Raw genomic sequence first — 57,671 nt, 5'->3', positions numbered from 1 at the left:
AAAAAACTTTCGGGAAGTTTGTTAAAAGGTAATATAACAATGAACACAGCATCTTATATTCAACAGCAAGCAAAAGATTTTGCAAACTTGACAACCGATAGTAATAAAAAAGCCTTCTTAAATGCTCAAAAAGAAGCATTTTCATTATTGAGTCCAGAAGAAAAATTAGAACATTTTAAGGCAATTCAGCAACGTACGGAAGAATTGAAAAATAGAATGCAAAACATTCATTTGCATAGTTTCAATTTATTCTCTAAAAAAACCTCTCAGCATTTGGGAGGTTTTTTTATACCCCATCAAAATATTAAATCAGTAAAAATAAAGCTTAAATATTTTATCAAATCACTAAACTAAACCTTCAACGCCAAAATTTGTCTTAAGAAAAACATCACAGACATGAAAATTGACAATCAGGCAAAAATAGAACATCTTTTTCAACGGGCAGGTTTTGGGGCAACGCCCGCACAGGTACGTGAATTTGGACATAAATCTCCTGAAAAAGCCCTTAAATTTCTCCTTAAAGATGCTGAAAAAGTTAATCCATTAATCGTAATTGAGGAAGAAACCGACATGGCGATGAAGAAAAAAGCGCTTCGGAATATCATGGAAATGAAAGGTGCTTCTCCCGAAGAAATTAAGGAAAAAATTAAACAGGGACGGGAGAAAATAACAGATTTAAACTTTCTGTGGATAAATACAATGGCATCTGGAGCGGGAATGTTGCGAGAAAAAATGACCTTATTTTGGCACGGACATTTTGCGTGCCGAGGCGTTAGGCCCTTAGCGATTCAATTACAAAATAATCTGTTTCGTCAGTTTGCGCTAGGTAAATTTGGCGATTTATTGTTGGCCGTCTCCAAAGACCCTGAAATGCTACAATTTCTCAATAATCAACAAAATAGGAAAAACTCTCCAAACGAAAATTTTGCCCGAGAAGTAATGGAATTGTTTACGTTAGGACGTGGAAATTATACCGAAAAAGATATTAAGGAAGCGGCTCGGGCTTTTACGGGTTGGGGAACGAATTTGCAAGGAGAATTTGTATTTAGAGCCAATCAACACGATGATGGCGAGAAGACTTTTCAAGGGAAAACTGGCAATTTTAACGGAGAAGATATTCTGAAAATTATCCTCGAAAATCCTAAAACAGCCACCTTTATTTGTACCAAAATTTATCGTTATTTTGTCAATGAAAATGTTGATAATCAGATCGTTGAAAAAATGGCAACTCGTTTTCGTTCCACCGATTATGACATTGCTGATTTGATGGAATTTACATTCAAAAGTGATTGGTTTTATCTTTTAGAAAATATTGGAACTCGGATTAAATCGCCCGTTGAATTATTGGTGGGTTTACAGCGAAATTTTGGGATAAATTTCCAACAAAAACAATCGGTTTTATTCGTTCAGAAAGCATTGGGACAAGTTTTGTTTTTCCCTCCCAACGTAGCGGGCTGGTCAGGCGGTAAAAACTGGATTGATTCTTCCACTTTAATGACCCGAATGAAATTACCCGAAATCATTTTTAAAGATTCAGAAATCACTTTCAAATCAAAAGATGATGGAGATGTTAATACGGAAAATTTGAGCAAAAAAATCAAGCAAATGCAGGAAAATATTGATTGGGAAGTATTTCAAAATAATTTTCCATCGGATAATTCAGCAGAATTACTGGATAAATTGGAGGCTTATTTATTATCAAGACCGCTGTCAAATCCACAAAAAACGATGATTTTAAGCAAATCAGAAGGGAAAACGGGCATAAGTTTAATTCAAAATATGGCTCAAAGTATTGCCTCATTGCCTGAATATCAGTTATGTTAGATTTTTTAAATTTTATTTGCAATCATGTTGCAACTGTGTTACTTTTGCAACATGATTACATCTGCAAAACATACGCACGATAACAACAATATTGAAAAGGTCGGATTTTATCTTTCCTTAATTTGTGCTATTCACTGTATTGCAACGCCAATTTTAATTACGCTTTTACCATTTTTAGGGAGTAGTTTTGTCAGCGATCATTCGTGGGAAATCTGGTTTATTGGGGGAAGTTTAATGTTGGCGGGCGTACTTTTATGGAGTGATTTTCGTAAACATCACAACCCTTTGCCTTTGTATTTATTAGGAGGAAGTATGTTTGTAAAAGTATTAGAAATTATTTGGTTGGGGCATCAATTCGAGTTTTTAACGGGAACCTTAGGAGCATCGTTGATTGCTTTGGCCTATTATTTCAACTGGAAATATAAGAAAGATTGTAGTTGCTAATTTTATGGTAAAATATATTAAAAACCCTCTTAATATTGAATTTAGAGGGTTTTTATGTTAAAAATTAACGCCCAATCGAACCGCCATTCGGTTTAAATTATAGGTAGTTTCATTAGAATATGGATATTCATTGATACCGCTTTGTGTTTTAGTGTTGAAGTTATTGTGTTTATAGGCTACACTGAAAATAAAGTTAGCATTGCCACCCGTTGGAATCAAAAAACCAACCATTGGATTGAGACTTAATCCACCATTAATTTGCTGATTTGCGGATACTTTCTCATTCAACCACATAAAACCATACCCAGCATCAATGCCCGCAAAAGTTTTGACTTTCTTGGATTTTGAATCGCCCGATGAAACCCGAACACCCAAAGAAATAGGAACAATTTGATAATTACTAAACCAATCAACGCCCACCGTTGCTCCGACCGACAGATTCTTATAAACTTTTAATCCATTGTAGGTTTGAAGCATGAATTTTGTGGACGCTTCTACCGGTTGGCTATAATTGCCACTATAACTTATTTGATAAGATTTGCCAAAAAGAAGGCCTAATTCTGTATAATTGACGTACTTGTCTTTTACAAAGCTTTTCCAATTGCTTTTTGGGTTTTTGTCTTGCGTGTACGCAACCGTGCATACAAGCGAGCATAAGAGAATAAATATTTTTTTCATATTGTGTAACCCGATACTTCCGCACCGGAATGAAATAATTATTACTTAATTTTTAACTCTACCAAGCGTTTAAAACGCTTGGTAGACCTTATTCATCTTAAAAATGAATATAACTTCGATTTGTTTTAATGCCTTATCGTCCAGCATCAGGTTACAGACTTGCCTTCACCGAAATCTTACTCAACAACTTCAAACTGTTCGGATTTGAGTAATCGTACTGATATAAACCGTCTTTCCCAATCAACATCAATGTATTGTTCAGCGGAATAACATCGTAGGCATTCATATCCTTAAAATGTTGTAATTGCTTAATATCCAAAGGCTTATTGGCATCAAAAGTTTTTAATCCGCTTGTGCCTTCACAGATAAATAACTTTTTATTATCAATCCCCAATCCATGTGGACTCTCCATCGGATAGCTTTTTAAGAGAACTGGACTCGCTAAATTCGAGACATCAATAACGTCTAATTGATTGGCAATTGCTCCGCCACAACGGGAAAAATTATTGACCGAACGAAGTGTTACATAGGCAATGTCATTCTCAACCACCACAGGGTCACAGGCACGGGCGTGGTCGAGGCGGGCGAGATAAGTGGGAAGATTTGGATTTTTATTATCCCAAATCTGCACGCCCGTACTTGTTCCCAAAAATAATTTGTCTTTGTACGGAAAAATGGTTTCGATACCAAAACCTAAATTCAAATATCCAATATACGCTGGTTGTGAGGGATTTTGAAGGTTAAAAAGTTTCATATCAGTGGCTGTAACAGCATATATACGGTCATTGACAATGGCAAAACGAGCGGTTGAGCCACTCACGCCATTGGTAGTTGGAGAGGTTGATTTAACGCTCGAAGAACCAAAACTTGCAGCATCCCAAAAAATACCACCATTTCCAGTATAAATTGGAGATTGTTGTTCGCAAGCTACTTCTTGGGTTGTGGTGTACATTCTATACCTCGAATCATAAATGGTTTGGTCATTGGTATTATAATTCCACCAAAGCCCATCCACTTGTCCATTGATAAAAATATCTTTTGTTCTTGAAACCTCCTTCACAGCATTGGGATTACTGATGTCGATTGCTATAAAATCGGTATAACTATCGGCGTATAAAATATTTCCCTTCACGGCAATATCCACATTTCCCAAAATTGAAATAAACGAAACTGCCTTTGGCGAAGCTGGATTTGAATTGTCGATAATATGAATTCCTTTCTTTATTTCATTGATAAACAGGTAGTTATCTTTTACATAAATTTTCCCAGGGTTTCCTAAATCTTGTGCGGGAAGCGTTTTTATCCCACTTCGCAATTCACTCAAAGTTACTCTGACCGATTCCGTACCTCTATACGTTACGGTTTGAACGCAATTGTCTTTGCATGAGACAAAAGCAGTGGCCAACGCTGCCATCAGGAGCGTGCTAAATAGATTTTTTTTCATGATATTTAAGATTTAATTGTTTGGAAGAATCATTTGTATTTAAGGGTTGGGAGAAGTTTGCCGATAATTTTCCCATAATCAGCCAAATAAATTGGAAAATCTTTTCCAATTACATCCTTATTTTGATAGAAAACATTGTCATCAATTCGCCAAGATTGCAGTTCTTTTCCTTTCTCTTTTCTCTGAATAAACAACATTCCACCATCCGCACAGCCAGGACAGCCGAAGGCTTTACTTCCTTCTATTGATAATTCAGTTGGAAATTGAGCAATCAGGTTTTTGACTTTATTGTATTCATTATCAGACAGTTGATAGCCTGAAAACAAATAATTTTCTTGATTTTTACAGAATACATTGCTGGTATCTGCGTATAATTTTCCATCCGCAATCTTGTAAATAGCCGAAGCCCTACAACCCCAACCTAAGCTGACTTGTCCAAAAACAAGGTAATCATCAGTTAATGGTTTTGGCGTATCGTCACCTCTAAGACCTTTATTTTTGCAAGCTATCATCCCTAAAATTGTTAGAAAAATGATGATGAAATATGTTTTTTTCATTGGCGTAATTTTATTTAACAAATACTATAAATCCATCATCATAATAGATGAGTTTGCCGTCATTATCTTGATAATATGCTACTGGATACTCATAGGGACTAATTGAATTTTTTGTAGTTACTTTCCAGGCTCTAGTTAAATTTTCTGATTTATTATCAGAACCAATATTGTAGTACCCAAACTCCGCTTTGAAACAACTGTCTTTATAGATAATCGGTCTTCTATTAAATTTTTCAGCACTTTCCAAAAATAATCGTCGTAATTGTCCCAATGTGAGTTTAGGTTTCGTATCAAGATTTGTTCCTTTTGATTGAGTACCTGATAAAGAATTAAACACTTCGTTTTTAAAACTGAAGATTAAATCTCCTGTTAAAATTCTCAATCCATTCGTATATTCTTCAACCCGAATCTTTTTATAATTGACCTTAGCGTAAGGCGGAAACTGCGTTTGAAGCGAATCATCTGAATATTGATAATATCTGAATCTACTATTATCAATATTCTTTTTGAGAAAAAGAATATTGGAGCTTGCAATATCTACTTCTCTAATGCTATGGGCATTTACAGGAATAATTATTCTTTCAATACATCCATTATCCTCTAATAATGATTCAGGTTCAATACTTTCATTCTTCTTACATGACAAAAGAATTATTGAAAAAAGTACGATATTTAAGAAGTTACTTTTCATGATTTATGTATTTATTTATTGATAAACCCCAACACCACCCGAAATTCTAACTCTATCCCAAATTGACTTTTTCTTAGAAACAGGTTTTGGTATTTCGTAATAAGGAGCCTGTTCAATAGGAATAATTATGTTTGGATTCGTTAGTTCAGAATTCACCTTTTTTGTTGCCATGATTGGGCTCATAAAATCAATGGAATCGTTAATAATTCTAACTTTGTTTTCTTTCGCAATAATTTCTGGCTCAATAATTTCCTCTTTCTTTGGGACAAATATTTTTTTGATTTGAGTATTTTCTTTTGGGTTAATAATTAGTTTTTCTTCAGTTTTAAAGGCTGATTTTTCAATTTTTTCATCAGGATTAATAACCTTATTTTCAATGACTTGTACTTGTTTTTTTGCTTCATTGTTACTCATAAAAAGCCATAAACCAACGCCCAAAACAAGGGCTGAAATAGCACCAAAATAATAAGAGTTATTCCCAGATTTTGGTGGAATATTGGTTTCTAAACCCAATTCAATTCTCTCCCAAACTGCCTCCGATGGGGGCAGAGAGGCATCATCAAAGGCTTTTTGCCATTGTTCCTCGAAAGAATTATTTGTCGTATTTTCCATTCCTTATTTTACCGATAAAATACCCTGTAAAATCGCCTTTGCCCGTGAATATTGCGATTTTGATGTGCCTTCTGTAATATTCAACATCTGCGCAATTTCGTGATGTTTATAACCCTCAACCGCAAATAAATTGAATACAGTTCGACAACCTTTGGGTAATTTTTGAATCATTTCAATCAATTCTTGAAAGTGTATTGTCTCAATACCCGATTGATTATCAGACACTTGATTTTCGTATTCTTGCACATCATCCATATCCTGAAAGTGCTTTTGCGAGCGAATTTGGTTGATGGCTGTGTTAATCACAATCCGTTTTATCCAAGAACCCAAGGTACTTTCAGCCCGAAATTTATCCAAATTCTGAAAAACCTTAATGAATCCTTCTTGCAAAATATCCTCAGCTTCCGCTTGATTTTGGACATACCTCATACACACGACCAGCATCCTCCCTGCGTAGGCATTATAGAGCTTGCGTTGGGCATTGCGGTCATTTCGTAAACAGGCTTCTATGAGCTGTGCTTCGGTTTCCAAATTAGAGTTTTGCTACATCATTTTTATAAAGACTCAATTTATAATAAAACGGTTGGAATAAGGTTTAAAATATTTTCTATCTCGATGAATAAATTAGACCACAGATTAGGAGGATTTGACGAATTTACACTGAGACACATAGTCGGATTTTATTTCCACATATAAAAAATCTGTGCAAATCCGTATTATCCGTACAATCTGTGGTCTAACATCATTTATCTTTGCAAATAGATATTTTTGAAATACTCAATGAAACAAGAAATTAGAGATAAATACGAAGTCGTTATTGGCTTGGAAGTACACGCTCAGTTACAAACTGAGAGTAAAATTTTTGCGGCCGATGCTGCCTCTTTTGGTGGGTCGCCTAATACACACATATCGCCTATTACGCTCGGACATCCTGGCACTTTGCCTAAATTGAATCGTCGGGCGGTGGAATATGCCATAAAAATGGGCTTGGCTTGTAATTCGCAAATTACTGAAAATCAATATTTTGACCGTAAAAATTATTTCTATCCTGACCTTCCAAAAGGGTATCAAATTACCCAAGACAAGACGCCAATCTGTATGGGTGGTGGGGTTGATGTAAAACTTTCGACGGGTGAAAAAAGAGTGCGTTTTCATCATATTCACTTGGAGGAAGATGCAGGAAAATCGCTTCATGCCGATGGTTCAACGGATAGTTTATTAGACTATAATCGTGCAGGAACGCCTTTAATTGAAATGGTGACCGAACCAGAGATTAAATCAGCCGAAGAAGCCGCCACTTTTATGTCGGAAGTGCGCAAATTGGTGCGGTATTTGGGAATTTGTGATGGCAACATGGAAGAAGGTTCTTTGCGTTGCGATGTCAATGTTTCGGTAATGTTGGTGGGGAGTAAAGTATTGGGTACGAAAGTTGAAATCAAGAATATGAATTCGATGCGTTTTATTCAGAAAGCGATTGAATATGAGATAGTTAGACAAATAGATGCGGTTGAAAATAACGCAACAATTATTCAGGAAACTCGTAGTTTTGACCCTGCCACGGGAAGAACATCGGGAATGCGTGAGAAGGAAACTCAGAATGATTATCGGTATTTTCCAGAACCAGATTTAGTGCCTTTGGTGGTTTCGGAAGAATGGATTGCATCGGTGAAAAGTCAAATGCCCGCTTTGCCGTGGGAGCTTTTTGAGAAATTTACGAAGCAATATTCCCTGCCAGAATACGATGCCAACGTACTGACGGAAACCCGTGAAGTGGCAGAATATTTTGAGGAAACGTGTCAATTTACCAAGAATTATAAAGCGGTTTCTAACTGGATTATGGGAGCGGTGAAATCATATTTGAATGATAATAACTTAGAAATCAATCAATTAACGGTAAGCCCAGCACGTTTGGGAGCCTTGATAAATTTGATTGACGAAGGTAAGGTAAGTACTTCAACGGCGGCACAACAGATTTTCCCAGAAATGATTACGGATTCTGAAAAAACACCTTTGCAAATTGCCGAAGCCAAGAATCTAATTCAACAAAGCAATACAGATGCTTTACAAACGTTAATTGATGAGGTTTTAGCAAACAATTCAGTGAAAGTTAAAGAATACAAATCAGGTAAAAAAGGTCTTTTGGGGATGTTTATGGGTGAAATTATGAAAAAATCAAAAGGCTCTGCTGACCCGAAAGTTACGACTGAATTATTGCAGAAATCTTTGGAATTGTAGTACGAAAAATACCTCACCCCCAGTCCCTCTCCTTTATGAGAGGGGGAGATATTCGTCCAAATGCTCCCCTCTCATAAAGGAGAGGGGCTGGGGGTGAGGTGAAAATAAAAATATGAAAAAGCTACTTTTAAGCGTAATACTCGCTTTTATAACCACCTTCACATACAGCCAAGTGCTTAATGGTAAGCCAGTTACCATTACTGGCAAGGTAAACAATGTTGTACCCGATAAAAAGGTGTATCTGCAATTTATCAACGGTCGTGGTACGCCCATTACAATGGATTCTGCCAACGTTGGGGCTGATAAATCATTTAAATTTAACACCAATATTATTGATGGCGGAGGCTATTATTTGCTCAATTTCTACGCAATGGAATTGAGTCAAAAAGTTTTATTGATTTTAGAAGGTGGTGAAACTGTTAATGTAATTGCCGATGGAATGGATTTGCCCAGTAAACGAGGTGCTTTTCAGATAATAGGAGATTCAAAAAACATTGAATATTTTAATCGTATTATTAAAATAAATCAAGAATTACAGGCAAAAGTTGAAGTTTGGAATAAACAAGTAGCGGCGGCTCAAGTCAAAAAAGATGAAGCCACTTTACAGAAAATTCAAAGTGATTTTCAAGCAGCACAAGCGGCTAATGTAAACAAAATCAAGGCTTTATTGCCTGAAATGGGAACGAATTTAGTGGCATTGTGGACAGCAGGAAACTTCTTGAATCCAGAAGCGGACTTGGAAACAATGATACAAATTTCGAATAAATTCAAGGCCGAAAAACCAAATTCTCCGAACATTCACATCAAAACTTTTCATCAGCAAATTATGCGTTTGAGAGGTGTTGACGTAGGTTCGGAAGCTCCCGAAATTGCCATGAAAATGCCCAATGACACAACCTTAGCCCTTTCTTCTTTACGGGGTAAGTACGTTTTGATTGACTTTTGGGCAAGTTGGTGTGGCCCGTGTAGAAAGGAAAATCCGAATGTGGTGAGAATGTACTATAAATTCAAAGACAAAGGTTTTGACATATTTTCGGTAAGTCTCGACCAAGAAAAAGATTCGTGGGTAAAAGCAATTGAAAAAGACGGTTTGCCATGGCATCATGTTTCTGACCTACAATTTTGGAATTCTGCCGCTGCCGCTGCGTACGGAGTTCAAGGCATTCCAGCTACATTTTTGTTGGATAAAGAAGGAAAAGTAATCGCAAAATATTTGCGTGGAGAAGATTTAGAGCGGAAGTTGGAGGAGATTTTGAAATAAATTTTGATATAAATAAACGTAGATATTATAAAAACCATTAATTTAGAATTGTAAAATGACTCGACTGGAAGCGCTTGAATCTATGAAAGTTCAAATCTTAGAAATGTTAAACTACCACGCAAAATCTGTTTCTCCTGATAGAATTGATGCTTTATTAGATTTGCTAAACGACGTTATTATTAAAATTGAAGAAGAAAAAAAGAAAAAATAATCATGAAAAAGTTCGATTTACACGAAATGCAAAATAAATTTCATAATTCACAAGATGAAATTGAGCGAATTATGCTTCAAAGGGAATTTTTTCAATATTATGATTCCTTAGAAAAATCTGAACAGTCCGCTATGAAACAAGAAATTAATTTGTTTGTAGATGATTTCATTTTACAAAAACGAAAAGAACTATTAGAATTAGCATAATCCTTAAAACCCTGATAATTTCCAGATTATCAGGGTTTTTTCATGTATTTTTGTGCTCGAAAACTGTCAATTTAAAAAAATATGTACTTAGTCATTGCGAACGCAGTGAAGTAATCTGTTAGCTTACGAGAAATGATATTCAAACTCCATTCCATCAATTCAACAGATTGCCACGCTTCGCTCGCAATGACAAAGCTCAGGTTATAATATCTAAAAACATGAAAGTAGCCATTATTGGAGCTGGAAATATGGGAATGGCCTTTGCCAAATCATTTATCCAGTATGAATTAGTAAAGAAAGAAAATCTTTTTTTGATTGAAAAAAATGCTGAACGTGCCGAAGCCCTTCGCCAAGAAAATGCAGGTGCCGTTATTGACACCATAAATGCCAAAATCGGGGAATATGATTTAATTATTCTATCGGTAAAACCACAAGATTTTGCTTCTCTTCAAGACGAATTACGGGCAGTGATTCAACCTAATCAATTGATTTTGAGTATTATGGCAGGGATTTCGATTGATAAAATTAAATCTACTTTAAATCATAATCTCATCGTGCGAGCCATGCCAAATACTCCCGCACTTTTGGGTATGGGTATGACGGCTTTCTCGGCAGCTGGCGATATTACGTTAAGCCAATTGAAAAAAGTTGAAAACCTTATCAATTCAACGGGAAGGGCTATTTTCTTGGAAGATGAAAGCCTTTTGGATGCTGTTACGGCATTGAGTGGAAGTGGTCCTGCGTATTTTTTCTATTTGGTAAAAGCCATGATTGAAGCAGGAAAAGAAATGGGTTTTGAAGATTCAATGGCTTCGCTTTTGGTAAAACAAACCATGTTAGGATCGTATCATTTAATCAATAATTCAGAGAAAAATTTAGACGAACTCATCAAAGCCGTAGCCTCAAAAGGTGGCACAACCGAAGCCGCCTTGAAGCGTTTTGAAGAAGGATTATTGTCATATAATTTAAAAGAAGGTATTTTTGCGGCTCAGAAAAGAGCTACGGAATTATCCAATTAAAATCTGATCATTTATTGATAAAAATATTTGTTATTTTTTGGGGAAGCCATTTGTAAAGAACTAAATTGCCAATCCGCTGATATTTTGGAGTTTATGGAATGAATATTGCCTATTTGTTAATACTTTTTTGTTATTTTGAAATATGAATCAACCTTACTACAACTTTGAGATTTTTGAAGATGCTTTTAGATTCGAGTTTGAAAGTACAAGTTCTGAAAAAACGATAACAAAAGCGATACTATTCCAGAAAACAAATTTACTTGAATATTACAATTTGACTTTGGCAGATATACAACCAGATGGCTCAAACGACATTTTCTCCAAAAGTAATAATGGTGATTTAGAGAAAATATTATCAACGGTAATTCAAACAATTTTAGTATTTTTAGTCTATTATCCGTTTGCAAAGGTAGTTTTTACGGGTAGTACACCTTCGAGAACTCGATTGTATCAAATTGTGTTATCTAAGGAGTTAGACGATGTTAAAGAAAAATTTGAGGTAATTGGTTTTACAGAAGAAAAGATAGAGACTTTCCAAAGAAATCAATCCTATCTTGGATTCATCATTTCAAATAAAGAATAGCTATGAAAACATTAGTAACAAAAAGACAATCAACTCCCAAAACGCAAATGGGAAGATTTGCAACGCTCGAAGAAGCATCTCAATACAAAACTAATCTTGTTAATAAAATGCTTGCCAAAATTAAAAATTTGGAGAAAGTTTCAAATTAGATAGTTAAAAAATAGATAACCGAAAAGGCGTAAAGACGGTGCAATTCCATTTTTATGCCTTTTTTTAATAACACCTATTCAACAAACAAAAAATAAAATGACAGATAAAAAACAAACAAAAGAACAAATATATAAAGATAAAATAAAGGCTGAAATCCTTGAATTTTTTCAATTGAACGAAGAAACCGCTTGGTCGCTAAACCAAGTGCATAAAGCTTTTGCCGTCCGTGACCGTAAAACCAAAGACCTTTTTGGGGATTTGATGATTGAACTGCACAAGGACAAAAAACTCATTCGGATGTCGGAAGGACATTATATGATTGATGCCTCAACGGAATTCCTTGAAGGTCGTATGGATCATGTCAATGTGCGTTTCGGATTCGTGGTCGTGGAAGGTCGTGAGGGTGATATTTTGGTCAATGCTCGTGATTTGAACGGAGCAATTGACGGCGATATTGTGAAAGTATTAGTAGCAACCAAAAAGAAAAAACCGACCGATAAAACCGAGGGAGAAGTTATAGAAATCGTTAGAAGAGGGCGTAGCGAAATTGTAGGAACGATTGAAATTATGCCAAATTACGCTTTCGTAGTGGCAAGTTCCAAGAAAATTTACGGTGATATTTTCGTCTCTAAAAATGACCTTAAAAATGCGCAACACGGCGATAAAGTTATCGTAAAAATCACCAAATACGCCGAAGATGAGCGTAAAATGGAAGGAATCGTGGCGGAGGTTTTGGGTAAATCTGGTGAAAATAATACTGAAATGCACGCTATTTTGGCGGAGTTCGGTTTGCCCATTAGTTTCCCGGTAAATATTGAAAAAGAAGCCGATAATATTTCTACAAAAATCTCAACCAGCGAAATCAAAAAGCGTCGTGATTTTAGAAAAATAACAACGTTTACCATCGACCCTGTTGATGCGAAAGACTTTGATGATGCGCTTAGTTTTGAGTTTTTAGAGAATGGCAACTACGAAATTGGCGTTCACATTGCCGATGTTACCCATTACGTTACACCCGAATCTGCCCTCGAACAAGAGGCATTTATGCGGGCAACTTCTGTGTATTTGGTGGATAGAGTTGTACCCATGTTACCCGAAAAACTCTCGAACGGATTGTGTTCACTTCGTCCAAATGAAGATAAATTGACATTCTCGGCCGTTTTTGAAGTTACTCACGAAGCTAAAGTTGTCAAAGAATGGTTTGGACGTACAATAATTCATTCGGATAAACGATTTTCGTATGAGGAAGCACAGGAGCAATTGATAATTAATAATGAAGAATTAACAATTGAAATTGATAGTGATGAGGCGGATGATTCTATTTCACAAATCACAAATAGCTACTGCAAAGAATTAAACATTCTTAACCAACTTGCCCACAAACTTCGGGATGAACGATTTGCGAAGGGAGCCGTTAATTTTGAAACGGTTGAGGTAAAATTCCAATTAGACGAGGACGGAAAGCCTTTAGGAATTTATCAAAAAGTGCGAGTAGATGCTCATAAATTGATTGAAGAATTCATGTTGCTTGCCAATAAAAAAGTAGCAGAATATGTCTTTAATCTCAAAAAGACGGAGCCTCGCAACACGATGGTATATCGTACCCACGATGCTCCAGACCCCGAAAAACTCAAAAATTTCTCAACATTTGCCAAACGTTTCGGGTATAATGTCGATACGGAAGTTGCCAGAATTAGCCAATCTTTCAACGAATTAATGCACGATGTTGAAGGCAAACCAGAACAAAATATTCTTGAAAATTTAGCCGTTCGCACGATGTCGAAGGCAAAATATAGCACTGACCCAATTGGTCATTTTGGTTTGGCATTTCCATTTTATTCGCATTTTACGAGTCCAATAAGACGATATCCTGATATGATGGCGCACAGAATGTTGCAACATTATCTTGATGGTGGACAGCCTTTGGAAAGAGCGCCTTGGGAATTGCGTTGCAAACACAGTTCGGAAAGAGAAAAAATGGCAGCCGAAGCCGAAAGAGCATCCATCAAATACAAACAAGTGGAGTACATGAGTATGATGGACGATGATAAAGTTTGGGATGGTATTATTTCGGGCGTTGCAGAGTTTGGAATCTTTGTGGAAATCACTGAAACGGCATCGGAAGGTATGATTAGAATGATTGACTTGAAAGATGATTTTTATGAATATGACCGTGAAAATTACAGAATTGTAGGACAACGAAATGGTAAAGTTTATACCTTCGGAGATAAATTACAAGTGAAAGTAAAAGAGTGTAATTTGGCTCGTAGAAGCATGGATTTATTGTTAGTTGGCGCTAATGGCAAAGTTCAAAGAGGCGGAGAAAGAACTTCAAGAAGGGATGATTCGAGACGAAAATCGAAAGATTCGAGCCGTGGAAGTCAGAAAGGTGGCGGGAAAAATCCAAGAAGTGCAGATAGAAAAAAGAGAAGATAGTTGAATCATAATCCTCCAAAACATAAAAAATGGCGAATAATTGTAATGATTATTCGCCATTTTTTTATGTTTTATGAATAAACCCTATTAAGCGTTTAAAACGCTTAATAGGGTTATAAATCCAAAAATTTTAAAATATACTCCTATATAAAATATGTTAACTCAATACCAACTTACTGGCTCCCAATAAATTATCCGTAGTAATTGCTGATAGAGATTCCTGTGGTTTATGCGTAATATGAATCGTTTTTACACCCGCCTTTTTACCCGCATGAATGTCACGATGAGCATCGCCAATCATCCAAGAAGTATCGGGGTCGATTCGATATTTTGCCATTGCTTTTTCAATCATCAGTGAATCTGGTTTACGAGTTAAAGAATTGGTCGTAAACTTTTCGTGATGTGGACTAAAATAGATATCATCCAATAAATTACCGCACTGTTCTTGAAAATAATTATGGCACTTCCAGACATCTTCACGAGTATAAATTCCTTTCGCAATCCCCGATTGATTGGTAATAACAATTAGTAAATAACCCGCCGCTTTTAATTTTTGGAGCGCTTCAATCGTTCCTTCGGGAATTATCAAATCTTCAAGGCGATAGACATAATCCACTCTATCAACATTCAACACACCGTCACGGTCTAAGAAAATACATTTGTTCATAATATTATTTTGTAAATGATTATTATAAGCTTCAATAAATTACACTCAGGCAAATCAAGTACAGAGGCCTTTAAAATATAAATATATAATTATTCTTTTGTATAAAATTAATACAAAATCTTGTTTTATAACAAATTTACTCATAAAAAACGCAGACTTTTAAGAATTAGTCTGCGTTTTTTAGGGAAATTATCAAATGATTTTTTTTGTTTAAGATTCCATCACTAATCCATTCTCAAACTGCAATTTTACTAAGTTGGCATATAGTCCGTTTTCAATCAATACCAATTCATCGTGCGAACCTTGTTCGAAAACTCCGCCTTCTTTTAAAACGTAAATCGTGTCAACATTTCTAATTGTTGCCAAACGATGAGCGATAATAATGGTCGTGCGGTTTTGCATTAACGTATCCAAGGCATCTTGTACCAATTTCTCCGATTCAGAATCTAAAGCACTGGTGGCTTCGTCCAAAACCAAAATGGCAGGGTCTTTCAAAATGGCTCTGGCAATAGCTACTCGTTGACGTTGTCCGCCCGAGAGTTTTACGCCCCGTTCGCCAACAACCGTTTGAAATTTTTCAGGAAATGACTCAATAAAATCAAAAGCATTGGCTTTTCTTGCTGCTTCAAACACTGCATTTTCCGAGGCTTCTGGATTTCCATAGGCAATATTTTCATAAATTGTGCCCCCAAATAGCATTACTTCTTGGGGAACAATGGCAATATTTTTACGTAAATCTGTTAGATTATATTCATTGATATTTTTGCCATCAACCAAAATTTGTCCACATGACAGTTTATAATAACGCATCAATAACTGCACAATGGTTGATTTTCCAGCTCCTGAATATCCCACTAAACCAACTTTTTCACCCGTTTTTACTTCGAGATTAATATTCCGTAAAACCTCCATGTCTGGACGTGATGGGTACGAGAAGGCAACGTTTTTATATTCGATTTTTGATTGTCGATTTTCGATGTTCGATTTCTGACTCGCCGTTGTCGTTGTATCAGTAGACGATTCAACTTCAATTTCTGATTTCTCATCCAAAATTTCTAAAATCCGTTCTGAAGCACCCACCGTTTTTTGGATTTGGGCGTACATATCACCTAATCCACCTACCGAACCACCGATGAAACCAGTATAGATGATGAAGGTAAAAAGGTCTTTAAATGCTAATTCTCCCTGCAAAACTAAGTTACCACCGTACCAAACTACGCCCACAACTCCACCGAATAACACAAAGATGATGAAAGAAATAAAGGCTCCTCTAAATGTGGCGGCTTTCATGGCATAATCCACTACTTTCTGAACCGATGAACTGTATCTTTTTACTTCTAAGCGTTCATTCGTGAAGGCTTTTACCACATTAATTGATTGCAAAGTTTCTTCCACAATGATATTGGTAGAAGCCAATTCGTCTTGTACTTTCTTGGAATTTTTACGAATAAATCTCCCAAAAATAATTGCCGCAACCACCAAAAATGGAAACGTCAAAAGCATGAACATAGTGAGTTTGCTTGATAGAAATGAAATTAAGATTATCCCGCCTACAAGGGTAAAAATCTGACGAAAAAACTCGGCTAAGGTTATCGAAAGTACATCTTGAAGTTGGGTAATATCGGTTGTGATGCGACTCATCAATTCACCAACTCGATTTTTTTCAAAAAATGGAACGGGTAAAGTAATGATTTTGGTATAAAGCGTTTTCCGTAAATCACGCATAGACTGTTCAGAAACCTGTGTGAAAGTATAAACTCTGATAAATGAAAAAGCCGCTTGTAAAATCAGTAAAATCACAAACAAGGTTGTTACACTATTCAAGGTCAATTGGGTTGAATCAAGATGCAAGAAATGCTCAATCTTTTGGCTCATTCCATTTTTCGAAATATTCGTAATCCCTTGACTAACAGCTTTTTGTGGCGAAACAATCGCCCCAACCATTTGCCCCATCAGCAAAGGAATACTCATAGAAGTTATCTGCGAAAGCACTAAAAATATAAAACCTATGAAGAAAGTACCTTTGTAGGGAAGGGTAAATCTGAAAATTTTTAGGGCTTTTTGGAAGCCTTCTTTACTCACTTTTTTCTTGTCTTCTGGGGATACTTCTGCCCCGAAATTTCGCTTTGCCATTGAATTTTATTGTGGTATTTTTATTATTATAGATTGAAATAGTGAATGATTGACTAAATTATATTAACAGAAGCAACCGTAATGAGTTTCTAATCGTATGTATTATGTAACATCATTTTTACAAAAATCATTTTCAAATTTAAAAAAAATTAAACTCTCATGAAAAAATCATTATTATTGTCGTTGTTAGCTATTTCTGCCATAACATTTTCTTGTAAAAAAGACGAAGTAGTCGCTAATCCAGATAAAATTTATACAGTTTCAACAACTCTTTCAGGAGCAAATGAACTGCCTGTGGTTACTACATCTGCAACGGGTGTAACCACGGGAACTTACAACCAAACAACTAAAACCTTGACGGTTAGCACAACGCTTAATGGAATTACGCCAACGGCAGGTCACATCCACACGCAAGTAGTTCCTACGAATGCTACAAAATCGGGTGGTGTAACTTTTCCTTTTACCAGTTTAACTTCACCTGTTTCTTTCATGACCACACTTACAACGGCACAGGAGACTGATTTGTTGAATGGTATTATGTACGTAAACTTTCACACACCAACAAATCCAGGCGGTGAAATTAGAGGAAATTTAGTAGTCAAATAGTTTTATTCGATTTCAAAAAGGGTTGATTTTCTCAGAAAATCAACCCTTTTATTTCTATTTTACCAAGTATAACGCAGAGATAATGCGATTTCATCACCCCAGAATCCACCGTAATTAATGATGTTTATGGTAGGTTTCCAGTCTAAAGTGACGGCTAATGGAATGCCCCTTAATTTGGCTTCTAACCCTAATATCCCATCTAATCCTAACACGGTCGTTTGTTGTCTATCCAAAAATTTAGGTCGGTCATTTCCCCATACGTATATGTGTCCGCCACCGCCAATGAACCAATTAAAATCTCTGGAATTGAATGCTTTTCCGTGTACTTCATACAAACCCGTTAGTCCAATGCCTTGATAGCGAAAAGTGCCAATGACTTCAATGGCGGCATTTTTTTTAATAAAACTTTTATAGGTTATTCCATTTGATGGCCCTAATCTAATGCCCAAAGCTGATGTGTATAATTGGGCTTTTGAGAGATTGCTGATGCCTATAAAAGCGATTAGCAATAATAATTTGTTGATTTTCATTTGTGTGTTTGTTTAGTAATTAATCACAAAGAATTTAAAACGGTAAAATTTAAGAATAGAAATTTTTCTTTGCGTCTTTGCCCATCTATATACAAAAAATTATTCCTGATCGGGCAATCCCTTATATTTCGATGCCTCAAAAATCTTCTGAGCATCCGTCATTTTCATCAATTCTGGTATTTTTAATTGTTCATCTTCATCAAAATATTTCCCAACAATTCGCCAACCCAACCATCTTCCAATTGAGCCAGGACAGTTTTTGCCGATTTCTGGCGTTGTTGGACGCTCACCTACGTACTTGGCTTTTATGGGGTCTTGGGTATTGTAAAGTAATTGATTATCAATAAAATGAGCCCAAATATTCTGCTGAAATTCGCAACTTTCATCTATTTGCTGAGCCGTGTAGCCAATCAATAAACTATCGGCTTTTTCGGGCATCATGGTGTGGGCGAACACGTAGCTCTTGCCATACCAAACCATATCCGACAGTAAAGATTTATCTTTGGGACTTGTAGCATTAAATCTTTGTGAAAGTAATAAAATAGCCTGCGGAACAAGGGCTTCTGGAATGGTTTTGCGAAGTTGATAATCGTAAACATCGGGAAGATATTTCCCTTTTTTACCCATAAAATAATCTAATCCTATATAGATTGTAGAGTCTGAAACGGTCAATTCTGGTGTCTTTAAATTACCTTGTCCGAAGAAGCCTGAAAAAATGGTATAGATTTTGGGTTCTTTAAAATCAGGGTAGTAATATTTGATATGTTGGAAGGCTGTACGGAATTCATTTTCAAGGGTTTGACCTCCAAAAAAGGCTGGTTCTTGCGACTGTTTATAGAAATCTCGGAGTCCTTGATTTTGAACTAATGGCAAAAGTTGTTCTGCTAATTTGTCGAAATCTACCGGAGAAACTTGAAAATAGTCGCTGATGAATGTGGGATATTTATCGAAAAATTCTAACAATTCATCTTTACTTTGGCACGCAAACATTTCTTTATCAAGTCGTTGAATATTTACGGTAACTTTTACGTTATTGAAGTCAGGGTCGGAATCGGTTTGTTTGTCTTCTTTAGGAGTACAAGAAAATAGAAGAAAAGTTAGGAAGAAAAAAAGATTACACTTTAAGTATTTCATATTTATTTTCGTTAGTCGATTTTAGATGTTGGTTACTTGATGTTGGTTAGTCGATGTTAGTTAATTGATTTCGGTTATTACATTTAAACATTGATAATCGAATAACGAATAACACCGAACCGAAGCGACGGTCGCATCGAAATAAAAATCCTTACAACATTATGAAGAAAAACGTATTATTAAGCCTTTTTATTCTCTTGGGAGTTTATCAAGGATATTCACAGAAGTATAATTCCGATCCAAATTTTGGTGGTAATTATGGAGGCGGATTTTTTAGCCGGTTTTATAAGTTGAAAATGGGCTTTAAATTTTCGCCTGGCTTCATTATTAATTATGTTGATGCCTCCAAAAATTTTAAAGGTTTTGATTCAAATGGTGCGAATGTCCGCTTAAGTTTAGGGCCTGTGATTGATATGTACATCACAGATAAATACGCATTCAGCACGGGACTTTGGTACACCGTCAAGAGTGTAAATTATTCGATGCATGGCAATTTTTACGATAATGAATTATTTAAAACAACCCCTTTAACAATAGACGAAATCCGTGGGACGGAGGCAAATTTCAATTTGCAGTATTTGCAAGTACCACTTACGATGAAGATTTTTAGTGACCAAATTCTTCAAGATACTCCGCTATTCATCCAATTTGGTGGAACATTAGATTTGAAAATTGCTGAAAAAGCCTTGGATAAATCACGGAATGCCCTTTTTCAATATCAAGAACGTCTGGCAAGTTCACAAAGTATATTTGGTTTGGGAGACGTGGGTTTGTTATTAGGAATTGGCGGAGAAAAGTCGTTAAATAGAGGTGGGGATGCTTTTTTCTTCGGAATTCAATATCAGCGAGGTTTATCAGAAATCAATCGTGACAATTCTTTTGGAGATTTAGTAACGAAGAATGGAGCATTTTATTTGGATTTTGGGGTGAAGTTTTAATTTCGATGTTTGATGTTCGTTTTTCGATATCTGGAACAAACATCAAAAAACGAACATCGAATATCGAAATATTACTTAAACTCAATGACCTCTGGCATCAACATCATCACTCCTTCACGAGATTTCAAGGTTTTTAATTGTTTCACATAAGGAGCTAAATCGCCAAATTGAGCAGTCATCATTTTAGCTTCGGCTTCATCTTCCTTTTTATCAAAAAACTCTTGAAAAAAGCCTCTTGGTTGTGGATAAAACTTAGTTTTAAAGTCGCCATCTTTCAATTTTGCTTTCTTAGCCGCAATTTTTATTGCATCTTCCAAACCTCCTAATACATCCACTAAACCGTTTTGTTTTGCTTCTAAGCCCGACCATACACGTCCTCCTGCAAGCGATTTTAATTTGTCAATATTCATCTTGCGACCCTTTGCTGCTTTTGACGTAAATGACTCATAACCAGCCTCAATACTCTTTTGAAACCATGCTTTTTCAAATTCGTCCATGTCACGAGTAACCGTTGGGAAGTCTGAATGGGCGTTTGTATTCACACGGTCGGTGGTTACACCTAATTTATTTTTCAAAAAATTCTCGAAGTTAAAAAACTGGGCAAAAATACCGATTGAACCCGTTATTGTGGTTGGTTGAGCCACAATCGTATCCGCCGCCATGGCCATATAATATCCACCAGAGGCGGCATAATCGCCCATTGAGGCAATAACAGGTTTTACTTTTTTGGTTAATTCCACTTCTCTCCACATTACATCCGAAGCCAATGCCGAACCGCCTGGACTATCAATTCTCAAGACAATTGCCTTCACTTTTTTATCTTCACGAGCCTTTTTAAGTTCAGCCACCCAATCATCCGAACCAATGTTTCCTTTGTCAGCTTTTGCTCCAACGATTGTTCCTTCACCCACGATTACAGCAATTTTATTATCCGAATCATTGTATTTAATCGAAGATTCCGCTTTCATGAATTTTGTAAAACTAACATAATCAATTTTATCATCGGCATCACGTTTTAAAGCTTTTCTAATATCTGATTCAAATTCATCATAATACCCAAGGTTCGTTACTAATTTTGACGATAATGCTCCTTGTGGTTTATAAGCGATCAATTCATCGGCAACTTTCTTTAAATCAGCCACTTGAACATTTCTTGATTTTGCAATTTGATTAAAAATATGGTCATTTAACGACCCTAATAAGGAAGCATATTGCAATTTATTGGCATCACTCATGTTCTCACGCAAAAACGGTTCAACGGCTGATTTATACTCGCCCACTCTAAACACAACGGGTTTGATGTCCAATTTATCCAATGCACCTTTAAAGAAACTAACCTCGGCACTGATACCGTTAAAATCCATTCCACCCGCTGGATTTAGATAAATTTTATCCGCCATTGAAGTAACGTAATAGCCTTTTTCAGAGAACATTTCTCCGTAAGAATAAATGAATTTCCCTGATTTTTTGAATTCGAGAAGAGCATTACGAATTTCTTCTAACGTTGAATAGCCTGCTTGAGGATAGTTAGCTTGCAGATAAATTCCTTTAATGTGACTGTCGACAGCGGCACGTTTCAAACCATCACGAAGTTGAACCATACCCAAGTTATCTGCACCGTCGGCAAAAGGACCTCCAAAACTTTTGAAAGGATTATCATCGTCAGAAGCGTTTTCTACGATGGGACGATTCAAGTCTAATTTCAAAACGGAATTGTCTTTCAATGAAACCGCATCATTCGAAGAACCAATGGCGGCACCAATACCTGCAAGTAGAATAAAACTTATAATGGTAAATAGAAGCAACCCAACAATGGTTGCAAACACATATTTCAGAAATTGTAACATATTATTTTTAAGTTTTGGTTTTAAAATAGTTGCAAGCTTTGAGCGGTGAGCCGTGAGATTTTTAAAAATCATAGCTTATAACTCAGCTCTCAAAACTGTTACTATAACTCAAAAATAAATTATTCAGTTTTGAAAATTGTTTTTATGTGTTCAGTGGAATGTTGAACTGATAGGAGGTGTTTTGTGAATAAGGTTTTATAAAAAATTAAGGACTATTTTTATACGATAGCAAATATAAGTAACCGTAAAATCCTCTTAAAGCTGCGTTGAGAAACATCAAAGCAGAGAGCGAGTTTCCTTTGTATTCCATTTTTACGAAATCAAAGGCACAATTAATTTAAATTCACTCCCCTCTCCTATTTTACTTTTGAGTTCAATTCTACTTTTGTGCCCTTCCACCATTTCTTTTACGTAATATAATCCTAAACCAAAACCTTTTACGTCATGCACATCGCCGGTATGTACACGGAAAAATTTATTAAACACTTGCTTTTGGTCACGGTCGGCAATACCGATGCCATTATCTTTTATGCTGACAATCAGCTCATTAGCAATATTTTCAGTTGTAATTTGAATAATTGGTGCACGTTCTGAATATTTCATTCCGTTATCAATGAGATTATGAATTACGTTGGTAAAATGTAATCTATCGGCTTTAATCAAGGTATTTTTTGCATTGAGATTTATCATTAATTCCCCGTTTTTTTCCTTAAAAAGTGGTACACAGCTATTAGCTAAATCTTCAATTAATTCATGAACTTCAACTTCTTCAAAATTCAATTTATCAATCCTTTGGGCAATATTGGCAGTTTGTAAAACAGTATCTACATTCTTTTTCAAGCGAGCAGCTTCTTTTCTAATGATGGCGGCATAACTCAGCAATCGTTCGGGTGTATTGATGATTTCGGGTTTCATTAAAACCTCACTCGAAATGGAAATCGTTGAAATTGGGGTTTTAAATTCATGCGTCATATTATTGATAAAGTCGTTCTGAATCTCAGAAAGGCGTTTTTGCTTGAAAATTAACATCAACGAATACACAAAAAATGCCATTACCACCAAAAGAATTGCCGACGAAACGAACCAGTTATTCAAGTCGCCCAAAAGGAAAAGTCTTTTATCGGGAAAATGTACGCCAAAGTAATAATTGTGAATACTCAAATCGGGAAAATGGTAATTGGCGGTAGAATCTGAACGGTCGCAATTTTCAGAAAAACATACAAAAGAAGAATGTTGAATGCGGTCTTTCAAGCAATCATAAATTCCATACTCAAAATTGAGTCGGATATCGGAATGGGCAAATTCTTGCTTAATAAATTCCTCCAAAATTTTAGAATTTATCGTGTCATTAACCTGCACGGTATAATAATTGGAAGTAATTCTTTCAACGGGTTTGAGCAATTTGTTGTTCGGATTTTTATTAAAATCTAATAATCGCTGACTCACCATTCGCAGTGCGGACGTAACTCGTTGGTCAAAATCACGGTCTTCGAGGTTGTACGCTTGTCTGAACCAATAATATTGAACAATAACAACGCTACCCAATAACAAAATTGATAAGGCTACGAATATTCTAAGTGTTTTTGCATTCATTTTATGGTGGTTTCTCTTTCATTATCTAACGTAATTTTACAAAATTAATTGATTGTCAGACTTTTAGATTTTCAATTAATTATTAATATTGACACTCCAATATTCAAACATTCTAAATATGTGATAATCAAGGATATAATTTTCAAATTAACTCACTTTCAAATTCTCAAAATATTCACCTTTTCCTTATTTTTGGAATAGTTTTTGAAACACTGCTTTCTGTAAATCCATAAAAAATTAAGTTGTCATGTCAAAGAAAAATAAGGCTATTCATCAATCGCCAGCTTCTATTGTCAAAAATCAATCTGTTGATATTCAAGAAAATAACGCTGAAAATACCAATTCCATGCAATGGTTTAAAATTTACTTTGGCGTATTGGTTGTGGCCGTTTTTCTTGCTTTTTCGGGCGGTTTCGATAACGAGTTTGTCAATTGGGATGACCAAACTTATATAAAACTCAATTATCTCGTCACCAAACCCAACGGACATTGGGCGGAAGCTTGGAACAGTCATATTGCCCTCAATTATGCTCCGCTTACGATTACTTCTTTAATGATAAATTCTGACATTTTCGGGTTTGAATCCGCTCGTTCTTTTATCATTACCAATACTTTAATTCATTTACTGAATGTACTTTTAGTGTTTTGGTTTGTGTTGTTATTACTAAAAAGTAAATCCGAAATATTGCTTCCGAAGACTGGAAAACCTCTTTTTGTGGCATTTATAACAGCTTTATTATTTGCCATTCACCCCATGCGGGTAGAGTCGGTGATATGGGTATCTGAGCGTAAAGACGTTTTGTACAGCTTCTTTTTCTTGGCGGCTTGTATCAATTATTTAAAGTATTTAGACTCCGAAAAAGAACGTAAATATCTAATTTACAGTTTCCTTTTGTTCTTGGCTTCATGCCTTTCAAAAGGTCAAGCGGTCGTTTTACCCATCGTGCTTTTATTGTTAGATTACTGGCGTGAACGCAAATTTAAACGGAATGTTTTTACAGAAAAACTCCCTTTTTTAGTCTTGTCCTTACTCTTCGGTTTGATAGCTACGAGCGTGCAAAGCGGCGGCAATTTTTATGGACTTCTGCACGGAATCGGGCAAGCAGGTTATGCCACAGTTGATAGTGAAAAGGTTTCAATTGCCAAAAATTTCACCTTTGCTGGCTATGGCTTTATGATGTATTGTTACCACCTTTTATTTCCTTTCAAACTTTCCTCATTTTACCTCTACGACCCCTTTGAAAATGTTCATATCGAATATTTCATGGGACTACTTTTTATGATTGCAGTGGTTGGTTTTGGGGTTTATCATTATCGGAAAAACAAGGTTATAACGTTTGGAATCGGCTTTTTCGTGATTACCGTTGTGTTGGTTCTACAAATTATGCAGGTCGGCTTGGCCATCATGGCAGACCGTTATACTTACCTTCCTTACATTGGTTTTTTCTTTCTATTGAGTATGTCTTTGTGGAATCTTTACGAGAAAAAAGGGACTTTTAAATACCTTTCTTTGGGGTTAATTAGTATTTTCTCAATGATGTGCCTTATCATTACTCGCCAACAAGTGGAGATTTGGCAAGATACTATTTCGCTTTTCAAACACAGATTAACCCTAAATACAAACGATTATCGGGGGCATTATAATTTGGGAGAAGCCTACGTAGCAAAGGATGATGTAGATGGAGCGATTGAGCAATTTTCGCTGGCCATTGAACAAGGTTGGAAGGAAAGTATTGCGCCTTGGGCGAACTTGGCAACGGCTTACGAAAAAAAAGGCGATTACGCCAAAGCGATTGAATATCACGACCAAATTATCAAGAAAGATTCTGCTACCGCTGATACGTATATGAATCGGGGAAATGTTTATTTGAATGCTCAAATGCCCGAAAAAGCCCTTCCAGACTTAGAAAAAGCCATGAGTATGCCTAAATTGAAAGACAAAAAATTAACTCGTGGCTCGTTGGCAACGGCACAATTGAACGTTGGAAAATACAAGGAGGCTTTAGATAATTATAACATCGTAATTGATCAAGAAAAAGTGAAAAATAATCCAGAATATTACTACAACCGAGGCGTGGCGAAGACAAAATTTGGCGATAATCAGGGGGCAATTGTGGATATTAAGGAATGTGTAAAACTAAAACCTGACCACGCAAAGGGGAAAGAAGCGTTGGTTTTGTTGGGGGTGAAGTGATGGGTTATTAGCTCAATGTCGTTTAGTCAAGGAATTTAGATTTGGTACAACCTTTCCGAAAGTTCTACAATGGATAAAATACTGTAATCTGGTCTGTTACAAATATTAGACCGTAAATTTTAAAATAATGTCTATAAGAAAAAACTATTTATTCATGTTGTTTCTCTATCTCCTTGCTTTAGGTTGTTGTGAAGCAAGTCATGATTCTGCCCCTTATGGTTTTACTATAAAAAAAGATGGTAAAACGATATTTGGGGGAGATAAAAGTAAGATAAATATCTCTTTTTTAGAGGATAAAACATCAAAACCATACTTTAATCTTATAAAGGATTATGATGGTAAAGATTCTGTTGTATTTGTAAGTATTCTTCCACCATCGGATAAGTCAATGGTTAAGTATCTGATAGTGAATGACCTTGCAAAAAGAAAAGATACTTTATCATTATTTTACTCTGTTTCAAAATGTTCTGTAACATTTGAGTCGTCTCTTCTGAATGGAAAGAAAGGAACTGTAACAACAATCAACTATGCCGTAATTTTTGATGTTGATTAATTTATTTTGAATAATTTTGTAGTTGCTGGTATTTGCTATCAACAAAACCTGCAAAAGCCAACAGAAGAAAGACATAAAAAAAAACCAAACTAATCAAAAAGAGGTCGCTGAATCAAATCAACGACCTCTTTTAAATTAACCATTTTTTCCTACTCCTCACCACCCCGCACTCCCGAAAGAATCGTTGAACCAAAGAAAATAGCATTCAAAAATAGCTTATTTGTCCCGTACCAAAAGGCTCTAAAATTAGGATTATCCGTCATCACAATCACCTTTCCTGAACCGTAACTTGTTGCTACCACCGAAGGCGTATTTTTCAATAGCTTCTTACTTTTTTCTGTAATATAACCACTTACTAATGGTTCGTTGGTATAAATTAATGGCGCATTATACGGGTCTTTTATTTTTTCTAAGAAAATAGAATTATCTCTAAAAACGCTCAATGTTTGGTCTTTATAACCGTACCCAATCGGATGCGTTGGGTCAATTTTTACTTGGAAAATCGCCCCAGAAATTTGTTGCGCTCCTCGGTATCGTTCCGCCAAAGCGTAAGGTTTTGGGGCTGAGGTATCAGCAGGAATCGTTTTGATTTTTACGGGCGAAAGTCCTTTAGATACTACCCAACTTACGGCATCGGTCATAGCAATTAATACGCCACCGGCACGCACCCACGACTTAATTTTCTCCTCTTCCAAGGTATTAAAATCTCCACTCGAAAGAATTAAGGTATTGTATTTCTCCAAATTCATGCGGTTGGCTTGCGTAATGTCCGCCATCGTGAGGGGAATATTTACACGGGTATCCAACAAATGCCAAATTTCCCCTGCATCATTCGGATTAATATTTAATCCTGTGAGCATCAATGGCTTAGGCTGTCTGATGGGAGAAAAAAGGCTACTTCCCAAATCAATTCCGTTGGGCGTTAAACCTGTACTCATAGCATAAAAATCAACCCCATCTCGTTCTGCCAACGTTTGTAAAAGTGTAGTAAGTCCCTCAAAATTAGCTTGTTGATTTGACCCCACCGTAATTTCAATCGTTCCGTAACTGAATTCTTTGGTGCCACCATCAATTACGCCCGTGAAAGGTTCAGTGGCCACTTTCAATTTGTAGCCTTTTTTCTGTAATTCATACGCCGTGCGAGGAGCGAAATAACTGTTCCATTCAAAAACATAACCGTAACTACTTTTACCAATTACTTTACCTTTTGGGAAATCGTTTTTCGTCAATTTTGCTCCTAAAGTTATCGGCGTTTTCACTTCCGAATAAGGCACATTGAAACAATGAGGCATTGACCAAGCAGAAATATCGTAGAAAAGTGAGTCCTCGAAAGTGGTCCGTTTTTCAAAAATTCCGTGAATTAATCGGTGTTGCGGTTGACTTAAAGGAACAATATACGACGAACCTTTTTTGAAAGATTTTCCTTCCAAATTTTCGTCTTTCGATACTTCAAAAACATCAATTTCGTGCTGACGGAGAATTCTTATCATCTCAGAAACCTTCACTGGGTCGTTTCCACCGCCAAAAACGTAGGATTGGGTTGCGGAAGCATTTTTTTCTTGGTAAAAATTTCGCTGATAATCCAACAACTCCTGACGCATATTTCGGGCGGCTTTGAGGGTTGAAAGCGTAGTCGTAAATTGATTTCTAACGGTGAAAGCAAAACTCATATTTCCGTTTTGGGTTTCCTGTAAATGCCCTCTCGAACTGGCTTGTTCAAACAAAATTCCGATTGAACCTTGAGCATCGGGGAACGTCGAACCTTTCCCGTAATAAAAATCGTCGTAACCTTCTTTTGTGAAGTATAAAGAGCCAATTTTATCCAAGGCTTCGGCATGAAATTTTCCGATTTTTTCGGTTAATTCAATATTCTTTTTGGGCGTAATTGGGTGAGTACGAGCGGGAATTCCAGGCTGAAAAAAGAAGGAGGAATTAGGGCCCATTTCGTGGTGGTCGGTCAAAATATTTGGTTTCCACTCATGAAATTTCTGAATTCTACCCTTGCTTTCTGGGTGTTGGGTGTAAAGCCAATCACGGTTTAAATCAAACCAGTAGTGATTATACCGTCCACCGGGCCACATTTCGTTGAGTTCACGACTGTTGGGGTCGGCAACTAAATTTTGACTTTTACTAGCATTCACCCAACTCGAAAAACGTTCACCGCCATCGGGATTAATTCTTGGGTCAATCAAAATGACGATTTCATTCAAAAGCGAATCAATTTCTGCTCCTTGTGCAGCCGCCAAATAATAGGCTGCCAACACCGAGGCATTCGTTCCGCTGGCTTCATTTCCATGCACCGAATAACCCATCCAGACCACGGCAGGCATATTTTTGGTGTCTAATTTTGCCGCTTTATCGGGTTCCATCAAAGCGTGATGGTCAGCTTTAATTTGAGCAATATTGGCTAAATTTTTAGGAGAAGTAACGGTCATTAAAAGGAGCGGACGATTCTCATACGTGCGTCCGTATTCAACCATACTCACCCGATTTGAGAGTTCGGCAATCTTCTTGAAATAACCAATTAAAGCATCATGCTGGATGTGCCAATCGCCCACCTGATAGCCCAAATATTGCTGTGGTGTGGGTATTTTGGGGTCGTAAGTGACATTTTGAGGTAAATAGTAATTGTCTTTTACTTGCCCAAAACTAAGTTGAGCCATGAATAAAAACAAAAAAGCGGCGAACCGCTTTATGGAATTTAGGTTAGGTAAATTGTATTTCATGTGTTGGTTTCTTTGTTGGTTGATATTTGTTATACAATTATACGAAGAAAAAGAGAACTTTCAAATCGCAAATATTATTATACGGTTCACACCTATTCTAAACATAATCGTACATTTGGTTTCACTATTTCCCGCAAACCATGGATACCTTAAAAACCATTATTATCGACGACGAGCAAAAGGGACGAAATTTATTGAATGAATTGGTAAAACGCTACTGTCCAGAAGTAGTGGTTTTGGGTTTGGCAGAAAGTGCCACCGAAGCCATTTTGAAGATTCGTCAATTGAAACCTAACTTTATTTTCTTAGACATTCAAATGCCCGAAGTCAATGGTTTTCAGATGATTGAAATGATGGGAGACATTGATTTTGAGATTGTTTTTGTGACGGCTTACAATGAATTTGCCGTAAAGGCCTATAAATACGCTGCCTTCGATTACCTTTTGAAGCCCGTTGACCCTGACGAACTTAATAAAACCATCGAAAGATTGAAATTAAAACGGCAACAAATTGGCTTGCAAGAGCGCCTTTCCTTGTTGATGAAAACCTTAGAAGAACCTAAAAAATTACCTTCAAAAATCACAGTGAGCAATTCGGATGGTATTTCGGTTTTGAATATTTCCGAGATAATCTACTTGGAAGCGGATGGACCTTACACGACTTTTTTTTTAATGAACGGAACAAAAATCGTCTCCTCTCACAATCTTAAAGAATACGAAGAAATTTTATCGGATAATGGCTTTTTCAGAAGTCACCACAGTTTTTTATTGAATATGAATCATGTATCAAAGTATTTAAAATCAGATGGTTACGCCTTAATGAGCAATGGAAAACATACCGACGTGAGCAAGCGTAGAAAAGATGATTTTGTACAGAAATTGACACATTTGTAGATTCGATGTTCGTTATTCGTTATTCGATATTTGGAAGTCGGACATCGAAAACCGAAAACCAAATATCGAACAACCGAACCGAAGCGTCGGACGCATCAAACATCGAAAACAAACAAAGCCCCAACCGCAAATAAATCAATAATCCACAGCGTAACAGACACTTCTTTATATTTTCCCGTAAACACTTTCAGGATTGTCCAAGACAAAAATCCCCACATAATTCCTTGGGTGATAGAATACGAAAAAGGTATTAAAATCATCGCCAAAAATGCTGGAATGGCGTCATCCAACTTACTCCAATTGATTTTCGTGATGGGTTTTATCATAAAAACTCCCACAATCACTAAGGCTGGAGCGGTGGCAATGGCAGGAATCATGGACAATAAAGGCGATAAAAACATAAAAGGCAAAAATAACAATCCTGCCGTGATGGCGGTGAGTCCACGTCGTCCACCCTGTTCAATTCCTACGGCAGATTCTATGTAGGCCGTCCCCGGACTTGTTCCTAAGATTCCCGCCAATAAAGTGGCTACGGCATCGGTCAAAAGTGATTGTTTTATGTTGCGAGGTTCTCCGTTTTCATCGTATAAATAAGCGGCTTCGGCAATGCCTACGAAGGTGGAAAGACTATCAAAAAGATCAGTAAAAACGAAGGCAAAAATGATGGGAATTAAGGAAAATTTCATAGAACCCACGATGTCTAATTGACCGATCAAACTAAAATCGGGTTTGGCAAAAATGCCCTGAAAATTGACCAAAGTTTTTTGTCCAAAATTTATGACAGAGGCATCTCCCCAATATCGGCCAATGGGTATGGCGAGTAACGTTGTGAGGACAATTCCGATGATAATTCCACCTTTTACTTTGTTGATGATTAGGATTGAGGTAAGAAATAATCCGAATAAAAAGGTCAAAACGATGGGGTCTTTGAGGTTGGCAATACCCATTAAAGTAGCTGGATTCGAGACGATAAACTTAGCATTTTCAAAACCTATTAAACTGATAAACAGACCAATACCCGCTGAAATGGCAAAACGAAGCGGTTTAGGAATGGCTTTCACAATATACGTTCTGACATTGAAAATGGATAATATTAAAAAGAATATTCCCGCCCAAAAAACCGCTCCCAAAGCCACTTGATAAGAAATCCCCATGCCTTTAACGGCCGTGAAAGTGAAAAAGGCATTCATGCCCATTCCTGGCGCAACAACGATTGGGTTTTTGGCGTATAAACCCATCATAACACTACAAAAAAACGACAATAAAACCGTCGCAGTCAGCACCGCAGAAAAGGGCATTCCCGTCTGAGAAAGTATCGAAGGATTAACCACGATGATGTACATAGTGGCTAAAAATGAACTTACGCCCGCAAGAATTTCGGTTTTTTGAGTGGTTGGTGACATGGATTTTCGATGTTATTGTACTTAGATTTATGGATTTATGCTTTTGAAGGATGATTTTCCTGAATGAAACTCCTGGCATGACTGATACTAATATGCTAATCATCAATAGTTTATGAGCTGAGTGATGCCATGAGTAATTATGTACGAATACCCACCTTAAAACAATCATCACTAAAAATAGCTTATTATTTCGAAGATTAAAAAATACACTTTACATTTACACCAGTCAAACACCGAACTTCAAGCATCGAATCAATGGCAAAACATCTCGAAACAGGCAAAAAAGCCGAAATCTTAGCGGGCATTTTTTTGGAAGAAAAAGGCTACGAAATTATGGCTCGGAACTATCGTTACGGTCGTGCGGAGATAGATTTGATTGTAAAAAAAGGTATTTTTATCGTTTTCGTAGAAGTAAAATCATTGACAAACACTAAATTTGGCAATCCAGAAATTAGTGTTACCAAAAACAAAATTAAACTCGTAACAAAAGCCGCCGGAAACTATGTGTATAGTACAAATTGGCAACAACAAATCCGTTTTGACATTATTTCTATCATTTTCAAAAGCGAGGAAGATATTGAAATCACACATTTTGAAGATGCTTTTTATTGAAATAGCACTGAGCTTTGAGCCATTAGCTCTAAGCAAATCAAGCTATTATTACTCCCCAAACTCATTGCTCAAAGCTCATAACTCATAGCTAACTAATGCTTAAAAAAGACCGATATAAAGCGCTGATAGGATATTTTACCGAAAATTTCCCGATTGCAGAAACAGAATTAGCTTATCGCACGCCCTATGAATTATTGGTAGCCGTGTCTTTATCCGCCCAGTGTACGGACAAGCGAGTGAACATCGTTACACCCCCACTTTTTGAGCGTTTTCCAGATCCCGAATCTTTGGCTAAAGCGGATTTGGAAGAGGTTTTTCATTACATCCGCTCAATTTCATATCCCAACAACAAAGCCAAACATTTAATTGGTATGGCAAAGCGTTTGGTAAGTGAGTATAATTCGGAAGTACCCAGTAATATTGAAGACCTCCAAACACTTCCAGGCGTGGGCAGAAAGACGGCAAACGTGATTGTTTCGGTCATTTATAATCAACCCGCCATGGCAGTTGACACGCACGTTTTTAGGGTTTCGCACCGCTTGGGATTAGTGGCAAAAAAGGCAACAACCCCGCTGGCAGTTGAGAAAGAATTAATCAAATATATTCCGAGAGAATCCGTTGCGGTGGCTCATCATTGGCTCATTTTGCATGGGCGTTATGTATGCGTAGCTCGTTCGCCCAAATGTGGCGAATGTGCCTTGAAAGGTTTTTGTAAGTATTTTGAGGCTAAAATAGCTTTGAGCCGTGAGAAATGAGTTAAAAATCTTATGGCTTATAACTCACGGCTCAAAGCTCATAACTCAAAGCTAAAAATGACATATTTACAACAAAATTGGCTCGAGGTTTTGGGCATTATTACTTCCTTAATTTGCGTTTGGTTAAATACTCGTCAGAATGTTTGGGGATGGTTTTGGGCGATTGTTTCTTCGGGAATTTATGCTGTAATTTTTTGGCAATCAAACCTAAAATCTGATGCAGAATTACAAATCGTTTTCATTCTTTTGAGCCTTTACGGTGTTTACGAATGGAAATTTAGTAAAGGTGAAAAAAGCACTCTTCCCGTCAGTAGAATTTCTTTACAATTAGCCGTCATTTGCATAATTTTTTTGGGAATTTTTACGGCCATTTCGGGCTATATCCACAGTCAATATTTAGAAGCAAGTTTACCGTATTTAGATGCTGGATTAACCGCAATTAGTCTTATTGCTACATGGATGACCGCTCGTAAGTATCTGGAAAACTGGATTTTATGGATTGGAGCGAATATTTTTTATGTTGGAATATACATTTACAAAGGACTGAATGGGACGAGTATTTTGTATGTACTTTTGATTGTTTTGGCGGTGAAAGGGCTGATAGATTGGAGGAAATCAATGAAAACTCCTGTCTGAGCGACCCTGTCTGAGCAACCCTGTCTGAGCGACCCTGTCTGAATTACAACAAAGAATTCTCCTTCAAGGAAACCCCATATTCTTCCACCAACAAACTCATCTCACGTCCGCAAGGCATTGCCCAATTTTTCAATTCATGCCCCACTGGGAAACCGTAACAAACCGGGAAATCATAATCCGCAACGGCTTCTTGAATAATCTCGTTGACAGTCTTTCCAAAAGGAACATCATTATCCTGACAACCAGAAAAACTTCCCACAATTAATCCTGCAAGATTTTGTAATTTTCCGCTACGCTTTAGTTGTATCATCATACGGTCGATGCTGTATAAATATTCATTTACATCTTCTAAAAACAAAATTTTTCCATCACAGTTAATATCTGATTTTGAACCAATTACGTGAATTAATATGGCTAAATTTCCCCCAATTAATTGTCCATTTGCCGCTCCCAAACGGTTCATTTGATGCGGTTCAATTTTATAATTAGTTTCTTCGCCAAATAGTATTTTTCTCAGGCTTTTCAAAGACTCCTCTCCTCCTTCTTGCAAGAATAATTTTGGCATTGTAGCGTGCAGACTTTCGATATTTAAGGTGTGAATATGACAATGAACGGCAGTAATATCCGAAAATCCAATCACCCATTTTGGTTGTTTTTGAAAGGTAGTAAAGTCAATAGAATCTAACAAACGAGAACTACCATAACCTCCTCTGGCCGAGAAAATTGCCTTTATTTCGGGATTATCCAACATCATTTGGAAGTCATTGGCTCTCACTGCGTCAGAACCCGCAAACTGATGATATTCGCCCGTGAGGGATTCGCCAAGCATGACTTTTAAGCCCCAATCGTTTTCCATCAATGCGATGGCAGGTTTTAACATTTCAAAATCGACTTTGCAGGCTAAGGCCAATAAGCCTACGGTATCACCTTTTTGGATTGGAGTTGGTCGCAATGATTTGTGAGATTTTAGATTTTCGTAAATTTACACCCTCAGAAACTTTAATTCAAATTTTATAAATGCTCAAATTCATTTTAACGTTTATCATCTACCTTTTATCTTTCAATAATCCTGCATTTCCATTCCTACCTATATACGGTACTTTTGTTGAACCTAAATCAAGCTAAAATCGTAGATGAAACGAATCATAAAATACACCATCGGACGGGACATCGAAGGTAAAGAAGGATATTTTACTGCCATTGACAAAACCCAAACCTCGCATATTTTCGGCAAGCTACCACAAACTTAATTTCAAATTTTGATTGATATACGTAACCAAAATAAGGTTTTTAGCAACAATAACAAATGGATTGTTAGTGGATGAGAAGGAGAAGAACATTGAATATTATTTACCAATCTAACTTGTAAAATCACCCTGTAACAACACATCGCTAATTACTTCGGTGGTTCTTTGGTACTCGGTCATAAAACAAAATTATTCGCTAATGAAGTGCTCTTTTTTCAAGGAGATGCCAATTATACGAAGATACATTTCTTATCAGGCAAACCCAAACTTATTGCCCGTACGCTACCGTATATCCAACAAAAAACGGAGGATAAAATGTTTACTCGCATCAGCCGAAAACATTTACTGAATCGCAAATTTATTGTGGAAATAGGAGCCGACTTTGTGGTGCTTTCGGATAAGACCATTTTGCCAATTGTCAGAAGGCGAAAACGGGAGCTTTTGAACAGCAATACATTTGTAGGATATGCCAGTGATGCCACCGCCGACTTTAGTAATGCTACAGCGATTGGTGCAGATGCAAAGGTTGATGCAAGCAATAAAGTACGTATTGGAGATAATTTGGTAACGGTTATTGAAGGGCAAGTACCTTTTACCAATCCTTCTGACCGTCGATTGAAAGAGAATATTACCATCAATAACAGTTGGGTTTACCTTTTAGTGGGCTTAACAAATCAACGGATGGAATGTACTCGTTGGCTTATTCAGATTTTGTAATGCCTTTGGTAAATGCCGTGAAAGAGCAACAAATCCAAATCAATGCGTTGAAAAAACAGCTTCAAGCTGCCAATACATTTAAGCAAAAATTAGAAGCAATTGAAAAAAGAATGGCCTCATTAGAAGAGTCGAAAACGGAAAGCTTTGATTCAGCTAAAAAGTAGATTTTTCTTAAAATAATATCATCATTATCAAAACAAAATATTCAAATATCATGAAATCATTATGCTATTTTATCGTTGTGTCGGGATTATTATTGACTCAAAAATCATTGGCTCAATATCCAGTTTCTTTTCCTGATGGAATTGTGATCGGGAATTCAGCCGTTACCATTCCTTCGGGAAGTACCTACAAATTAGCGGTGAGTGGTGGTATCATCACAGAAAAAGTGAGGATTGCGACCAGTGGAACCGCTTTCTGGGCTGATTACGTATTTGAACCAACGTTCAAACTTCGCTCCTTGAAAGAAGTAGAAAATTTTATCAAAGCAAATAAACACCTTCCTGATGTGCCTTCAACGGCTGAGGTTACAAAAAATGGACTTGACTTGGCAGAAACGCAAGCTTTATTATTACAAAAAATCGAAGAATTAACGCTTTACCTCATTCGACAACAAAAAGAAATTGACCAGTTGAAAAGGGAAATTATAAGCGAAAATAATGGTTCGTACAGTATTTCACTTAGTTTTCAGTAGTTGAATATCGGAACTATATACTTAAAAATGCAACACTTGAAATTTGCCCTATTTAACCGCTGACGAGGTAAAAAACCGTCGTCTGGGTTTCGGATTCAGAATGTTTAAATATTATGAAACATTTATTCTATTTCATCGCTACCTTTGGTTTATTATTAAATCAAAGGTTATTAGCACAGTACCCTGTTTCTTTTCCAGATGGAATTATGATAGGGAATTCAGCCGTTTCTATTCCTTCGGGAAGTACCTACAAATTAGCGGTGAGTGGTGGTATCATCACTGAAAAGTGAAGATTTCGACCAGTAGAACCGCTTTTTGGCTTGATTACGTATTTGAACCAACGTTCAAACTTCACTCCCTGAAAAAAGTAGAAAATTTTATCAAAGCTAATAAACACCTTCCCGATGTGCCTTCAACGGCAGATGTTACAAAAAATGGACTTGACTTGGCAGAAACGCAAGCTTTATTGTTACAAAAAATCGAAGAATTAACGCTTTACGTCATTCGACAACAAAAAGAAATATTAACCAGTTGAAAAAACAAAATTACAACCAGAAATAATGGTTGATAAAATCTTTCATTTAGTTTATCAGAAGTAAAATTTTTCCTATCAATTACACACCCTTTTAATGTATCAAGTTATCATGAAAAAAATGTTACTGTTGCTTACCCTGTTATCATGCCCAATCATTGGGCAAACGATAACCGAATCTCCCGCCAAAGCCAAAAAGGTATTTATTCCTCCAGTGGCAAACAAATTGGCAGTTGTTCTGAAATTTGGTACTACGGGCATTTCCCCCGAACTATCGTACCGACTTAATCAAAAAATTAATGTGCGAGCAAGTTTCTCGATGTTCAATTACCAAAAGGTTGAAATACTGAGTATTGACACGGGAGGTAGTAATAGTACGAGTACAGCTCCCGCCGAAAAAGCAAAAATGCAGTATGATGCTTCTGTTAAATTGGGAAATTTTGGCGTTTTAGTTGATTTTTATCCTTTCAAAAGGCGAGTTTTCGCCCTCAATGCAGGCGTATTTTATAATACAACTTCTTTCAGTGTTGATTTACAACCCAAAAGTAATCTAAATTTCAATGATCGGGTTTTTACCCCCGAGGAAACTGGAACGATTGGACTGAAAGTTAAATATCCAACCGTTGCTCCTTATTTTGGTCTCTCGTTGGGTAATCCGAATACTGGAAAAAGACTGAAATTTCTATTTGATCTTGGGGTAATGTACACGGGTTCTCCTTTAATTGAAATGCGAGGTACTGGGTCAATTGAACCCACCGCAAGCCAAGCTGCCCAGTTACAGGCAAATTTGAAACCCATTTATTTGTATCCAGTCTTGAAATTTGGTTTGTCTTACCCTATTATAAAATAATCATTTAACAAAAAACTTAGAATCATGAAAACTATATATTTCAAAAAATTCCTCCTACTTATTACTTTGGGTCTTATCGTATTTGCGTGCAAAGAATTAGGCAGCATTGACCCTGGCAAAGACCTTAAATTAATTTTAAATTACAAACCTGCCGATTCATTTATTGAAGCACAGATAAAAGATGCTGTTTCTGGAGATTTAATTTCAAGCAACATCAACATCGAGATTGTGGGCGCTCAAGCAGCCAATGTTATCAATTTTGAAGGCGAGGCTAAGAGCAAATACACGAAAAAAGGGCCAAGTTTTTATATTGGTTTTCAGAACATTTTTCCTTCTTTAACAAACCCGATAAAGCTTAAAGTCCTTATTTCAGCGGATGGTTATTTGAGTAATAGCCGTGATATACTTTTGACTGATGTTGAAAATCCACCCGTAGAAATTGCCTTGGTTAAAATTGACTCGCCGCCCGCTGGATCAGCCATCAAGCAAGCGAATATTAGTGTAACAACGAGTGGCGCAAGTCAAGCGACAACCCTTGAAGTGGTGAATCAACAGAAGGCTACTCTCGTAGCGATAAATCAAGGAACAATTATGAAGGATAGCCAAGGAAATGTGGTTACAGGTAATTTGACTTCTACCGTAGCTACATTTTCTGGCACCTCAGCAGAGGCGGCTCCATCCTTTCCTGGGGGAAATGCCGCTGTTTTAGCAAAAGATATTGATGGGAAAACGAATGTATCCGCAACCCTCGTACCAATCGCTTTTGCCGATATTAGTATTAAATCATCGGGTGGTGCCGAAGTTACCAGTTTTACGAAACCAATTAGTATTTCTTTTGAAGTTGATCCAAATACCATTAATCCCACTACTAACCTTGAAGTAAAAGTAGGGGATTCGTTTTCGGTTTATAGTTATAGTAATGCCACGGCTGTATGGACTTACGATAAAGAAGGTACAATTATCAGTAAAAATGGGAAGTTGTTTGTAAGCTTTGAGAGTAATCACTTAACCTGGTTTTATATCGGATATACTTACCGCATTCCAAATTCAGTTCAAATAAACCTGACGGTAGATGGTGCCCCTAACAACAGTGCCAATGGACGTAGTTTGTCATATTATGCACTAATAAAATATAACATTGGTAGATTTACTTACAGCGCTTACTATACTGGTGCATTTTACGCTACAAATAGTACACCACTAAAATTTACAAGTACCATTTATTCATCGGGGGTAGTTCAATCTATGGAAGCAAGATTTTATCATCCTTTTACGGGTAAATATACAATACTTACCGTACCAAATCCTAACTCAGGTCTGGCGAATTTAAATGTTCCATACGGAGTTGTTAGCACTACCAAGCTCAAAACAGTTAATATTACGGTAAGTTGCGAAAATAAATGTGCTTTACAAATTCTTCCTTATAACGTGGGCATAGAATATAACAACAATATTAATGCTAATCTTTCTGGTACCACAGAAAGATGGATATTTGCGGGCAATGTAAATTATGATAAAACTGATAATAAAATAAAATTAAGAGCCTACTTACCAGATAATACCAATTTATTATTTAGGGCAATCGCCTATCCTGAATATCCCAAACAAATCAACACAGGAACAGGTGACTCTTTTGAAGCTCCTATTATTTTACCCAAAACGCATCCATTATGTAATTGTGGAAAATGAGAAAACACTTCTGAATAGTTAAAAAAAGGTATTCATGCTTAGGCATTGAATACCTTTTTTTTGGTGAATGGGGGGAGCAAAAGTTTAGATTTACGAGAAATTTTGAATCAACAAACCACCAAAATTTTAACGATTCGAGGGAATTGAGTATCAGGAAAAGGAGGTGAATCATTCTACTTACCTCCCTTTTCCACCTCTGGAATATACTCACTTTCAAGAACAACCTCCTGATAATCAGACAGTTTTGTTAAATCTAAAGTTGGAATTCCTGAATCTAAAGTATCATTAACCATTGAGGTAAATTTTGCCCCAAAAACCATTTCTCGTGAATGATATGATGTTCGTGAGTGAACGGTCTGGTTAAAAGTGTCTTCAGTTGCTCTTATCAAAATTAAAAACTCAGCATCGGCTTTTATTAACTCCTCTTTGCCTAAACCAAACATGGGACTTTCTTGCGTTATGGCATGAACAATTGTCCAGTTAGTAGGAAAGAAATTTACCTTATTCCGCTCTAATTTTAATCCATAATATTTTCTTATTGTCTTTCCATCTACTTGCTTTTCTAAAACAGATATTACCAATTCCACTTGCAAATCAATCAGCTGATTGGCTCTTTCATTAACTATCCGAAACATAAATGCTGTTACGTCTAAATAAGGAGCAACAATGGCTTTTTCGGAATATAAAATATGCGCAACGGGCTTAGAAAACCGCCCGTAGAGCAAACTGGTAGCCAAAGCAAAAACTAATAATCCTAATAATGACTCAACCGCCGCCACAGAACTTGCCCAAAAACCAATGGGTGCAATACGTCCATAACCAACCGTTGTGAGGGTTTGCGAGGAAAAAAAGAAGGCATCCATAAACCTACTTTGTGGCGAAGTGAGATCGGCACCTTGTAGATTTTCGATACCGACAAATTCATAAATAGCCGCAAAAATAAAGTTTAGTGTTAAATAGAAAGAAATAACTAACAAGAAAAAACGCCCCCAAGAACATACTATCAAACGGTTAAAAATATTGAGTCGACTCCAAAAAGCAACACCTTCTCTTCTGACGTTGAAGCTACCATCACTGTTTAATAACCGAGTTTGGGAATTATGTACTTGCGTGCCAAAACCTAAGTCACGGCGATTTTCTTCGGCTTCAACGAGTTTGTCTTTTTTTGGATGTCGTAAATTCATAATTGGACAGTTTTGATATGAGTTTAACCATTTTAGATAATTTTTTGTTTCAATATTGATACTTCTGGCAAGCCAAGATTGATTTTGTTTCACAAAATATTAATAATCAGATACAAACAAATGTAAAAAGAATTATTTTTGTTTGAAAATACATTGCATTTTCAAACAAGTGCTTAATAATGAGCCTGTTAGCATAATCATTAATCGAAATGAAAAATCTATTATTTACCTTAATATTTTCTTCCCTACTCTTTACAAGCAAAGCCCAAGCGGTTAATGAACACACTGGACAAAAAATCCAATGGATGACGCTGGAACAAGCTTTTGCGGCTACCCAAAAAGAACCTCGCAAAATTATGGTGGATGTTTACACGGGTTGGTGTGGATGGTGTAAGGTGATGGATCAAAGAACTTTCCCGAATGAAAAAGTAGCCAATTTTATCAGCGAGAAATTTTATGCTGTAAAATTAGACGCAGAAATGAAGGATACTATCAACATTGGCACTCAAAAGTATATTTGGCAAAATGGCTATAATCAAGCGGGAGTGGCGCTTTTGCAAGGAAAAATGTCTTTCCCAACCATTGTGTATTTAGACGAAAAGTTTAATATGATTCAGCCCGTACCAGGTTTTCAGGAGGCGGCGCAGTTTCATCAAGTGATTACTTTTTTTGGCGACAATCACTACAAAAAAGGAAATTGGGAAGCCTACCAAAAAGACATTTATCCAAAACAATACGGACAGCCTGTGGTGGCGGAAGCTAAGAAATAGTTTTTTAGTTGGCTTAGGATTTACCTTCACTTACTAAAATTCAACAAAAAAGTGGTCAGGATTTACATTCTGACCACTTTTTTATATCTTATACCTTCTAAACCTGAATTTATTAATTGCAAACTGCCTACTCAAAAGTCATTCCATCTAAATCATTTACCGAAACCACGTATTTGGATTCATTATTTCCTAAACGCACTTTTAAGTGATAATTTCCCCCTACTAAATAGTATAAAGGCTTCAAAATACCTGTTTGAGTGGCTTCACTGTATTTATAATCGCAGGGAATTCCCATGCCCGTTTCAGTGGTCAAGATTGGGATTAATCTACTATCGCCCGTTTTGATATGAATAATATTATTTTCTTCGGTCTGTAAACATTTTACCATTTCACTGGGCGCAGCGATGGCTTCTAAAGTAATTTTCACGGGTGCATAAACAACCGTTTTTATCGCTTCATCTTCTTCGATAATTCGATAATATTGCGTACCAAAATTCATCCGTGGGTCCACAAAAGTGTATAATTGTCTTTCATCCTGCGTTCCTTCGATGGTAACTTCGTTTAAATCATAAAAATTCTCTTTATCGTAACTGATTTGAACGATGTATCGTTTAGCTTGATGTCCGATGGCACTTAACCACGATAATTTTGCCTTATGGTTTTCATCAACCGCTACCTTTAACGAAATTTTTGAATTACTTAAAGATTTAATCGGTTCAATATTTTTTTTAGCAACTGGAAAAACTATTTTCAGTTCAGCAAAAGGTTTAACAACAAAAAGTTTGTATTCTTTGTTGAGTAATAATCTGAAGGGCTTTGCCGGAATTGCAAAGGAGGCGTTAATGATAAAAATCACTAAAGCGATAGATAGTTTTGTCTTTTTCATGGGTTATTTTACAACTTGTTAGTCTATCCAATAATTAACAAAACTTGTACCAAATCTTTTAAATTCATCAAAATATTCTTATTATATGCTCGTTGCCAAAAGTTTTGGAGAAAAGGCCATCATTTAATATTCCATTTTTTACAATTGCCCAAACTATCAGGAAAAAATTGTTTTTACAATCCATTTTTAAGCCTTATTTTTACGTCAGAAAACAATCTAACTGACTAATTTTGTGAATATTTCAAGATTTTCTTAAATCATATTTATTCATTTACAGGTGTTAGGTATTTGGTTCGTAGATTTTAGCAGTACAGAAAATTATTTAATCATAAATTATTCTTGAAAGCTAAATACTAAAAACTAAGCCCTAAAATCTATTTCCCAAACATTAAATCATTGAAATAACCGATGGCAACAGCAACCTTCACACTCGAAAGAGATATTGAGATTTTTAATTTAATTAATCAAGAAGCTCACCGTCAAGAATACGGTTTGGAATTAATTGCTTCTGAAAATTTTACGTCAAAACAAGTTATGGAAGCCCAAGGCTCAGTTTTGACTAATAAATACGCCGAAGGTCTTCCGGGCAAACGTTATTATGGCGGTTGTGAAATTGTTGATCAAGTGGAAACCATTGCGATTGAACGTGCCAAAGCACTTTTTGGCGCCTCATGGGCAAACGTTCAACCACATTCTGGAGCGCAAGCCAATGCGGCAGTTTTCTTATCTTTTTTGAATCCTGGTGATAAAATTCTTGGTTTTAACCTCTCGCACGGTGGACACCTTTCGCATGGTTCACCCGTGAATTTTTCGGGAAAATATTTTCAAGCATTTTTCTATGGCGTGGAAGAAGAAACAGGTTTGATTGATTGGGATAAAGTAGAAGCAACCGCTTTAAAAGAAAAACCAAGATTGATTATTTGTGGTGCATCGGCTTATTCTCGTGATTGGGATTATGCTCGTTTGCGTTCAATTGCGGATGAAATTGGCGCTATTCTTTTAGCGGATATTTCTCATCCATCGGCTTTGATTGCCAAAGGATTGTTGAACGACCCAATGCAACATTGCCATATTGTAACGACAACAACGCACAAGACTTTAAGAGGTCCACGTGGTGGTTTAATTATGATGGGAAATGATTTCGTGAATCCGTTTGGATTAACTACCTTGAAAGGTGAATTAAAAATGATGTCGGCTTTATTAGACGGCGGTGTTTTTCCAGGAACTCAAGGTGGACCTTTAGAACACGTGATTGCGGCAAAAGCCATTGCTTTTGGTGAAGCCATGACGGATGATTTCCAACAATATGCCGAGCAATTACAACGCAATGCGAAAGTAATGGCTCAGGGTTTTGTGGATAAAGGATATAAAATCATCTCAGGAGGAACTGATAATCATTTGATGTTGATTGATTTACGTCCAAAAGGATTGACAGGAAAATTGGCAGAAAATACTTTGGTAAAAGCGGACATTACGATTAATAAAAATATGGTTCCGTTTGACGATAAATCACCATTTGTAACTTCAGGTATGCGTGTAGGAACGGCTGCTATGACCACTCGTGGCATGAAAGAAGCAGAAATGTTGCACATCGTAGAGTTGATTGACAGCGTGTTGATGAACCACGATAATGAAACATTTATTGGTTCTGTAAAGTCCGAAATTAATAAGTGGATGGAAGCATTTCCATTATATGTATAGGTTTAGAAATAATTCAAAATAACAAAACCCTGACAATCGTGAATGTTGTCAGGGTTTTTTGCGTTTTTGATGTAAATTTGTATTCAAGACATAATTAAATCCGAAATTAGAAGAAAGTCGTAGTTGTTATCATAAAAACTTTCTAAATCTGAAAAGACCCACATGGCATTAGACCAAGAATTTGAACAAGAATTAGACGAAACCGAAGGCAAAGAAATGTCCTTCCTTGACCACCTTGAAGAACTGCGTTGGCATATTATCCGTTCAGTAGCTTCAATTCTGGTATTCACCATATTAGCATGGACTTTTCAAAGGGAAATATTTGGAGGAATAATTATGGCCCCTTCAAAATCAACTTTCTGGACCAATCGAATGCTTTGCAAGTTGGCTGATTTGACGGGTGTTGAAGGCTTATGTTTCAAACAAGCCGATTTTGTTTTGCAAAATCGTGAAGTTTCAGGACAGTTTATGTTTGCCCTTACGCAATCAATTATGGTAGGTTTACTATTCGCTTTCCCCTATTTTTTCTGGGAAATTTGGCGTTTTGTAAAACCAGGTTTAAAATTAAAAGAAGCTAAGGCTGCGACTGGAGCCGTTTTTTGGGTTTCTTTATTATTTTTTATGGGCGTAAGTTTTGGTTATTATGTAGTTTCACCGATGGCCATTAACTTTTTGGCTAATTTCAAATTAGATGATTCTATCCAAAATCAATATGACATTAGCGATTACCTTTCGTTACTTTCAACCATGACATTGGCTTGTGGTGTAACTTTCCAATTACCGATGATTGCCTTTGTGCTTTCACAGGTGGGCGTACTTACGCCTGCATTTATGCGTGAATATCGTCGTCATGCGGTGGTTGTTATTTTGATTTTAGCAGCCATTATTACACCTTCGCCCGATATGATTTCTCAACTTTTAGTAACATTACCACTTTTGGCACTTTATGAAGTTAGTATTATTGTTTCGGCAAGGGTGAATAAAAGACGTGAAGCAGAGTTATTATAGTAAATAAAATATAACCAAAATGGGCGGATGAAATGAATCATTCGCCCATTTTGGTTATGTTACGAATAAAAATTAAACGCCCTTAATCGACAAGTTTACACCCGCCGCCATCGACAAATTTCCATAGTTTTGAAGATTCTTTACCGAAGCATTTGCACTTAGCGTTACGGTATGTCCCCTACAAATTTTTGCATTTTCGGTAATAAAAGGCACACGTCCACACGACCAAGTTTTCTCATCGTGCCAACTGCCCGTTTTTATCGTACAAACTTCATCCGTAAATAACGAAACGGTATCAAAAGAAGTATTCAAAAACAACGAAGCCGCATCCGTTTTACTTCTGCCAAACCAATCGGTTAAAATATCCCAATAAATTCTTCGGAAGTCAATTTGCATTTTCAAATCTTGGTTACCCACCGATCCATTCAAATCAGTTGGGAGGTTTGAATATCCCCCAATATTAGGGTTTCTGCCCACCGATTGGCGTTTTATACTCGACCCAAAAACAAATATGGGTGCTGCCACTCCGTGGTCGGTTCCCACACTTGAATTAGAATTGGCTCTTCTTCCAAATTCAGAAAAAGTAAATCCTGCTACTTTGTCTTCTACGCCTCTTTGCAGTAAATCATCCTGAAATGCTTTAATTCCTGCGGATAACTTTCCTAATAAAGTCGCATGATTTCCTAAACTATTATTTGCTCCTCCACCCGATTGTACTTGGGCAGAATGGGTATCAAATCCGCCAATCGAAAGAAAATAAACCTTTGTTTTTAATCCTCCACCCACTAATCGGGCAACGATTTTTAGTTGGTCAGCAATCGAATTACCCGTTGGATAAACTGGTGCCGGCGTGATATTTCCTGCATTGTGTGCTGCGGTGATTTCAGCTGAATAACTAACAGCTAAGGCTTGTTGTTGGCGTATAAAAGTTACTAAATCACCCGCTTCACAGCAGGGTAAATCAGTGGTGGTTGCTCCAACTCCTCCGCTTACCAAGGCAGCATAACTGGCAGGATCATTGATGGCAACTGCCATGGATTGATTACTTCCCAAAAGCGTAGTAGAAGTCAAATAGCCAATCTGAATGGCCAGCGGGTCTTCCATAACGGCATTTGAGGCATCTCTATCAGTAATAGGAGGCGCTGGATAATTAGCAAAACGGTCTTCTAAATATCTGCCTGCCCAACCCGTATCTGCTTGTACGGCTGCATCCGTAGCAGTCATCCAAATATCCGTGGCTCGGTAATGTGAATAACTCGGACTTGGATAAGAAACCGAGTGTACCACCGCTAATTTACCATTATCGTGTAATTGCTTCAACCCTGTCATGCTTGGGTGCAAACCCGTTGTACCATTTCCAATTGACAAAATGGAGGCTTGTGGAATGGCAATATTACTTCTGAGCGCACTATATTGTGAATATTGATCAAGCGGAATTACGGTATTTAGTCCATCATTTCCACCATTTAGATAAATAATTACCAACACACGGTCTTTGGCAAGGGCATCAGTTTTCATTAAAGATTGAACCAAAGAAGAATTGGCTCCGAAGGCTTTCACCCCAAAACCTCCTACCATGACAGGTAACAAAAAAGAAGAAGAAGCTGCAAGGAAATCTCTACGTTTCATATTTTTATAAGCTTTGAGCATTGGGCATAAGCCGCTATCTTTTGAATTTTAAAGGATTATTTAAAGTTTTTCAACAAATACTAAACTCCGCCATTCTGAGCAAATATTTCATCAAAGCATCCAATTTTGATTTTACCGTATTAATATTGGTTGTGGTAGGGATTGATTTATAAGATGCCCACTGGGTTGTCCAATTAGACCTTTGTTGCCCAATCATCAAAATAGTATCAATCAAAAATATTTTTTGATTTGCTGAAAGTTCAGTCGCAAACAAGTTCATCGTTACTAAATCCACAATATGAACACAGTTCGTAACATCATAATTTGGAGGTAACGGAATCGAGGGATTATGAGCAACATTAGCAGTATCCACCATTGCCAACATATCAATTTTGATGGCAACCAGTGGCGTAATTCCTGTAACAAGGGTTCGCCCCGTGATTAATTTATCCGTAAATGAATTACGCAATCCAACTTGTGTAGTATTTATCCAATTTCTGGAATAACCCGTTTGAAAATAAGCATCATAGCCAAAAACCGTTGGTTGGTCGAGTAATGCCATCTGCATTTCGGCCATTCTATCGTAGAGATATTGTGCATACGCTTTATGGTTTTTGACGCTATTAATAAGATTTGCGGAATCAATAACGGGCACTGGAAAATTGAAGAATCGATAAGCACCGACCACAAATTCAGCGGGGGATTTGATAATGGCTCCGAGATTGGCAATGTCATAAAAATGCTCTGAAGCCAGTAATTTTTGGATAATTGGTTTTATTTCAAAAGTCCTTCCCGTTATTGGATCTACACTTTTGAAAGTATTTGCTAAAGAAGCAATTACATTATCTTCAATTTCTTGCGTAACATTTGGATTTACAAAGAAACGGTACAATTTTCTACAAATAAATTTGGGTGTTTCTGGATGATCAAAAAGCATATCCAAAAGGGCATCTACTTCAAATTCTCCTGCATTAGTATATCCTGGATATACAGCGGGCGTATTAATTATTACTGACCGATAACTTGATGAAAATGTTTTAGATGCTGTATCATGTCTGGTTAATGTGAATTTTTTGTCAACAGCCGTTGTCGTGTTGGCATAAAAATTTGTGTACTGCCAACCCGTCAAAACTCTGGCGGCGGCTTTTACATCATTCTCTGTATAATTATTATCACCTGCAAAGTTTTTGGCTCCCACTACAAATAATTCCTGCAATTCACGGGCGTAATTTTCGTTTGAAGCCACTCCTCCAGTTCCTTTCGTATTTTCATTACCATTCAGAAATTTTAACATAGCGGGTTCGTAGGTAATATCACGAACAAAATCCTTAAAATTTTCCAAAGATTTACTTCTAACTTTCATAAAATACTTATAAATAGCTCGGTATTCATCAACATTCGCTTCGCTTGTAACGAAATGATTTTGCCAAAAAAGCGTCATTTTATCAATAATAGAAGGATTGCCTGCTTGCGCTGCCATCATATTTGTCCACCAATATTTGTAGTAATATCGAAAATCAAAATTACGAGAAAGCGAAGAATCATACGTCGTATTTACATATTCCTGTCCAACCGTTATTTTCGTCTCATTCAAATCCACGGGAGGTAATGGAATATAATTAATATTGTTAATAAGATTTTGAATTGCCGTTGAAGCATTCAAGCCAGTAAAATTGACAATTTCTGTTTGGGTGGGTCCAAAAGTTGCTCTACGGAGCAGATGAGCCACTTGTGAGGTCGTAAGTGGCTGAGCATAAGCGTTCAAAGAATAATTCATAATTCCAACAAGTTAAATTTCTGAAAACACAAAAATGATTAAATGTAATGGGTAGAAAAGAAGAAAGTATTTGAAAAGTAGGTAGAAGATGTTTTGGGGGTTTTATATATTCTTATAAATTTAGCAATAAAATTTATGCTTCAAAATCCATAATATCAAATTATGTTAAGAATTGAGTAATCGGTAAATTTGTAATAGTTATAGGTTTGTTTATCCACCCTCGCATTTAAAAATACCATATAAATGAAAAAACTCGTCTTTTTATTACTCTTAATTTCTTTCAAAATCCATGCCCAAAAGCCATTAACTGCTATTTTAGGGGCTTTTAGAGATGAAGTGAAATTATTGGAAGATTCCATTCAAAACAAGCAAGAAGTGACTGTAAAAGGTATTCGCTTTGTAACAGGAGATTTTCGAGGACAGCCAGTTGTCGTAGCACTCACGGGTGTAGGAAAAGTGAATGCCACCATGACCACCACCATTTTATTGATGAATTGGCAACCCCAACAATTGATTTTCACAGGCATTGCTGGTGGTGTAAATCCTGCTATTTTGCCCGGAGATATGGTCATTGCCAAGTCCACCATTCAGCATGATTTTGGAAAGATAACCCCCGAAGGCATGACAGTTTGGAATACCAGAAATCCAATTGATGGCGTGGCAAATCCGATGTACTTTCCTGCAGATTCTATGTTATTATTGAAAGCCCAAAAAGCATCAAATCGAACGAAATTTAAGGAAATTGAAGGGCGAAAAATAAAAGTAATGTTGGGTATCATAGCTACTGGTGACGTTTTTGTCAATTCTGATGAAAAAGTAAAAATACTCCAAGAACAAGTAAAAGCTGATGCCACCGAAATGGAAGGAGCCGCCGTTGCTCAAGTTTGTTATGAACTAAAAATTCCCTGTTTAATTCTACGTAGTATCAGCGACAATGCCAACTCAAAAGCCCATGTGGATATGAATGTTTTTGGTTCAATTGCCGCCTATAATTCTTCCAATTTGGTATTGGGGATTTTGGGGGAATTGTGAGGTTTTTAAAGCAAAATAAAAACCCAAAAAGCCCCCGCCAAAAACGTGGGTTTTTGTTTAACTTTATTCCCCCGTCTTACGTTACATTTAAGACAGAATATTAAAATTACATGGCAAATAATAATTCAGACATTACAGGACACGAGAATATCGAAATTCTTGGTGCAAGAGAACATAATCTTAAAGATATTGACCTCACTATTCCACGCAATAAGTTAGTCGTTTTCACAGGAATATCTGGCTCTGGAAAGTCCTCACTGGCTTTTGATACCATTTATGCCGAAGGACAACGCCGATATATGGAGTCGTTTTCGGCGTACGCTCGGAGTTTTATGGGCAATATGGAACGTCCCGATGTCGATAAAATCAATGGACTTTCGCCCGTGATTTCGATTGAGCAAAAGACGACTTCCAAAAATCCACGCTCGACAGTTGGAACCGTTACAGAAATTTACGATTTCATGCGTTTATTCTACGCACGAGCGGGCGAAGCGTTTAGTTACGTTACGGGCGAGAAGATGATTAAGCAATCTGTCGACCAAATTATTGACGTGATTCTGCAAGATTATCAAAATCAAAAATTAATTATTCTTGCGCCCGTCGTGAAAGGACGTAAAGGTCATTACCGTGAATTATTCGTTCAAATTGAGAAATTAGGCTATACAAAAGTGCGTGTGGACGGCGTAGTGATGGATATTCAGCCTAAAATGCAACTCGATCGTTTCAAAATTCACGATATTGAAATGGTCATTGACAGAATTATCGTCAAAACTGAAGACCGTTTTCGTTTATCGCAGTCCGTGCAAACGGCTTTGAATCAAGGTAAAGGCATCATGATGACTCGTGATGAAAAAAATGAGGTTCGTAATTTTTCCAAATTCTTAATGGATCCCGTTTCTGGCATCAGTTACGACGAACCTTCACCCAATAATTTTTCCTTCAATTCACCTTATGGTTGGTGTCCAACTTGTTTGGGTTTGGGCAAGGTTGAGGAAATTACCGAAGAATCCATTTTACCAGATAAGTCGCTAAGTATCAACAAAGGAGCCATTGCTCCGATTGGCGAATACCGTGATATGTGGATTTTCAAACAATTAGAAATTTTACTAAAACCGTATAAAGTCAATCTTACCACGCCCATCGAAAAATTCCCTACCGAAGCCATCGAAGTGATGCTTTACGGAACGGATACTCCCGTGCCTGTTCCTTCCAAAAAATACGAAGGCACGGATTGGAATACGAAATACGAAGGCATTGTAACATTTTTGAAACGTCAGCAAGAAACGGGTTCGGAGAAAATTCAAGACTGGATAAAAGACTTTATGGTCGTGAATACTTGTCCCGATTGCAAAGGTTTGAGATTGAAAAAAGAGTCGCTTCATTTCTTGATTGACCATAAAAATATTGCTCAATTAGCCGAAATGGACATTGCTGAATTGGCAATATGGTTCACCGATTTAGAGCCAAGAATGAACGAACGCCAAAATATAATTGCCAAAGAAATTTTGAAGGAAATCAGAAAAAGAATTGGCTTTTTGACAGGTATCGGCTTGGAATATTTAACGCTAAACCGGTCATTACGAACACTTTCTGGCGGAGAAGCCCAACGTATTCGTTTGGCTACGCAAATTGGTACGCAACTAACCAACGTGTTGTATATAATGGACGAACCAAGCATCGGTTTGCACCAACGAGACAACGTAAAATTGATTCAAGCCCTCAAGGATTTGCGTGATTTGGGCAATTCTGTTCTCATCGTTGAACACGACAAAGACATGATGTTGGAGTCGGATTATATTGTGGATATTGGCCCAGGAGCAGGACGACATGGCGGGGCAATTGTGGGACAAGGAACGCCCGAAAATTTCTTGAAAAATAACTCGACTACGGCTAATTTTTTGAGTGGAAAAATTGGCATTGAAGTTCCGAAGAAAAGGAGACAAGGAAATGGTAACTCATTGGTTATCAAAGGAGCAACGGGTAATAATTTAAAAAATGTTACGCTAAAATTGCCTCTGGGAAAAATGATTTCGATAACGGGTGTGAGTGGTTCGGGGAAATCTTCGTTGATTCACGACACGATGTATCCGATTTTGAACCGTCATTTTTTTTACGCCAAAAAAGAACCCATGCCTCATAAATCAGTGGAGGGTTTAGAGCATTTAGACAAAGTAATTGAAGTTGACCAATCGCCCATCGGACGCACGCCACGCTCGAATCCAGCTACTTATACGGGTATGTTTACGGACATACGCACCTTGTACGCAGAGTTGCCCGAATCCAAAATTAGAGGTTACAAAGCAGGGCGTTTTAGCTTCAATGTAAAGGGCGGACGTTGTGAAGATTGCGAAGGTGCGGGCATGAAAAAAATCGAAATGGAATTCTTGCCCGACGTTCACGTAGCCTGCGAAACCTGCAAAGGAAAACGCTTCAACCGTGAAACGCAGGAAGTTCGTTTTAAAGGAAAATCAATCGCCGATGTATTGGATATGACGGTGGAACAAGCGGTAGAATTCTTTGAAAATCAGCCTAAAATTGCCCGTAAAGTACAGATGCTCAACGAAGTAGGTTTGGGATATATCACCATCGGGCAACAAGCCACTACGCTGTCGGGAGGAGAAGCCCAACGAGTAAAATTAGCCGAAGAACTCTCGAAAAGAGACACAGGCAAAACCATGTACATCTTGGACGAACCCACGACTGGACTCCATTTTCAAGACATCAAAAAACTTTTGGAAGTCCTCAACCGATTGGCAGACAAAGGCAATACCGTGTTGATTATTGAACATAATTTGGACGTAATCAAAGTATCCGACCACGTAATTGACATCGGTCCAGAGGGAGGACAAAAAGGCGGAAACATCATCGCAGAAGGCACACCAGAACAAGTAGCGAAGGTGAAAGGGAGTTATACGGCTAAGTTTTTGAAGGCAGAGTTGAAGGGGTAGTTTAGTAGATTGAATATATTTTTTATCTAAACTTCGAAGCTGTCCTTCGGAACGTCTCGAAGAGAATGATTCAATCAACCCATAAATTTATTATCATGTATAAATTTATAACAGTCCCTTTGTTATTTTTAATAGTAATCAACCAGGGGATTTCTCAAATAAAAAAGGGTTATTTTACCATTGATGGGAAAATAAATTTGCAGGCAGGAGAAGCATTTTTAATGCCTATTGATTTTCACTATTATCCCCAAATAGATAATACTTATCAAATCAAAGATTCAATCATAAACGGTTATTTTAAATTTCAAAATGCGTTAGTGAATCCATCCTGTTTTCAAATCGGAGTAAAAGTCAAGGGTGAATTAATTTATCTTTCAGATTTTTTTATGGTTGATAAAGGCTACCAAACCATTGAATGTAATGTTGATTCATTGAGAAAAATACCTAAAATTTTCAATAAAAGTAATGCTGAATTAGGTAGGTATCTTGAGAATTTTAATAAACTCAAGAAAGAAAAATTTAGTTTAAGTGAGGATTATAGTAAGCTCAAGCATATATTTAACGATAAAATTCCTGATAGCCTTTTACAGAAAATTTCAAAGAAAAGAGTCCTATTGATAAATAATAGAAATAAAATTTTGTACGATTACACAAAAAAGCACCCAAATTCTTATGTGGCTATGTGGGAGTTAATAAAAAAAATGACAGAAGGTTATAGTCCAATTTATGATTCAATTTATTTTCAATTTTCTGATAATTTAAAAAATACTTTTGAGGGTAGAAAATTGGGTGAAAATTTGAAAGATTCAAAAATAACTTCGATAGGTCAAACATTTCCAAGATTATCTCTCTTGGATACAAATCGTGTACTCAAAAAAATATTCAAAGATTTAGTTCCGAAATACACATTAATAGATTTTTGGTTCAGTCGATGTAGTCCATGTATTCAGCAATTTCCTAAATTAAAAGACCTTTATCAAAAATACAATAAGGAGGGATTTGATATAATTGCAATATCAGTCGATAAATCTAATGATTTTAATGACTGGAAACATATAATCCGAGTTCAAAATTTAATTTGGAATCAATTTTTAGATGAAAATGGTTACAAAACTGAAAAATTATCAATTAGCATTTTTCCTACTAATTTCTTGTTAAATGATAAAGGTATAATTATAAAAAAAAATATTAATACTGATGAATTAACACTATTTTTGAAGAATAGCCTATAGATTATACAAAATATAGGTAATTTTTATGCCCTTGTTGGTCTTCATTTTGAGAAGAAAAAGTTGCCAGCCGTTGTGCGGTGTTTTCCACCCACAACACGTGCGACAGCAATCACCAAGTATGAGAGTAAGATATTTTTTATTTACATAATACACTGAATATTTGAAACATACATAGATATTTGTGTGGTTAACAAATTGCTGTCGCACGTGTTGTGGGTGGAAAACACCGCACAACGGCACAAAAACACTTTTCAAAAAGAAAATTTTTGGAACGATGAGTTAATAAATCTTGAAAATGAAATGTTGTTTTGTGCTTTGAAAACTTCTTCATAATTTCAGAATCAAACAATTTCACAAACCATACAATAAATCATACAACCAAAAACAATGAAAAAACAATTCAAAAATTCACTCTCAATACTTCTATGTATTGTATGCACAACCCTAACAATTTCAGCCCAAAGTGTTGAAGGTCGTTGGGATATTACCATTACTAAAGGCGATAAAAAAATTCCGTCTTGGTTAGAAGTAAATCATTCTGGGGTCAAATACCTCAATGGGCGTTTTGTGGGCAGTGGCGGGAGCGCCAGACCTATCTCACGGGTTTATTTCAAGGATAATAAAATGTCTTTTGCCATTCCGCCACAGTGGGATAAAGAAGATAAAGACCTCACCGTAGAAGCCGATTTGAAGGACGGAACCTTGGTGGGTACGATGAATCAACCCAATGGTGAAGTTGTCAATTTTGTAGGCGTAAAAGCTCCGAAATTAATTAATAAAACCGAACCAGTTTTTGGAAAACCAATGGCTATTTTTAATGGCAAAAACTTGGATGGTTGGCAAATTATTGGAAGAGAAGACCGTCCTGCGGCAGGCGAAAATCAATGGGTTGTAGAAAATGGTATCATGAAAAGTCCAAAATCTGGGGCAAATATCAGAACTACTAAAACTTTCAATGACTTCAAATTGCACGTTGAATTTCGTGTGCCAGCGGGTAGTAATAGTGGCGTATATCTGCGTGGGCGTTATGAAACTCAAATTACGGATGGCTACGGATTAGAACCATCATTGATTGATTTGGGAGGAATCTATGGTTTTATTAAACCTTTAGAATTGCCTGCAAAAAAGGCGGGGGAATGGCAAAGTTTTGACGTTACTTTGGTGGGAAGAGTAGTGACGGTATTGTTAAATGGCAAAACAATTATTTATAAATCTGAAATACCGGGCATAACGGGTGGAGCGATTGATAGCAATGAATCAGAACCAGGACCAATCATGTTTCAAGGCGACCACGGCCCCATTGAATTTAGAAATATTACGATTGCCTCGGCGAAATAATTTATTTTTTACTTCGATTTAAAAAATAAAATTATGTGCGTGTTTTACGGAAGTCGTCGTTTTGAACGACGACTTCCGTTGAACCCTCTCTAACGATGTAAAGTCGTATCTGTCCTTGATAATTGAATGCGTTGTGTTCCTTGATAATTGATTGGAACATTAATAAATATTCCTCCACGACCCACCTTCGCATTACCTTGAACCTTCACTCTAACGTTCGGATTAAGAAAGATTTGAGCCGTATTTGCCAATAAATCAGTCATTGATGCCTGCATGACAAATGGCACAAAGGTTGTATCTAAGGGCGGTAAACTCACTACTTCGCTCATAGAAGTATGCCCTAAAAGTCTATCGTTAAAAAATACATCCATTTCCGCTTGTTTGACATTCAAAGCATATTTGTTGGGATTGTAGAATTTTATATCCGACATAACAACATTATTTTTTGTACCTACTTTTCCCAATCTGAGGTTCTGATAACCCAAATAAGTGGGTTGAATAGGTTTACTGCACCCGATGGCAAAAAATAGTATGATGGAAAAATATCCAAAAATTGCTGTCTTGTTTTTCATTTTTTTAATTTAATACTGTACATATATAACGGTAATCTACCTAAAAACTTATGCCAGTAAAAAACTTAACGCCTATACTACGAGAACTTTTTGTAATTTTAGAAATTATAAACCCAACTTATCTTTTCAATTAAACCATGAACAAAAACCTCCAAAACCTGTACCAAATTGCTCAAAAGCCCGCTCGTAAAATTATCGGCTTGATGTCGGGAACGTCGATGGATGGGCTTGATGTGGCTCTTTGTGAGATTTCGGGGGCGGGAGAAAGTACCGAAGTCAAATTGTTACATTTTGATACGGTTGATTATTCCGAAGAAATCAAAACGGAAATTCGTAAAGTTTTTGCTCAACAAACCATTGATTTTCAGCACCTTGCGTTATTGAATGAATGGATTGGCGTACTTCATGCCACGATGATTTTGGATTGCTTGAAAGCTTGGAATGTGCCTTCGCATGAAGTTGATTTAATAGCCTCACACGGGCAAACAGTCATGCACGCTCCCAAGATTTTGCATCAGCAAGAGAAATTTCCGAATGCGACTTTACAAATTGGCGATGGCGATCATATTGCCGTAAAAACAGGGGTTATTTCTATTTCAGATTTCCGACAAAAACACCTTGCTGCGGGTGGTGAAGGTGCTCCATTAGCCGTTTATGGTGATTATTTTATTTTTGGCAAAAAAGGAGAAAATCGTATTATGCTCAACATGGGCGGCATTGCCAATTTTACGTATTTACCCACAACCATGAATCCAGAGGAGGTTTTTGTGACGGATACAGGAACGGGAAATACACTTATTGATGCTTTTACAAGATTATATTTTCCAGAAAAAGCCTACGATAAAGATGCCGAAATTGCCCGACAAGGTTCGGTAAATCAATTCCTTTTAGATGAATTAAAAGCTGATAATTTCTTCAAAGGTGCATTTCCAAAAACTACGGGTCCAGAATTATTTAGCATTGAATACGTCAAAAAAGCACAAGCAAAAAGTAATACAGAAGATATTTCAGTAAATGATTTATTGGCAACTTTAACTCGTTTCAGTTCCGAGACGATTGCGGAAGCCATTTATTTTACAGTTAATAATACTTCCTATAACATCAAAGATTTCAACGTATATATGTCGGGCGGAGGAATGCACAATCCGTTGTTAGTTGAATGGCTAAAAGAATTATTGCCTTGTAATTTCCTTGAAACCAACGATTTAGGAATATCGGGCGATGCAAAAGAAGCCGTACTTTTTGCTATTTTAGCCAATGAAACGGTTTCGGGTGGTGAGTCAGATTTTGGCTCTCGCCGAGGGATTCCTTCGGTTTCGATGGGAAAAATTTCATTTCCGAATTAGTATTATGGTTGTTATTTAACGTAGGCTGGGTTTTGAACCCAGCCTACGTTAACTCGATAATGATTATGCAACCTTTTACTCGCCGATTGCATCTTATATTTGAATTGCCGACTTATCACCAATTACAAATAACAAATAACTAAACAAAAAAATGAAAACCTCAACTAAATCCATTGTCATTTTATTATTTTTAAATCTTTGTACCTCAGTTATTTACGCACAAAACACTGAAGAAATTCGGAACATTTCCAATTTCAAAGGTATTCGTATTTCGAGTGGAATTGATTTATACATCAAGCAAGGAAGTGTTGAATCCGTAAAAATTGTGGGTGATAAAGATAAAATGGAAAAAGTTATCACCGAAAAAGAGGGTGATGTTTTAAAAATATACGCTGGCAGTAAAAAAGGTTGGTTCAATTTTGATTTTGATTGGAGTAATAAAAAAACCATCAAAGCCTACGTGACCGTAAAAAACCTTAATAGCCTCTCGGCAACGGGTGGTTCGGACGTTTTTTCGGAAGGAAAATTAGATTTAATTAAACTTGATGTGCGAGCAACGGGTGGTTCGGATATAAAATTAGACTTGGATGCCGACGAATTGACTTGCGAAACAACGGGTGGTTCGGACGTGATTTTATCGGGAACTGCCACCGTTTTTAAAGCCTCTTCAACGGGTGGTAGCGATTTGAAAGCCAGCAAATTACGTTCAAATTATTGCAGCGTTTCGTCAACGGGTGGTTCGGATGCCTACGTTTGGGCAGAAAAAGAAATCAGTATTTCAGCAACGGGCGGAAGCGATGTTTATCACAAAGGCGGTGCAAGAGTGGTGAAATCAAGCTCTACGGGTGGTTCGGATATTCATCAGCAATAGTTTATTAGTCAGTTGACAGTTTTTAGGAAGCAGTGAAAAGCACACACGTGAAATAATCAAAAAAAGGCTTCTTGAAT

55 protein-coding genes are annotated in these 57,671 nt (G+C 36.8%); 35 read left to right on the top strand and 20 right to left on the bottom strand.

The window, feature by feature from the left end; genetic code table 11:
• Positions 1–39: 39 nt before the first annotated feature.
• From AC1W31_RS06120 to AC1W31_RS06110, 3 genes are read left to right on the top strand one after another with little or no spacing between them, the layout of a single operon-like run.
• Positions 40–354, top strand: a complete 315-nt coding sequence (locus AC1W31_RS06120) for a hypothetical protein (protein ID WP_481733529.1) — start codon at positions 40–42, stop codon at positions 352–354.
• 42 nt (positions 355–396) lie between these two features.
• Positions 397–1,824, top strand: coding sequence for a DUF1800 domain-containing protein (locus AC1W31_RS06115; RefSeq protein ID WP_481733528.1), 1,428 nt, complete (start codon positions 397–399; stop codon positions 1,822–1,824).
• A gap of 51 nt (positions 1,825–1,875) precedes the next feature.
• Positions 1,876–2,268: a MerC domain-containing protein gene (locus tag AC1W31_RS06110; RefSeq protein WP_481733527.1), complete on the top strand. Its 393-nt coding sequence runs from the start codon at positions 1,876–1,878 to the stop codon at positions 2,266–2,268.
• A gap of 57 nt (positions 2,269–2,325) precedes the next feature.
• Here AC1W31_RS06110 and AC1W31_RS06105 read toward each other — a convergent pair whose 3' ends face one another.
• The 6 genes from AC1W31_RS06105 to AC1W31_RS06080 all read right to left on the bottom strand — a co-directional run bounded on the left by AC1W31_RS06105 (position 2,326) and on the right by AC1W31_RS06080 (position 6,781).
• Complete coding sequence (locus AC1W31_RS06105; protein ID WP_481733526.1) at positions 2,326–2,946, bottom strand: hypothetical protein; 621 nt, start codon at positions 2,944–2,946, stop codon at positions 2,326–2,328.
• A 151-nt stretch (positions 2,947–3,097) separates the two neighbouring features.
• Positions 3,098–4,390, bottom strand: a complete 1,293-nt coding sequence (locus AC1W31_RS06100) for an LVIVD repeat-containing protein (protein WP_481733525.1) — start codon at positions 4,388–4,390, stop codon at positions 3,098–3,100.
• A gap of 29 nt (positions 4,391–4,419) precedes the next feature.
• Positions 4,420–4,947, bottom strand: a complete 528-nt coding sequence (locus AC1W31_RS06095) for a hypothetical protein (RefSeq protein WP_481733524.1) — start codon at positions 4,945–4,947, stop codon at positions 4,420–4,422.
• 10 nt (positions 4,948–4,957) lie between these two features.
• Entirely contained in the window at positions 4,958–5,638 is a 681-nt protein-coding gene (locus AC1W31_RS06090; RefSeq protein ID WP_481733523.1) for a hypothetical protein, read from the bottom strand.
• Positions 5,639–5,653: 15 nt separating this feature from the next.
• Complete coding sequence (locus AC1W31_RS06085; protein WP_481733522.1) at positions 5,654–6,250, bottom strand: hypothetical protein; 597 nt, start codon at positions 6,248–6,250, stop codon at positions 5,654–5,656.
• A gap of 3 nt (positions 6,251–6,253) precedes the next feature.
• Positions 6,254–6,781, bottom strand: a complete 528-nt coding sequence (locus AC1W31_RS06080) for an RNA polymerase sigma factor (protein WP_481733521.1) — start codon at positions 6,779–6,781, stop codon at positions 6,254–6,256.
• Between the two features lie 249 nt (positions 6,782–7,030).
• Between AC1W31_RS06080 and gatB the strand changes: the two genes are divergently transcribed.
• The 8 genes from gatB (at position 7,031) to rnr (ending at position 14,351) form a co-directional block, all read left to right on the top strand.
• Complete coding sequence (gatB, locus tag AC1W31_RS06075; protein WP_481733520.1) at positions 7,031–8,485, top strand: Asp-tRNA(Asn)/Glu-tRNA(Gln) amidotransferase subunit GatB; 1,455 nt, start codon at positions 7,031–7,033, stop codon at positions 8,483–8,485.
• Positions 8,486–8,597: 112 nt separating this feature from the next.
• Complete coding sequence (locus tag AC1W31_RS06070) at positions 8,598–9,746, top strand: redoxin family protein (RefSeq protein WP_481733519.1); 1,149 nt, start codon at positions 8,598–8,600, stop codon at positions 9,744–9,746.
• A 55-nt stretch (positions 9,747–9,801) separates the two neighbouring features.
• The gene (locus AC1W31_RS06065) at positions 9,802–9,957 is read left to right on the top strand and encodes a hypothetical protein (protein WP_481733518.1); all 156 of its coding nucleotides are present in this window, start codon (positions 9,802–9,804) and stop codon (positions 9,955–9,957) included.
• Positions 9,958–9,959: 2 nt separating this feature from the next.
• Positions 9,960–10,163: a hypothetical protein gene (locus AC1W31_RS06060; protein WP_481733517.1), complete on the top strand. Its 204-nt coding sequence runs from the start codon at positions 9,960–9,962 to the stop codon at positions 10,161–10,163.
• Positions 10,164–10,381: 218 nt separating this feature from the next.
• Positions 10,382–11,182: a pyrroline-5-carboxylate reductase gene (gene proC, locus AC1W31_RS06055; protein WP_481733516.1), complete on the top strand. Its 801-nt coding sequence runs from the start codon at positions 10,382–10,384 to the stop codon at positions 11,180–11,182.
• Between the two features lie 142 nt (positions 11,183–11,324).
• Complete coding sequence (locus tag AC1W31_RS06050; RefSeq protein ID WP_481733515.1) at positions 11,325–11,765, top strand: DUF6934 family protein; 441 nt, start codon at positions 11,325–11,327, stop codon at positions 11,763–11,765.
• Positions 11,766–11,767: 2 nt separating this feature from the next.
• Complete coding sequence (locus AC1W31_RS06045) at positions 11,768–11,914, top strand: hypothetical protein (protein WP_481733514.1); 147 nt, start codon at positions 11,768–11,770, stop codon at positions 11,912–11,914.
• A 97-nt stretch (positions 11,915–12,011) separates the two neighbouring features.
• A complete protein-coding gene (rnr, locus tag AC1W31_RS06040) occupies positions 12,012–14,351 on the top strand; it encodes a ribonuclease R (RefSeq protein ID WP_481733513.1) in 2,340 nt (779 codons plus the stop codon).
• Positions 14,352–14,508: 157 nt separating this feature from the next.
• On the opposite strand, the gene AC1W31_RS06035 is transcribed toward rnr, so the two are convergent.
• Both AC1W31_RS06035 and AC1W31_RS06030 read right to left on the bottom strand, forming a co-directional pair.
• Entirely contained in the window at positions 14,509–15,018 is a 510-nt protein-coding gene (locus AC1W31_RS06035) for a D-glycero-alpha-D-manno-heptose-1,7-bisphosphate 7-phosphatase (protein WP_481733512.1), read from the bottom strand.
• Between the two features lie 210 nt (positions 15,019–15,228).
• A complete protein-coding gene (locus tag AC1W31_RS06030) occupies positions 15,229–17,151 on the bottom strand; it encodes an ABC transporter ATP-binding protein (RefSeq protein ID WP_481733511.1) in 1,923 nt (640 codons plus the stop codon).
• Between the two features lie 159 nt (positions 17,152–17,310).
• On the opposite strand from AC1W31_RS06030, the gene AC1W31_RS06025 reads away from it, so the two are divergent.
• Positions 17,311–17,757 (top strand): CHRD domain-containing protein, encoded by a 447-nt coding sequence (locus tag AC1W31_RS06025; RefSeq protein ID WP_481733510.1) that lies wholly within the window; start codon positions 17,311–17,313, stop codon positions 17,755–17,757.
• 59 nt (positions 17,758–17,816) lie between these two features.
• Here AC1W31_RS06025 and AC1W31_RS06020 read toward each other — a convergent pair whose 3' ends face one another.
• A complete protein-coding gene (locus tag AC1W31_RS06020) occupies positions 17,817–18,287 on the bottom strand; it encodes a hypothetical protein (protein WP_481733509.1) in 471 nt (156 codons plus the stop codon).
• Between the two features lie 99 nt (positions 18,288–18,386).
• A complete protein-coding gene (gene gldB, locus AC1W31_RS06015; RefSeq protein WP_481733508.1) occupies positions 18,387–19,421 on the bottom strand; it encodes a gliding motility lipoprotein GldB in 1,035 nt (344 codons plus the stop codon).
• 161 nt (positions 19,422–19,582) lie between these two features.
• Between gldB and AC1W31_RS06010 the strand changes: the two genes are divergently transcribed.
• A complete protein-coding gene (locus AC1W31_RS06010) occupies positions 19,583–20,359 on the top strand; it encodes an outer membrane beta-barrel protein (RefSeq protein ID WP_481733507.1) in 777 nt (258 codons plus the stop codon).
• 71 nt (positions 20,360–20,430) lie between these two features.
• Here AC1W31_RS06010 and sppA read toward each other — a convergent pair whose 3' ends face one another.
• Positions 20,431–22,206 (bottom strand): signal peptide peptidase SppA, encoded by a 1,776-nt coding sequence (gene sppA / locus AC1W31_RS06005; RefSeq protein ID WP_481733506.1) that lies wholly within the window; start codon positions 22,204–22,206, stop codon positions 20,431–20,433.
• 312 nt (positions 22,207–22,518) lie between these two features.
• Positions 22,519–23,799 (bottom strand): sensor histidine kinase, encoded by a 1,281-nt coding sequence (locus AC1W31_RS06000; RefSeq protein WP_481733505.1) that lies wholly within the window; start codon positions 23,797–23,799, stop codon positions 22,519–22,521.
• Between the two features lie 247 nt (positions 23,800–24,046).
• On the opposite strand from AC1W31_RS06000, the gene AC1W31_RS05995 reads away from it, so the two are divergent.
• Entirely contained in the window at positions 24,047–25,993 is a 1,947-nt protein-coding gene (locus AC1W31_RS05995) for a tetratricopeptide repeat protein (RefSeq protein WP_481733504.1), read from the top strand.
• A 127-nt stretch (positions 25,994–26,120) separates the two neighbouring features.
• Positions 26,121–26,546, top strand: a complete 426-nt coding sequence (locus AC1W31_RS05990; protein ID WP_481733503.1) for a hypothetical protein — start codon at positions 26,121–26,123, stop codon at positions 26,544–26,546.
• A gap of 149 nt (positions 26,547–26,695) precedes the next feature.
• Here the strand turns inward: AC1W31_RS05990 and AC1W31_RS05985 are convergent, their stop codons facing one another.
• On the bottom strand, positions 26,696–29,272 hold the full coding sequence (locus AC1W31_RS05985; RefSeq protein WP_481733502.1) for a M14 family metallopeptidase: 2,577 nt from the start codon (positions 29,270–29,272) through the stop codon (positions 26,696–26,698).
• Between the two features lie 140 nt (positions 29,273–29,412).
• Here AC1W31_RS05985 and AC1W31_RS05980 point away from each other — a divergent pair, with 140 nt between their 5' ends.
• Positions 29,413–30,165: a LytR/AlgR family response regulator transcription factor gene (locus AC1W31_RS05980; RefSeq protein WP_481733501.1), complete on the top strand. Its 753-nt coding sequence runs from the start codon at positions 29,413–29,415 to the stop codon at positions 30,163–30,165.
• Between the two features lie 95 nt (positions 30,166–30,260).
• Here the strand turns inward: AC1W31_RS05980 and AC1W31_RS05975 are convergent, their stop codons facing one another.
• On the bottom strand, positions 30,261–31,568 hold the full coding sequence (locus tag AC1W31_RS05975; protein ID WP_481733500.1) for an NCS2 family permease: 1,308 nt from the start codon (positions 31,566–31,568) through the stop codon (positions 30,261–30,263).
• Between the two features lie 255 nt (positions 31,569–31,823).
• On the opposite strand from AC1W31_RS05975, the gene AC1W31_RS05970 reads away from it, so the two are divergent.
• The 3 genes from AC1W31_RS05970 (at position 31,824) to pnuC (ending at position 33,571) form a co-directional block, all read left to right on the top strand.
• Entirely contained in the window at positions 31,824–32,180 is a 357-nt protein-coding gene (locus AC1W31_RS05970) for a YraN family protein (protein WP_481733499.1), read from the top strand.
• Positions 32,181–32,275: 95 nt separating this feature from the next.
• Complete coding sequence (nth, locus tag AC1W31_RS05965; RefSeq protein WP_481733498.1) at positions 32,276–32,935, top strand: endonuclease III; 660 nt, start codon at positions 32,276–32,278, stop codon at positions 32,933–32,935.
• Positions 32,936–32,992: 57 nt separating this feature from the next.
• Positions 32,993–33,571, top strand: coding sequence for a nicotinamide riboside transporter PnuC (pnuC, locus tag AC1W31_RS05960; RefSeq protein ID WP_481733497.1), 579 nt, complete (start codon positions 32,993–32,995; stop codon positions 33,569–33,571).
• 43 nt (positions 33,572–33,614) lie between these two features.
• Here pnuC and AC1W31_RS05955 read toward each other — a convergent pair whose 3' ends face one another.
• The gene (locus AC1W31_RS05955) at positions 33,615–34,523 is read right to left on the bottom strand and encodes a S66 peptidase family protein (RefSeq protein ID WP_481733496.1); all 909 of its coding nucleotides are present in this window, start codon (positions 34,521–34,523) and stop codon (positions 33,615–33,617) included.
• A gap of 460 nt (positions 34,524–34,983) precedes the next feature.
• On the opposite strand from AC1W31_RS05955, the gene AC1W31_RS05950 reads away from it, so the two are divergent.
• The 7 genes from AC1W31_RS05950 to AC1W31_RS05920 all read left to right on the top strand — a co-directional run bounded on the left by AC1W31_RS05950 (position 34,984) and on the right by AC1W31_RS05920 (position 39,300).
• Positions 34,984–35,535, top strand: a complete 552-nt coding sequence (locus AC1W31_RS05950; RefSeq protein ID WP_481733495.1) for a LytTR family transcriptional regulator DNA-binding domain-containing protein — start codon at positions 34,984–34,986, stop codon at positions 35,533–35,535.
• Entirely contained in the window at positions 35,505–35,699 is a 195-nt protein-coding gene (locus AC1W31_RS05945) for a hypothetical protein (protein WP_481733494.1), read from the top strand. The genes AC1W31_RS05950 and AC1W31_RS05945 overlap by 31 nt, the downstream gene beginning before the upstream one ends.
• A gap of 50 nt (positions 35,700–35,749) precedes the next feature.
• Positions 35,750–36,229, top strand: coding sequence for a hypothetical protein (locus tag AC1W31_RS05940; RefSeq protein ID WP_481733493.1), 480 nt, complete (start codon positions 35,750–35,752; stop codon positions 36,227–36,229).
• A gap of 113 nt (positions 36,230–36,342) precedes the next feature.
• Positions 36,343–36,519, top strand: a complete 177-nt coding sequence (locus AC1W31_RS05935) for a hypothetical protein (protein WP_481733492.1) — start codon at positions 36,343–36,345, stop codon at positions 36,517–36,519.
• Positions 36,516–36,764: a hypothetical protein gene (locus AC1W31_RS05930; RefSeq protein WP_481733491.1), complete on the top strand. Its 249-nt coding sequence runs from the start codon at positions 36,516–36,518 to the stop codon at positions 36,762–36,764. Before AC1W31_RS05935 ends, AC1W31_RS05930 begins: the two co-directional genes overlap by 4 nt.
• Before the next feature lie 109 nt (positions 36,765–36,873).
• On the top strand, positions 36,874–37,611 hold the full coding sequence (locus tag AC1W31_RS05925; protein WP_481733490.1) for a hypothetical protein: 738 nt from the start codon (positions 36,874–36,876) through the stop codon (positions 37,609–37,611).
• Between the two features lie 24 nt (positions 37,612–37,635).
• A complete protein-coding gene (locus tag AC1W31_RS05920; RefSeq protein ID WP_481733489.1) occupies positions 37,636–39,300 on the top strand; it encodes a hypothetical protein in 1,665 nt (554 codons plus the stop codon).
• Positions 39,301–39,473: 173 nt separating this feature from the next.
• Here AC1W31_RS05920 and AC1W31_RS05915 read toward each other — a convergent pair whose 3' ends face one another.
• Positions 39,474–40,484 (bottom strand): ion channel, encoded by a 1,011-nt coding sequence (locus AC1W31_RS05915; RefSeq protein WP_481733488.1) that lies wholly within the window; start codon positions 40,482–40,484, stop codon positions 39,474–39,476.
• 209 nt (positions 40,485–40,693) lie between these two features.
• On the opposite strand from AC1W31_RS05915, the gene AC1W31_RS05910 reads away from it, so the two are divergent.
• A complete protein-coding gene (locus AC1W31_RS05910; protein ID WP_481733487.1) occupies positions 40,694–41,254 on the top strand; it encodes a thioredoxin family protein in 561 nt (186 codons plus the stop codon).
• Positions 41,255–41,381: 127 nt separating this feature from the next.
• On the opposite strand, the gene AC1W31_RS05905 is transcribed toward AC1W31_RS05910, so the two are convergent.
• The gene (locus AC1W31_RS05905) at positions 41,382–42,140 is read right to left on the bottom strand and encodes a hypothetical protein (RefSeq protein ID WP_481733486.1); all 759 of its coding nucleotides are present in this window, start codon (positions 42,138–42,140) and stop codon (positions 41,382–41,384) included.
• Between the two features lie 408 nt (positions 42,141–42,548).
• On the opposite strand from AC1W31_RS05905, the gene glyA reads away from it, so the two are divergent.
• Positions 42,549–43,841, top strand: a complete 1,293-nt coding sequence (glyA, locus tag AC1W31_RS05900; protein ID WP_481733485.1) for a serine hydroxymethyltransferase — start codon at positions 42,549–42,551, stop codon at positions 43,839–43,841.
• A 162-nt stretch (positions 43,842–44,003) separates the two neighbouring features.
• On the top strand, positions 44,004–44,849 hold the full coding sequence (gene tatC / locus AC1W31_RS05895) for a twin-arginine translocase subunit TatC (RefSeq protein ID WP_481733484.1): 846 nt from the start codon (positions 44,004–44,006) through the stop codon (positions 44,847–44,849).
• Positions 44,850–44,921: 72 nt separating this feature from the next.
• On the opposite strand, the gene AC1W31_RS05890 is transcribed toward tatC, so the two are convergent.
• On the bottom strand, positions 44,922–46,478 hold the full coding sequence (locus AC1W31_RS05890) for a DUF1501 domain-containing protein (RefSeq protein ID WP_481733483.1): 1,557 nt from the start codon (positions 46,476–46,478) through the stop codon (positions 44,922–44,924).
• 70 nt (positions 46,479–46,548) lie between these two features.
• Positions 46,549–48,255, bottom strand: a complete 1,707-nt coding sequence (locus tag AC1W31_RS05885; protein WP_481733482.1) for a DUF1800 domain-containing protein — start codon at positions 48,253–48,255, stop codon at positions 46,549–46,551.
• A 243-nt stretch (positions 48,256–48,498) separates the two neighbouring features.
• On the opposite strand from AC1W31_RS05885, the gene AC1W31_RS05880 reads away from it, so the two are divergent.
• The 4 genes from AC1W31_RS05880 to AC1W31_RS05865 all read left to right on the top strand — a co-directional run bounded on the left by AC1W31_RS05880 (position 48,499) and on the right by AC1W31_RS05865 (position 54,805).
• Positions 48,499–49,287: a 5'-methylthioadenosine/adenosylhomocysteine nucleosidase gene (locus tag AC1W31_RS05880; RefSeq protein ID WP_481733481.1), complete on the top strand. Its 789-nt coding sequence runs from the start codon at positions 48,499–48,501 to the stop codon at positions 49,285–49,287.
• A 110-nt stretch (positions 49,288–49,397) separates the two neighbouring features.
• Positions 49,398–52,235: an excinuclease ABC subunit UvrA gene (uvrA, locus tag AC1W31_RS05875; protein WP_481733480.1), complete on the top strand. Its 2,838-nt coding sequence runs from the start codon at positions 49,398–49,400 to the stop codon at positions 52,233–52,235.
• Between the two features lie 95 nt (positions 52,236–52,330).
• Complete coding sequence (locus AC1W31_RS05870) at positions 52,331–53,467, top strand: TlpA family protein disulfide reductase (protein ID WP_481733479.1); 1,137 nt, start codon at positions 52,331–52,333, stop codon at positions 53,465–53,467.
• Between the two features lie 387 nt (positions 53,468–53,854).
• Positions 53,855–54,805: a 3-keto-disaccharide hydrolase gene (locus AC1W31_RS05865; protein WP_481733478.1), complete on the top strand. Its 951-nt coding sequence runs from the start codon at positions 53,855–53,857 to the stop codon at positions 54,803–54,805.
• Between the two features lie 89 nt (positions 54,806–54,894).
• Here AC1W31_RS05865 and AC1W31_RS05860 read toward each other — a convergent pair whose 3' ends face one another.
• Positions 54,895–55,377, bottom strand: coding sequence for an LEA/WHy family protein (locus tag AC1W31_RS05860; RefSeq protein ID WP_481733477.1), 483 nt, complete (start codon positions 55,375–55,377; stop codon positions 54,895–54,897).
• Between the two features lie 137 nt (positions 55,378–55,514).
• Between AC1W31_RS05860 and AC1W31_RS05855 the strand changes: the two genes are divergently transcribed.
• Both AC1W31_RS05855 and AC1W31_RS05850 read left to right on the top strand, forming a co-directional pair.
• Positions 55,515–56,723 carry an anhydro-N-acetylmuramic acid kinase gene (locus AC1W31_RS05855; RefSeq protein ID WP_481733476.1) on the top strand — a complete coding sequence of 403 codons (1,209 nt, stop codon included), beginning with the start codon at positions 55,515–55,517 and terminating at the stop codon, positions 56,721–56,723.
• Between the two features lie 151 nt (positions 56,724–56,874).
• Positions 56,875–57,594, top strand: a complete 720-nt coding sequence (locus tag AC1W31_RS05850) for a head GIN domain-containing protein (RefSeq protein WP_481733475.1) — start codon at positions 56,875–56,877, stop codon at positions 57,592–57,594.
• Positions 57,595–57,671 lie beyond the last annotated feature (77 nt).

Source organism: Arcicella sp., from assembly GCF_964672035.1.
This window is presented reverse-complemented; position numbering and strand designations above follow the sequence as displayed.

Excerpts from the sequence above, each read along its gene's own strand:
- AC1W31_RS06120 (WP_481733529.1), top strand. The coding sequence starts at position 40 with ATGAACACAGCATCTTATATTCAACAGCAAGCAAAAGATTTTGCAAAC.
- AC1W31_RS06115 (WP_481733528.1), top strand. The coding sequence starts at position 397 with ATGAAAATTGACAATCAGGCAAAAATAGAACATCTTTTTCAACGGGCA.
- AC1W31_RS06110 (WP_481733527.1), top strand. The coding sequence starts at position 1,876 with ATGATTACATCTGCAAAACATACGCACGATAACAACAATATTGAAAAG.
- AC1W31_RS06105 (WP_481733526.1), bottom strand. The coding sequence starts at position 2,946 with ATGAAAAAAATATTTATTCTCTTATGCTCGCTTGTATGCACGGTTGCG.
- AC1W31_RS06100 (WP_481733525.1), bottom strand. The coding sequence starts at position 4,390 with ATGAAAAAAAATCTATTTAGCACGCTCCTGATGGCAGCGTTGGCCACT.
- AC1W31_RS06095 (WP_481733524.1), bottom strand. The coding sequence starts at position 4,947 with ATGAAAAAAACATATTTCATCATCATTTTTCTAACAATTTTAGGGATG.
- AC1W31_RS06090 (WP_481733523.1), bottom strand. The coding sequence starts at position 5,638 with ATGAAAAGTAACTTCTTAAATATCGTACTTTTTTCAATAATTCTTTTG.
- AC1W31_RS06085 (WP_481733522.1), bottom strand. The coding sequence starts at position 6,250 with ATGGAAAATACGACAAATAATTCTTTCGAGGAACAATGGCAAAAAGCC.
- gatB (WP_481733520.1), top strand. The coding sequence starts at position 7,031 with ATGAAACAAGAAATTAGAGATAAATACGAAGTCGTTATTGGCTTGGAA.
- AC1W31_RS06070 (WP_481733519.1), top strand. The coding sequence starts at position 8,598 with ATGAAAAAGCTACTTTTAAGCGTAATACTCGCTTTTATAACCACCTTC.
- AC1W31_RS06065 (WP_481733518.1), top strand. The coding sequence starts at position 9,802 with ATGACTCGACTGGAAGCGCTTGAATCTATGAAAGTTCAAATCTTAGAA.
- AC1W31_RS06060 (WP_481733517.1), top strand. The coding sequence starts at position 9,960 with ATGAAAAAGTTCGATTTACACGAAATGCAAAATAAATTTCATAATTCA.
- proC (WP_481733516.1), top strand. The coding sequence starts at position 10,382 with ATGAAAGTAGCCATTATTGGAGCTGGAAATATGGGAATGGCCTTTGCC.
- AC1W31_RS06050 (WP_481733515.1), top strand. The coding sequence starts at position 11,325 with ATGAATCAACCTTACTACAACTTTGAGATTTTTGAAGATGCTTTTAGA.
- AC1W31_RS06045 (WP_481733514.1), top strand. The coding sequence starts at position 11,768 with ATGAAAACATTAGTAACAAAAAGACAATCAACTCCCAAAACGCAAATG.
- rnr (WP_481733513.1), top strand. The coding sequence starts at position 12,012 with ATGACAGATAAAAAACAAACAAAAGAACAAATATATAAAGATAAAATA.
- AC1W31_RS06035 (WP_481733512.1), bottom strand. The coding sequence starts at position 15,018 with ATGAACAAATGTATTTTCTTAGACCGTGACGGTGTGTTGAATGTTGAT.
- AC1W31_RS06030 (WP_481733511.1), bottom strand. The coding sequence starts at position 17,151 with ATGGCAAAGCGAAATTTCGGGGCAGAAGTATCCCCAGAAGACAAGAAA.
- AC1W31_RS06025 (WP_481733510.1), top strand. The coding sequence starts at position 17,311 with ATGAAAAAATCATTATTATTGTCGTTGTTAGCTATTTCTGCCATAACA.
- AC1W31_RS06020 (WP_481733509.1), bottom strand. The coding sequence starts at position 18,287 with ATGAAAATCAACAAATTATTATTGCTAATCGCTTTTATAGGCATCAGC.
- gldB (WP_481733508.1), bottom strand. The coding sequence starts at position 19,421 with ATGAAATACTTAAAGTGTAATCTTTTTTTCTTCCTAACTTTTCTTCTA.
- AC1W31_RS06010 (WP_481733507.1), top strand. The coding sequence starts at position 19,583 with ATGAAGAAAAACGTATTATTAAGCCTTTTTATTCTCTTGGGAGTTTAT.
- sppA (WP_481733506.1), bottom strand. The coding sequence starts at position 22,206 with ATGTTACAATTTCTGAAATATGTGTTTGCAACCATTGTTGGGTTGCTT.
- AC1W31_RS06000 (WP_481733505.1), bottom strand. The coding sequence starts at position 23,799 with ATGAATGCAAAAACACTTAGAATATTCGTAGCCTTATCAATTTTGTTA.
- AC1W31_RS05995 (WP_481733504.1), top strand. The coding sequence starts at position 24,047 with ATGTCAAAGAAAAATAAGGCTATTCATCAATCGCCAGCTTCTATTGTC.
- AC1W31_RS05990 (WP_481733503.1), top strand. The coding sequence starts at position 26,121 with ATGTCTATAAGAAAAAACTATTTATTCATGTTGTTTCTCTATCTCCTT.
- AC1W31_RS05985 (WP_481733502.1), bottom strand. The coding sequence starts at position 29,272 with ATGAAATACAATTTACCTAACCTAAATTCCATAAAGCGGTTCGCCGCT.
- AC1W31_RS05980 (WP_481733501.1), top strand. The coding sequence starts at position 29,413 with ATGGATACCTTAAAAACCATTATTATCGACGACGAGCAAAAGGGACGA.
- AC1W31_RS05975 (WP_481733500.1), bottom strand. The coding sequence starts at position 31,568 with ATGTCACCAACCACTCAAAAAACCGAAATTCTTGCGGGCGTAAGTTCA.
- AC1W31_RS05970 (WP_481733499.1), top strand. The coding sequence starts at position 31,824 with ATGGCAAAACATCTCGAAACAGGCAAAAAAGCCGAAATCTTAGCGGGC.
- nth (WP_481733498.1), top strand. The coding sequence starts at position 32,276 with ATGCTTAAAAAAGACCGATATAAAGCGCTGATAGGATATTTTACCGAA.
- pnuC (WP_481733497.1), top strand. The coding sequence starts at position 32,993 with ATGACATATTTACAACAAAATTGGCTCGAGGTTTTGGGCATTATTACT.
- AC1W31_RS05945 (WP_481733494.1), top strand. The coding sequence starts at position 35,505 with ATGTACTCGTTGGCTTATTCAGATTTTGTAATGCCTTTGGTAAATGCC.
- AC1W31_RS05940 (WP_481733493.1), top strand. The coding sequence starts at position 35,750 with ATGAAATCATTATGCTATTTTATCGTTGTGTCGGGATTATTATTGACT.
- AC1W31_RS05935 (WP_481733492.1), top strand. The coding sequence starts at position 36,343 with ATGAAACATTTATTCTATTTCATCGCTACCTTTGGTTTATTATTAAAT.
- AC1W31_RS05925 (WP_481733490.1), top strand. The coding sequence starts at position 36,874 with ATGAAAAAAATGTTACTGTTGCTTACCCTGTTATCATGCCCAATCATT.
- AC1W31_RS05920 (WP_481733489.1), top strand. The coding sequence starts at position 37,636 with ATGAAAACTATATATTTCAAAAAATTCCTCCTACTTATTACTTTGGGT.
- AC1W31_RS05915 (WP_481733488.1), bottom strand. The coding sequence starts at position 40,484 with ATGAATTTACGACATCCAAAAAAAGACAAACTCGTTGAAGCCGAAGAA.
- AC1W31_RS05910 (WP_481733487.1), top strand. The coding sequence starts at position 40,694 with ATGAAAAATCTATTATTTACCTTAATATTTTCTTCCCTACTCTTTACA.
- AC1W31_RS05905 (WP_481733486.1), bottom strand. The coding sequence starts at position 42,140 with ATGAAAAAGACAAAACTATCTATCGCTTTAGTGATTTTTATCATTAAC.
- glyA (WP_481733485.1), top strand. The coding sequence starts at position 42,549 with ATGGCAACAGCAACCTTCACACTCGAAAGAGATATTGAGATTTTTAAT.
- tatC (WP_481733484.1), top strand. The coding sequence starts at position 44,004 with ATGGCATTAGACCAAGAATTTGAACAAGAATTAGACGAAACCGAAGGC.
- AC1W31_RS05890 (WP_481733483.1), bottom strand. The coding sequence starts at position 46,478 with ATGAAACGTAGAGATTTCCTTGCAGCTTCTTCTTCTTTTTTGTTACCT.
- AC1W31_RS05885 (WP_481733482.1), bottom strand. The coding sequence starts at position 48,255 with ATGAATTATTCTTTGAACGCTTATGCTCAGCCACTTACGACCTCACAA.
- AC1W31_RS05880 (WP_481733481.1), top strand. The coding sequence starts at position 48,499 with ATGAAAAAACTCGTCTTTTTATTACTCTTAATTTCTTTCAAAATCCAT.
- uvrA (WP_481733480.1), top strand. The coding sequence starts at position 49,398 with ATGGCAAATAATAATTCAGACATTACAGGACACGAGAATATCGAAATT.
- AC1W31_RS05870 (WP_481733479.1), top strand. The coding sequence starts at position 52,331 with ATGTATAAATTTATAACAGTCCCTTTGTTATTTTTAATAGTAATCAAC.
- AC1W31_RS05865 (WP_481733478.1), top strand. The coding sequence starts at position 53,855 with ATGAAAAAACAATTCAAAAATTCACTCTCAATACTTCTATGTATTGTA.
- AC1W31_RS05860 (WP_481733477.1), bottom strand. The coding sequence starts at position 55,377 with ATGAAAAACAAGACAGCAATTTTTGGATATTTTTCCATCATACTATTT.
- AC1W31_RS05855 (WP_481733476.1), top strand. The coding sequence starts at position 55,515 with ATGAACAAAAACCTCCAAAACCTGTACCAAATTGCTCAAAAGCCCGCT.
- AC1W31_RS05850 (WP_481733475.1), top strand. The coding sequence starts at position 56,875 with ATGAAAACCTCAACTAAATCCATTGTCATTTTATTATTTTTAAATCTT.